The sequence below is a fragment of the Collinsella sp. SGI.033 genome (assembly GCF_050315135.1).
Classification (GTDB): Bacteria; Actinomycetota; Coriobacteriia; order Coriobacteriales; family Coriobacteriaceae; genus Collinsella.
On record NZ_JBNPOK010000018.1, the window covers coordinates 1 to 43,525 of the forward strand.

At 58.2% G+C, this 43,525-nt stretch carries 32 protein-coding genes, 1 tRNA gene and 1 pseudogene; 30 read left to right on the forward strand and 4 right to left on the reverse strand.

Features of this window, described 5'->3' with window-relative positions:
• Positions 1 to 46: 46 nt before the first annotated feature.
• From coaE to uvrB, 3 genes are read left to right on the forward strand one after another with little or no spacing between them, the layout of a single operon-like run.
• Complete coding sequence (coaE, locus tag ACQRC0_RS06460) at positions 47 to 787, forward strand: dephospho-CoA kinase (RefSeq protein ID WP_427728753.1); 741 nt, start codon at positions 47 to 49, stop codon at positions 785 to 787.
• Complete coding sequence (locus tag ACQRC0_RS06465) at positions 780 to 1,361, forward strand: lytic transglycosylase domain-containing protein (protein ID WP_427728754.1); 582 nt, start codon at positions 780 to 782, stop codon at positions 1,359 to 1,361. The genes coaE and ACQRC0_RS06465 overlap by 8 nt, the downstream gene beginning before the upstream one ends.
• 51 nt (positions 1,362 to 1,412) lie before the next feature.
• Positions 1,413 to 3,653, forward strand: coding sequence for an excinuclease ABC subunit UvrB (uvrB, locus tag ACQRC0_RS06470; RefSeq protein ID WP_427728756.1), 2,241 nt, complete (start codon positions 1,413 to 1,415; stop codon positions 3,651 to 3,653).
• A gap of 65 nt (positions 3,654 to 3,718) precedes the next feature.
• On the opposite strand, the gene ACQRC0_RS06475 is transcribed toward uvrB, so the two are convergent.
• The 4 genes from ACQRC0_RS06475 to ACQRC0_RS06490 form a co-directional block, all read right to left on the reverse strand.
• Positions 3,719 to 5,359: an NAD(P)/FAD-dependent oxidoreductase gene (locus ACQRC0_RS06475; RefSeq protein WP_427728758.1), complete on the reverse strand. Its 1,641-nt coding sequence runs from the start codon at positions 5,357 to 5,359 to the stop codon at positions 3,719 to 3,721.
• 80 nt (positions 5,360 to 5,439) lie between these two features.
• Positions 5,440 to 6,711, reverse strand: a complete 1,272-nt coding sequence (locus tag ACQRC0_RS06480; protein WP_427728759.1) for an NAD(P)/FAD-dependent oxidoreductase — start codon at positions 6,709 to 6,711, stop codon at positions 5,440 to 5,442.
• Complete coding sequence (locus tag ACQRC0_RS06485; RefSeq protein ID WP_427718672.1) at positions 6,712 to 7,542, reverse strand: Mrp/NBP35 family ATP-binding protein; 831 nt, start codon at positions 7,540 to 7,542, stop codon at positions 6,712 to 6,714.
• A 145-nt stretch (positions 7,543 to 7,687) separates the two neighbouring features.
• Positions 7,688 to 9,841 carry an LTA synthase family protein gene (locus ACQRC0_RS06490; RefSeq protein WP_427728761.1) on the reverse strand — a complete coding sequence of 718 codons (2,154 nt, stop codon included), beginning with the start codon at positions 9,839 to 9,841 and terminating at the stop codon, positions 7,688 to 7,690.
• 193 nt (positions 9,842 to 10,034) lie between these two features.
• Between ACQRC0_RS06490 and uvrA the strand changes: the two genes are divergently transcribed.
• The 27 genes and pseudogenes from uvrA to ACQRC0_RS06625 all read left to right on the forward strand — a co-directional run.
• Positions 10,035 to 12,914 carry an excinuclease ABC subunit UvrA gene (uvrA, locus tag ACQRC0_RS06495; protein WP_427728763.1) on the forward strand — a complete coding sequence of 960 codons (2,880 nt, stop codon included), beginning with the start codon at positions 10,035 to 10,037 and terminating at the stop codon, positions 12,912 to 12,914.
• A 134-nt stretch (positions 12,915 to 13,048) separates the two neighbouring features.
• Complete coding sequence (gene ybaK / locus ACQRC0_RS06500; protein WP_427718664.1) at positions 13,049 to 13,549, forward strand: Cys-tRNA(Pro) deacylase; 501 nt, start codon at positions 13,049 to 13,051, stop codon at positions 13,547 to 13,549.
• A 3-nt stretch (positions 13,550 to 13,552) separates the two neighbouring features.
• Positions 13,553 to 15,850 (forward strand): murein biosynthesis integral membrane protein MurJ, encoded by a 2,298-nt coding sequence (gene murJ, locus ACQRC0_RS06505; protein WP_427728764.1) that lies wholly within the window; start codon positions 13,553 to 13,555, stop codon positions 15,848 to 15,850.
• Positions 15,851 to 15,910: 60 nt separating this feature from the next.
• Positions 15,911 to 17,797, forward strand: coding sequence for an excinuclease ABC subunit UvrC (uvrC, locus tag ACQRC0_RS06510; RefSeq protein ID WP_427728785.1), 1,887 nt, complete (start codon positions 15,911 to 15,913; stop codon positions 17,795 to 17,797).
• Positions 17,798 to 18,161: 364 nt separating this feature from the next.
• On the forward strand, positions 18,162 to 19,769 hold the full coding sequence (locus ACQRC0_RS06515; protein ID WP_427728767.1) for an ABC transporter substrate-binding protein: 1,608 nt from the start codon (positions 18,162 to 18,164) through the stop codon (positions 19,767 to 19,769).
• 157 nt (positions 19,770 to 19,926) lie between these two features.
• Positions 19,927 to 20,883 carry an ABC transporter permease gene (locus ACQRC0_RS06520; protein WP_370450641.1) on the forward strand — a complete coding sequence of 319 codons (957 nt, stop codon included), beginning with the start codon at positions 19,927 to 19,929 and terminating at the stop codon, positions 20,881 to 20,883.
• 3 nt (positions 20,884 to 20,886) lie between these two features.
• Positions 20,887 to 22,902 carry a dipeptide/oligopeptide/nickel ABC transporter permease/ATP-binding protein gene (locus ACQRC0_RS06525; protein ID WP_427728769.1) on the forward strand — a complete coding sequence of 672 codons (2,016 nt, stop codon included), beginning with the start codon at positions 20,887 to 20,889 and terminating at the stop codon, positions 22,900 to 22,902.
• A complete protein-coding gene (locus tag ACQRC0_RS06530) occupies positions 22,903 to 23,730 on the forward strand; it encodes an ABC transporter ATP-binding protein (RefSeq protein WP_154517508.1) in 828 nt (275 codons plus the stop codon).
• Between the two features lie 80 nt (positions 23,731 to 23,810).
• Positions 23,811 to 24,788: an acetylxylan esterase gene (locus ACQRC0_RS06535; protein ID WP_427728772.1), complete on the forward strand. Its 978-nt coding sequence runs from the start codon at positions 23,811 to 23,813 to the stop codon at positions 24,786 to 24,788.
• Positions 24,781 to 25,632, forward strand: a complete 852-nt coding sequence (locus ACQRC0_RS06540) for an acetylxylan esterase (protein ID WP_154517502.1) — start codon at positions 24,781 to 24,783, stop codon at positions 25,630 to 25,632. Before ACQRC0_RS06535 ends, ACQRC0_RS06540 begins: the two co-directional genes overlap by 8 nt.
• Before the next feature lie 68 nt (positions 25,633 to 25,700).
• Positions 25,701 to 26,621: a dihydrodipicolinate synthase family protein gene (locus ACQRC0_RS06545; RefSeq protein ID WP_427718650.1), complete on the forward strand. Its 921-nt coding sequence runs from the start codon at positions 25,701 to 25,703 to the stop codon at positions 26,619 to 26,621.
• A gap of 170 nt (positions 26,622 to 26,791) precedes the next feature.
• On the forward strand, positions 26,792 to 27,757 hold the full coding sequence (locus ACQRC0_RS06550) for an ROK family protein (RefSeq protein ID WP_427728775.1): 966 nt from the start codon (positions 26,792 to 26,794) through the stop codon (positions 27,755 to 27,757).
• Between the two features lie 70 nt (positions 27,758 to 27,827).
• Positions 27,828 to 28,514 carry an N-acetylmannosamine-6-phosphate 2-epimerase gene (locus ACQRC0_RS06555; protein ID WP_154517496.1) on the forward strand — a complete coding sequence of 229 codons (687 nt, stop codon included), beginning with the start codon at positions 27,828 to 27,830 and terminating at the stop codon, positions 28,512 to 28,514.
• A gap of 99 nt (positions 28,515 to 28,613) precedes the next feature.
• The gene (gene rapZ, locus ACQRC0_RS06560; RefSeq protein ID WP_427718645.1) at positions 28,614 to 29,534 is read left to right on the forward strand and encodes an RNase adapter RapZ; all 921 of its coding nucleotides are present in this window, start codon (positions 28,614 to 28,616) and stop codon (positions 29,532 to 29,534) included.
• Between the two features lie 6 nt (positions 29,535 to 29,540).
• Positions 29,541 to 30,470 carry a DNA-binding protein WhiA gene (gene whiA, locus ACQRC0_RS06565; RefSeq protein ID WP_154517461.1) on the forward strand — a complete coding sequence of 310 codons (930 nt, stop codon included), beginning with the start codon at positions 29,541 to 29,543 and terminating at the stop codon, positions 30,468 to 30,470.
• Between the two features lie 193 nt (positions 30,471 to 30,663).
• Positions 30,664 to 31,689, forward strand: a complete 1,026-nt coding sequence (gap, locus tag ACQRC0_RS06570; RefSeq protein WP_154517458.1) for a type I glyceraldehyde-3-phosphate dehydrogenase — start codon at positions 30,664 to 30,666, stop codon at positions 31,687 to 31,689.
• Positions 31,690 to 31,829: 140 nt separating this feature from the next.
• Positions 31,830 to 33,020, forward strand: coding sequence for a phosphoglycerate kinase (locus ACQRC0_RS06575; protein WP_304212190.1), 1,191 nt, complete (start codon positions 31,830 to 31,832; stop codon positions 33,018 to 33,020).
• Positions 33,013 to 33,780 carry a triose-phosphate isomerase gene (tpiA, locus tag ACQRC0_RS06580; protein WP_154517452.1) on the forward strand — a complete coding sequence of 256 codons (768 nt, stop codon included), beginning with the start codon at positions 33,013 to 33,015 and terminating at the stop codon, positions 33,778 to 33,780. Before ACQRC0_RS06575 ends, tpiA begins: the two co-directional genes overlap by 8 nt.
• A 5-nt stretch (positions 33,781 to 33,785) precedes the next feature.
• Entirely contained in the window at positions 33,786 to 35,339 is a 1,554-nt protein-coding gene (gene gpmI, locus ACQRC0_RS06585; protein ID WP_304212185.1) for a 2,3-bisphosphoglycerate-independent phosphoglycerate mutase, read from the forward strand.
• A 164-nt stretch (positions 35,340 to 35,503) separates the two neighbouring features.
• Entirely contained in the window at positions 35,504 to 35,758 is a 255-nt protein-coding gene (gene secG, locus ACQRC0_RS06590) for a preprotein translocase subunit SecG (RefSeq protein WP_006236144.1), read from the forward strand.
• 294 nt (positions 35,759 to 36,052) lie between these two features.
• Positions 36,053 to 37,729: a peptide ABC transporter substrate-binding protein gene (locus tag ACQRC0_RS06595; RefSeq protein WP_427728779.1), complete on the forward strand. Its 1,677-nt coding sequence runs from the start codon at positions 36,053 to 36,055 to the stop codon at positions 37,727 to 37,729.
• Positions 37,730 to 37,884: 155 nt separating this feature from the next.
• Entirely contained in the window at positions 37,885 to 38,922 is a 1,038-nt protein-coding gene (locus ACQRC0_RS06600) for an ABC transporter permease (RefSeq protein WP_427728782.1), read from the forward strand.
• Positions 38,923 to 38,936: 14 nt separating this feature from the next.
• On the forward strand, positions 38,937 to 39,872 hold the full coding sequence (locus ACQRC0_RS06605; protein WP_427718631.1) for an ABC transporter permease: 936 nt from the start codon (positions 38,937 to 38,939) through the stop codon (positions 39,870 to 39,872).
• A gap of 2 nt (positions 39,873 to 39,874) precedes the next feature.
• Positions 39,875 to 40,966, forward strand: coding sequence for an ABC transporter ATP-binding protein (locus ACQRC0_RS06610; protein ID WP_154517437.1), 1,092 nt, complete (start codon positions 39,875 to 39,877; stop codon positions 40,964 to 40,966).
• Positions 40,967 to 41,995: an ABC transporter ATP-binding protein gene (locus ACQRC0_RS06615; protein WP_154517434.1), complete on the forward strand. Its 1,029-nt coding sequence runs from the start codon at positions 40,967 to 40,969 to the stop codon at positions 41,993 to 41,995.
• Positions 41,996 to 42,585: 590 nt separating this feature from the next.
• Positions 42,586 to 42,675 (forward strand) — tRNA-Leu (locus ACQRC0_RS06620).
• A gap of 59 nt (positions 42,676 to 42,734) precedes the next feature.
• Positions 42,735 to 43,525 (forward strand): annotated as a pseudogene (locus tag ACQRC0_RS06625) (protein serine phosphatase); the annotation flags it as partial.

A 43,525-nucleotide genomic window follows, 5' to 3' on the forward strand; every position in this document is an offset into this window, starting at 1 on the left:
TCGCGGCCTCCCCCTTTTTGCGCTATATACAAGCTGTGCCTTGTGAATGGACTCTTCCTTTGACTCTCTTACTGTTTGGCTGTTTTTTGAACCGTCGCTTTGTATTTGCGCGATAATTACTCGCATTGACGTTAGGGAGGGCTTGATGTTTACCGTTTTCGTTTTGGGCAATATTGCTTCGGGTAAATCGACTGCCTGCCGCTTTCTGGAATCTCGCGGAGCCCTGCTTATCGATTTAGACGTTCTTGCCAAATCGCTGTACGTGCCGGGGTCGGATATCGTCAATGCTCTTGCTGAAGAGTTTGGCTGGGATATTTTGGACGAGGATGGCGGTGTTCGACGTAACGTTCTCGCTTCTCGAGCTTTTGTTTCTCCCGATACGGTTGCAAGGCTCAATAGTATTGTGCACCCCGCTCTTATTGAGCAGCTTTCGCTGAGGATTCTCGATCCTGTTTGCTGTACGGTTTCGTCTCCCCGCTATCCCTTTGCGGCGGTCGAAGTATCTGCTCCGACTGGCTTTGAGGACGCGCTTGGCCTTGCGGATGAAATTATGGTTGTTAGCGCTCCTTTAGCGGTCCGTCGCGAACGCGCTATTCACCGTGGTATGGAACCATCCGATTTTGATGCTCGCTGTGCTTGCCAACCCGATGAGTCTTCGCTTTGCAGTCTCGCCACGACCGTGATTGATAACGCAGCGGGCGACAGCTCGCTCTTTGAACAACTGGACGCGTGGCTTGCTCGCCATGGCCTTATGGATGCTATGGATAAGGAGACGACAGATGCCTAAGACGCATTTCTTTACGTGGTATCGCCTTGTGCCGCTGGTTGTCGTTTTCGTCTTTGGCCTTATCTCGCTCGTTTACTCGTGTGCTCCCGCCGCTTTCTTTAAACCGTTCTATCCGATTGACTATGAGGCGTATGTAAAGCAGTCCAGTATTTCGCATAATCTCGATCCGTATCTGGTGTGTGCCGTCATCAAGTCGGAATCAAACTGGGATCCCGAGGCGGAATCAAACCAGGGCGCCCAAGGTCTCATGCAACTTATGCCCGAAACCGCTCAGGATATGATCGCTAAGGGCCTTGTCGACGGGGATGAGTATTCTGCCGATAACCTGAATGACCCCGCTTCGAATATCGAATTTGGGTGCGCGTACCTCTCATACCTGTTGACGTATTTCAATGGGTCGACGGATAGCGCTATTGCTGCTTACAATGCCGGAATGGGCAATGTCGATGGGTGGGCGCAGCAAAACACATCGCTCCATAACGCGATTGCCTTTCCCGAGACGCAAGCCTATTTGATTCGTGTCAATAATGCCTGGATTCGCTATAAGACCCTCTATCCCGACCGGTTCGTATAGGACTATGCCTGCCGCCTGCGTATACTGCAGATGTATGAGTTAGGAGTATCCATGGCGGATTTTGAAGTTGAGCGTGTTGGCGGAGAGCTCAAACGTTTTGGCGTTGAGGGCTCCGAGGTACCGTTTGAGGTCGTGTCTCCCTATGAGCCTGCAGGTTCACAGCCTAAGGCCATTGAGTCGCTTGTGCAGGGTGTGAGGGACGGAGACCGGTATCAGGTTTTGCTTGGCGTGACCGGCTCGGGCAAGACCTTTACCATGGCCAAGACCATCGAAGCTCTCGGTAAGCCAACGCTGGTCATGGCCCCCAACAAAACCCTCGCCGCCCAGCTTGCGAGCGAGCTCAAAGAATTCTTTCCCAACAACGCCGTGGTCTACTTCGTCTCGTACTACGACTACTATCAGCCCGAGGCATATGTGCCGCAAAGCGATACGTATATCGAGAAGGATGCTTCGATTAACGAAGAAGTCGAGATGCTTCGACATCAGGCGACCGCCTCGTTGCTTTCTCGACGCGATGTGATTGTCGTTGCTTCGGTGTCCTGCATCTATGGCATCGGCTCTCCTGAGGACTATGCGGGGCTGGCGCCGAATGTCGACAAGAAAGTACCGCTCGAGCGCGATGACTTTATCCATGCGCTCATCGACATTCAGTACGACCGGAACGACTATGACTTGGCGCGTGGCACCTTCCGCGTGCGTGGTGATGTTGTCGATGTGTATCCGCCCTATGCCGAGCATCCGTTGCGATTTGAGTTCTTTGGCGATGAGGTCGAGCTTATCGCCGAAATCGATGAGGTTACCGGTGAGATGCTTCGTGAGTATGAGGCTATTCCCGTGTGGCCGGCATCGCACTATGTGACCGAGAAGCCCAAGGTCAAGGCGGCCTTGAAGTCAATCAGTGAAGAGTGCGAGAAGCGCGTCGCGGAGCTCAAGGCGACCGACAAGTTGCTCGAGGCGCAACGTCTACAGCAACGGACCGATTATGACCTCGAGATGCTCGAGACGATGGGCTTTTGCAACGGCATCGAGAACTACTCGCGTCATCTGGACGGGCGTAAGCCGGGCGAACCGCCGTTTACCTTGATTGACTACTTCCCCAAGGACATGCTCTGCATCATAGACGAGAGCCACGTGACGGTGCCACAGATTCGCGGCATGCACGAAGGCGACCGATCGCGCAAAGTTACGCTTGTTGAGCATGGTTTTCGCCTGCCCTCGGCGCTCGACAATCGCCCGCTTCGTTTCGATGAGTTTGAGGCGAGAATCCCCCAGTTCATCTATGTTTCGGCAACGCCGGGCGACTACGAGCTGCGGGTGAGCCAAAACGACGTGGAGCAGATTATTCGTCCGACCGGCCTGCTCGATCCCAAGATCGACGTGCGTCCCGTTCGCGGTCAGATTGACGATCTTGAGGACGAGATTCGCGAGCGTGTTGCCCGCAAGGAGCGCGTGCTGGTGACCACGTTGACCAAGCGCATGGCCGAGGACCTGACCGACCATCTACTTGATGCGGGCATTAAGGTCAATTACATGCACTCTGATACGGCGACAATGGACCGTGTCGAGATCCTGCGAACGCTGCGCGAGGGCAAGATCGATGTTCTCGTTGGCATCAACCTGCTTCGCGAGGGCTTGGATCTTCCCGAGGTCTCACTGGTGGCAATTCTCGATGCCGACAAGGAAGGCTTCTTGCGCAACCGTCGTTCGCTGATTCAGACGATTGGCCGTGCGGCCCGTAACGCCGATGGCGAAGTCATCATGTATGCAGACGTTGTGACCGATTCGATGAAAGCGGCCATCGAGGAGACGCGGCGCCGTCGCGAGATTCAGATGGCATATAACGAAGAACATGGCATTGTGCCCAAGACAGTGCGCAAGGCCATCAACGACATCTCAAGTTTTATTGCCGAGGCCGAAAAAACTGTGGGCTCCAAGGGACGCTCGAAGGGCGACTCTCTTGGCCATGGTGCATTCTATACGCCCGATGAGTCGGGCGAGGGCGGTGTGCCGGAAACGGCGGCGCCCGAGCAGACACTTGCGGAGCAGTTGGAAGAACTACCGCATGACGAGCTTGTGCGGATCGTCGAAACCATGGAAGAGGATATGCGTAACGCTTCTGCCGCCATGGACTTTGAGGAGGCGGCGCGCCTGCGTGATGCTGTCGTTCAGATTCGGGCGATGCTCGAGGGTGCGTCTGAGGACGAGACGATCGAGCGCTTGCGTTCGCAGGCCCGCAAGGGTTCCACGTTCGCATCGGGTAGAAAACGCCAGGGTGCACGGTTTAAGAAATAGCGAGCAGGCCCCGAGTTCCCTGTGGAGCTCGGGGCCTGTGTCTTTTGCGCGCTGGAATTCGTTCGCTAGAGGTCTGCGATCAGGGCTTCGGCACAACGGATACCGTCGGTGGCCGCGCTCATGATGCCTCCGGCATATCCAGCTCCCTCACCACAAGGGTAGAGGCCCGGGGTCGATACGGCATGGCACGTTTGGTCTCGGGTGACAGTGACCGGTGAGCTCGAACGAGTCTCCACGCCGGTAAGAACGGCATCGGGGCGGTCGTAGCCCCGTAGCTTTTTTCCGAGTAGGGGAAGTCCCAGGCGGAGCGACTCGACGATATGCTGCGGCAGGGCTTCGTCAATTGCCGTCCAGGTCACACCGAGCGGATAGGTGGGCTTTACCTTTCCGGGCGCCTTGCTGGCGCGTCCTGCGAGGAAATCTCCGACGAGTTGTGCCGGTGCGTTCCAGTTGGAACCGCCTAGGCGATAGGCGGCCGCCTCGCAGGCGCGCTGGAGCTCGATGCCGGCGAGCGGGTCATCGTCGGGAAGGTCCTCAGGCGTGACGTTAACGAGCAGCGCGGCATTTGCGTTACGGCCGTCGCGGGCATTGAGGCTGGCGCCGTTGACGCACAGGTGGCCCTGCTCGGAAGAGGCGGCGACAACCTGCCCGCCGGGGCACATGCAAAACGAGAACACACTGCGGCCGTTGGGAAGATGGGCGACGAGTTTGTAGGGGGCTGCTCCGAGGGCAGGATGTCCCGCCGAGGCTCCATATTGGGCTCGGTCGATGTCGCGCTGCGGATGCTCGATGCGAACGCCCATGGCAAAGGTCTTTTGTGCGAGGGCCACGTCGTGGTCCTTAAGGAGTTCAAAAATATCGCGAGCAGAATGCCCGCAGGCGAGGATAAGGTGCTTTGTCTCAATTGGCTCGTAAGCGGCGTCTTGGGACGATTGGACATCAATACCGGTGATGGCGCCAGACGCGTCGATGCGAATGTCGACGAGTTTTGTTCGATAACGGACGACACCTCCGAGCTGCTCGATGCGCTGGGATATAGCGGTGACAACCGTGGGAAGGATGTCGGAGCCAATGTGCGGCTTGGCATCCCACAGAATATCGCGGGGCGCACCCGCCTCGACGAAGGTTTCGAGGATGAGGCGATGGGCGGGATTTTTTGTTCCCGTATTGAGCTTGCCGTCCGAGAAGGTCCCCGCGCCGCCCAGACCAAACTGGATATTGCTCTCGGGGTCGAGGATACGCTCCTTTAGAAAGAGGTCGATCGCATGCGAGCGGCGAAATGCCGGGTCGCCGCGCTCGATGAGCAAGGGCTTCAGACCTGCTTCGGCAAGGGTGAGTGCGGCGAAAAGGCCGGCGCAACCGGCACCGACGACGACGGGGCGCTCTTTGGGTGCGCTGGAAACGGGGGAGGGGAATGAAGGCTCATCGTCTTCTATCGCGCGTACGCGCGAGCGGTCACGCTCGGCAACGCTGTCGACCGCTTCTCGCTCGAGGTGGGGACTAGTCAGCTCAACACGAAAGCTCAGGATAAAATGGACGTCTCGTTTTTTGCGAGCGTCGATTGACTTGCGGTGGAGCTCGATGGACTTGATCTCGGAGTCCTTGCAACGCAGGACGCGCTTGGCGAATCGCTTGCCAACAATGAGGCAGGCATTTTCATCGCCGGCTTCATCGAGTGACGCGTTGACTTGGGTGATTTCGATCATCGAGGTCTCCTTAGAGGCAAGAAAGAGGCCGTCCGGTATCCCAGACGGCCCGAATGCGTTTTTGATTATAGACTGTGCGGCTACAGGCTGCTTGCAGCGCGAATGCCCGAGATCCAGGCCCACGCAAGGTTAAAGCCTCCGCAATCGGCGTCGATGTCGAGCGCTTCGCCGCAGACGTAAAGCGGGGCGTCGACAACGCTGCACGCGTGTAGACTGGGTGTTGAGATGCTCTCGACAGATACGCCACCACGCGTGACCTGCGCCGAGCGCTCCTCGGCTGTTCCCTCGACGAGCAACTTAAAGTGCTTGAGGATCGAGACCAGGTGGACGACATCGTTGGAGCCTGGATGGCACTGCTCGAACGCTGTGCAGACGACGCGGGAGAGTTGCGGGGCGAGCATGCCGTCGAGCCAACGGGGATCGCGGGGCGAAAAGCCGCCGAGCAGCTTAACGCGCCTGTTAAGCATATCGAGCAACTCGTCTTTAGAGAGGTCGGGGAAAACGTCGAGCAGGATCGTATCGCCGCGCTGGATACGACGGGAGAGGTTGAAGACAGCGACGCCCGAGATACCGAAGGTTCGAAACAGTACTTCACCGTCTTCGTGCCAGAGCTCACTATGGTTACGGGTGAGCGTCAAGCGGGCGCGGACGCGCAGACCATCCAACGTCTTGAGTGCCGCCCGATCGCCGACGACCGTTGCCGATACGGGGCAGAGGATGGGGCGCAGCGAAGTGAGGGGGAGGCTAAACGTATCGGCGATACCGGTGGGGTTGCCACCCGTGGCGATAATTACGGCATGTGCCTCCAGGGCCTCGTTCTTGCGAGGGACATCGGCGAGCGCTTTCCGAAGCGAGCGGAGCTCCGATTTTCGGTCGCCGTGCTTTTTTGCCTTGAGTGCCCGCGCTGGACGGTTTATTTGGAGTGCCCAGCCTTCGGAAGCTTTGTGCGCCGAGGCAACGTTGGCTCCGCAGATTAAGGTGATACCCAGGCGGTCGCAAACGTTGAGAAGCGCGTCGCGTACCGATTCGGCGCGAAGGGAGCGCGGGTACAGCCGGCCTTCCTCGGAGGTTGTCATGATGCCCAGCGAGGAGAAGAAACCCATAAGCTCTTGTTCGGGCTGGGGGCCCATGACGGATTCGACGAATGCGGGGTGGTTATACCGCTGAGGATCAATCGATTCGTTGGAGAGGTTGCAGCGACCGTTGCCGGTCGCAAGGAGCTTAAGGCCGCAGGCGACATCGCGCTCAACGATGCAGACGCTTTTACCCGCGCGCGCGGCCGTGATGGCGGCGGCGAGGCCTGAAGCCCCGCCGCCGATTACCAGGACGTCATAGAAGGCGCTCGTGTTCACTTAGGCCTCGTCGGTCTCGTGCGGGGCAATGGCCTCGACGGCAGAGACGGCCTGGGGCAACATGCCGTCGGGCAGCGCAGTCTCGACCTCGCCCTTATCGCAGGCCTCGGCGAGTGCCGGATTAATGGGAAGCTGGCCCAAGATGTCGAGGTTATAGCGCTCTGCGACCTCGGGGAGCTTGCTCTTGCCAAAGACCTCGATCTTCTTGCCGCAGTCGGGGCACTCAATGTAGCTCATGTTCTCGACAATGCCCAGAATGGGGACGTTCATCTTCTCGGCCATGTTAACCGCCTTGGCGACGATCATCGAGACCAGATCCTGCGGGCTCGTGACGATGACGATGCCGTCGACGGGCAGCGACTGGAAGACGGTGAGCGCGACGTCGCCTGTTCCCGGAGGCATGTCGACCAGCAGGTAGTCGATGGGGCCCCACGAGGTCTCGCTCCAGAACTGCCTAATGGCGCCTGCGATGACCGGACCGCGCCAAAGGACGGGGTCGGTCTCGTTTTGGAGCAGCAGGTTGGAGCTCATGACCTTGACGCCGTGCTCGGAGATTTCGGGCAGCATAAGGTTGCCAAGGGCATGGACGTGGCGTCCGCTCATACCGAACATCTTGGGGATAGAGGGACCGGTGATGTCGGCATCGAGGACGCCGACCTTGTGGCCGTGACGGGCGAGCTCGGTGGCGATGGCACCGGTGACAAACGACTTGCCGACACCGCCCTTGCCGGAAAGCACGGCGATGACGCGTTTGACCTCGGACAGCGTGTTCTCCTCAAATTGCGACGGCGACGTTTGTCCGCCGGCGGCCTGTGCGTGCTCGCAACCCATGTATGACTCCTTTGTATATGTTGGGGCCGGGGCCCCGTGATGTGACACGAGCGTCATTGTACCCTCGTTTGCGAGCGGGAGTCATTTGTGATGCATTTGGGCCGAGCGTGCTTGCAATGCGATGGGCCCAAGCGAATGAGCGGGCTTACTGAACTTTGCTGGCGAACTCGAGGTATTGCATGCGCTGCAGCTTGTCGATCGTCGAGGCGTATGGGCTGTCTTCAGATTCCAAATCGTAGCGCAGCCCGTCGGCACCAAGATAGCCGGCGACATTGATGGTGGGCACATCTGACCTTGTTGCAAGCAGAGCCTTTTGATAGTCGGTGAGCGGGGCGCCGATCTTATTAAGGGTAATGGCTGCAATCTCGTTTGCCCCGACGGTGTCGTAGACGTTGAGCTCGGTATTGCCAGCGATTTCATAGTTAGCCCAGACGAAATAGGTCGACTGATAGATACGGAAAGCGTGGCTTGCCGTATCTTCCTGAGGGTACAGCTCGTCGTTGAGAGTCGCTGCGGCGCTCGGCTGATGGTCGCCAAAAAAGACAAGAACAACCGGTCTGCCGATATTGCGGAGCTCGTTGATAAAGTACTCGAGGTCCCGGTCGGATGCGTTGATGCAGGTAAGATAGGTGTTGAGCGCGCTATTGGCGCCCTCGCTGGCTCCCTCGACCCAATAGTTTGTCAGCTCTTCGGCGGGAACGGTGCCATAGTCGTAGCCGCCGTGATTTTGCATCGTGACGTCAAAGATGAACTGCGGGGCTTCGTCGGTTCTAAGCAGGTCGAGTATCTTGTCGTAGGTGGCGTAGTCGCATACGCCGGCATGGTAGCAGGGCGCACCTTCGAAATCGCCGATTGAAAGAAAGTCTCCAAAGCCCAGCTGCTGATAGATTTTATCTCGATGGTAGTTGACGGGGTTTTGCGGGTGCATAGCGGTAGCGGTATACCCAAGCTCTTTAAGGTCCTTTGCCAGGCTGTTGACGTCATTCATCTGATACAGCTGATAGGGGATTTTGCCTAATCCGACAAAGGCCGTTGTCGCTCCGGTCAAAAATTCGAATTCGGAGTTCGCCGTTCCGCCACCGGCGACCGAAGCGAACATGGTGCCGCGAACAAGCGTGTCGGGAAGCGAGTTGTAGAATGCGGGGCCGGTGTACCCGGCCGCCTGGAGCTGCTCAAAGCACGAAAGGTCGCTAAAACTCTCGTTCATGACGGCAACAATCGTCGGCTTGATTTCATTGAACTGGGCAACGGCCGCCGCGCGCTGCTCGCTCGAGCCATACGTGCTGTCGTAGGTGGCGGCGAGCTCCTGCTCGATGCTCTGCGCCTCATCGGGCGTATAGTCTTCGGGCTTCTCAATGGGCAACTCGTTGACCATTTCGGTGAACGAAGTGATAAAACCCTGAGACGCATACGTGGTGATGGGCTGCCAACGGTCAAATCCAAAATTCAGCGCCTGCTCCAAGTCGATGCTGGAAAAGCCCGAGAGCCCCACAACGGTCACTAGCAGAAAAGCGCAGAGGTTAGCGGCGATTGCGGGGAAGACATGGGTGGGCGTACGGAGCTTTCTCGGTCGGATAAGCGAAAGAAGCCCCAGGGAAATCTCTAACAGGGCTAGAGAGGTTACGATTCCGGCGGTAAAGGTAAACTCGTATCCCTCGCTCACTTCCATTGCGGTGCCAAGGGCCAAGATATCGCTTGGCAGGATGGCCTCGCCTTTAAACGTTATGACGAAGTGCTCGGCAATGCCAAGGATGCAACAGACGACGGGCACGAGGGCCATGACGCCTCCATGACGCTGTCCCAGCAAATAAAGGGAGAGCAGAACCGTCGCGAGCAGCCCAACGGAAAACCCGAATGAGTTGGCGGGAATGCGATAGAACGTTTCGTTGCAGGCAATTTCGAGTGAAACGAACGAGAGCGCTGAAACAGCGGCGATGACAAGGATGTCACGGCAAATACAGGCAACCGTTCCCGTCGCAAGATCGGTTTGGTCGATAAGTCCCGAAACCAAGGGCTCGACAAGAAGTATGACGGCGGCAGCACCGAGCGCCGAATAAGAAAGGACCCATAGGGAACTGCCCTCATTTACGAGCAATTGATTCGTAATCCATGCAGCTACCATGCCGAGCGGGATGAGGAGCGTCGCGCACCAAAAGACGCGGGCAATGGGCGGCTTTTCATTGTGTTTGATTGAAAAATACACGCGCACGACGACGGTGGCCACGATAAGGACGGCGATGAATATGGGCAGATTGGCCATGTCGCTCGAAGTAATTTCAAGGGGGATATCTTCGGTCATGGACGTTCCTCTGTTACAGCAAATTAAGTTCAGTATTAGATTACTGTAACCTTTCCACGGCATTTCGAGAAACAAAGCGCCCGATACGCAAAGCTAAAGGTCTGCGAATCTTGTATTACGAACATCTGTGCGCGTCGAGTGCGCTAAACTCATCGGCAGTATGATTCGATGCAATAGGAGGCAAGGAGCTTCCATGTCTGATTCTTCTATCGTTATTCGCGGCGCTCGTGAGCACAACCTCCGTGATATCGATGTTTCCATTCCGCGTGACCAACTCGTGGTCATTACCGGTCTTTCTGGCTCGGGCAAGAGCTCGCTGGCATTTGACACTATCTATGCCGAGGGCCAGCGTCGATACGTCGAGAGCCTTTCGAGCTATGCGCGCCAGTTCTTGGGCCAGATGGACAAACCCGACTTGGATTCAATCGACGGCCTTTCGCCGGCGGTGTCGATCGACCAAAAGACGACGTCTAAAAACCCTCGCTCGACGGTTGGCACCGTAACCGAGATTTATGACTATCTGCGCCTGCTGTTCGCCCGTGTGGGCACCCCGCACTGTCCCGAATGCGGCCGCGTCATTGAGCGCCAGACGACCGACCAGGTTGCCGACAAGGTCTTGGCGGCGGGGGAGGGTCGCCGCGCGTTTGTGCTGGCACCGGTGGTGCGCGGGCGAAAAGGCGAGTACACCAAACTGTTTGAGGACCTTCGCGCCGAGGGCTTTAGCCGCGTGCGTGTCGACGGTGAAGTGCGCTCGCTCGACGATCCAATCGATCTGGACAAGAAGTTCAAGCACGATATCGAGGTCGTGGTCGATCGCATCGTGATCCGGGAGAACTCTCTGGGCCGTATCGCCGAGTCCGTTGAGCAGGCGACCGCGCTGGCTCACGGCAATGTAAATGTGTACATGCTGCCCGATCGTGATGCTCCCGAGGGGACCGAGGGCGAGCTGCTGGAGTATTCGTTGGCCTTGGCGTGCCCGGAGCATGGACACTCCATTGACGATCTTCAGCCGCGTGATTTTTCGTTTAACGCTCCCTATGGCGCATGTCCTGAGTGCGACGGCCTGGGCTTTAAGAAAACCGTTGATGCCGAGGCGCTGATCGAGGACCCCTCGAAGTCCATTGCCGACGGAGTCTTTGGTAGCCTGTTTGGCAATTCGAACTACTACCCGCAGATTTTTGCTGCGGTCTGTAAACACTTTAAGGTAAGCGCCGATACGCCGTGGGAGGACTTGCCCCCTCGCGTGCGTCGTGCATTCTTGGATGGCCTGGGCGATACGAAGATCTCGGTTGACTACCAAAAGCTCGACGGACGTCGTAGCCAGTGGGATACCAAGTTTTCGGGCGTTCGCAACATCCTGTACGAACGCTATACCGAGACGACGAACGAGAACACCAAGGCGCGCTTGGAGAAGTACATTCGCGAGGAACCGTGCTCGAGCTGCCACGGCGCTCGTTTGCGCCCTGAGATGCTCGCCGTCACCGTGGGCGGCAAGTCCATTTACGAGGTTTGTTGCCTGTCGTGCCGTGAGTCGCTCGAGTTTTTTGAGGGCCTGGAGCTCACCGAGCGCCAACAGTTTATCGGCGGGCGCATCGTCAAGGAAATCCTGGAGCGCTTGCGTTTTCTGGTCGATGTTGGACTCGACTATCTGACGCTCGATCGTGCCTCGGCGACGCTTTCTGGTGGCGAGGCGCAGCGTATTCGCCTGGCAACGCAGATCGGCGCCGGCCTCATGGGTGTCCTGTACATTTTGGACGAGCCATCGATCGGCCTTCATCAGCGTGACAACGAGCGCCTGATCAAGACCCTTGAGCGCCTGCGCGATATCGGCAATACCGTCATCGTCGTCGAACACGACGAGGACACAATCCGTGCCGCCGACTACGTGATCGACATGGGGCCCGGCGCCGGCGTCAACGGCGGACACGTAGTCGCGGCGGGAACGCCTGCCGATATCATGGCGTGTCCTGAGTCGATGACGGGCGCTTATCTGACCGGCAAACGAATGATCCGGGTGCCTGATGAACGGCGCAAGCCCGGTCGCGGCTGCCTTAAAATTACGGGCGCTCGAGCTAACAACCTCAAAAACGTTACCGCCAAGATCGAGTTTGGTACGCTTACGGTTGTTACCGGCGTGTCGGGATCGGGCAAGAGCTCCCTGGTTACCGACACCATTGCGCCTGCCCTTACGAATGCTATTCACCGTTCGACGCGCCCTGTGGGTCCGTATAAGAAAATCGAGGGCATCGAGTGTATCGATAAGGTTATCGATATCGACCAGTCGCCGATTGGCCGCACACCGCGTTCCAACCCTGCTACCTATATTGGCCTGTGGGATGATCTTCGCGCGCTGTTTGCGAGTACGCCGGAGTCGAAGGCGCGCGGCTACTCGCCGGGCCGTTTCTCCTTTAATGTGAGTGGCGGGCGCTGTGAGGCGTGCAAGGGCGACGGACAGATCAAGATAGAGATGCACTTCCTTCCCGATATCTACGTTCCCTGCGAAGTTTGCGGCGGTAAACGCTACAACCGCGAGACACTCGAGGTCACCTACCGTGGCAAGACCATCTCGGACGTGCTCGACATGAGCGTCACCGAGGCGCTGGCTTTCTTTGGGAATATCCCGCAGATTAAGCGCAAGCTTCAGACTTTGTATGACGTTGGCTTGGGCTATGTGAGTTTGGGGCAGCCTGCCACGACGCTTTCGGGCGGCGAGGCGCAGCGTGTGAAACTCGCCAAGGAGCTTCATCGACGCCAGACGGGCAAGACGTTCTATATTTTGGACGAGCCGACGACCGGCCTTCATTTTGAGGACGTCCGCCAGCTGCTCGATGTGTTGCAGCGCTTGGTCGATGCGGGCAACACGGTGCTGGTGATTGAACACAACCTTGATGTCATCAAGGTTGCCGACCGCCTGATCGATATGGGTCCCGAGGGCGGCAATGGCGGCGGAACCGTCGTGGTCTCGGGTACGCCGGAGCAGGTCGCGGCATGTTCGCAGAGTTACACGGGCAAGTTCTTGGCACCGCTGCTCAAGCGCGACCGCGAGCGTCAGGCACAACTCGACGCCCAGTAAAGAGACGCCGTCGTACGAGAAGCGCCACCGATTCCTTTCGATTCGGTGGCGCTTCTGTGTGTCGAGATGACGTATGCGGCTAAATTGGACATATACTTAGGCGTTACGTTCGAATGCGAGGGAAGGGACATGCCATGGCAAAGGCTGCAAAGACGCCGAAAACCAATGCGATGCGCGAGCTGGAAAACGCCGGCATCTCCTATATTCTCCATACGTATGAAGACGATGGCGATGAGTCGGTGGGTTTAGGCGTCGCAATTTTGGAACAACTTGGCGAGGAGCCTGGCCAGGGGTTTAAGACCTTGGTTTGCGTGACGCCGTCCAACGAACACGTTGTGTGCTGTATTCCCGTTGCCGACGAGCTTGACCTAAAGGCCGCAGCGCGCGCCGCTGGTGAAAAGTCGCTGACCATGATGCATGTCAAGGACTTGCTTGCCGCGACGGGGTATGTCCGGGGCGGCTGCAGTCCAGTCGGCATGAAAAAACGCTTTCGGACGCTGATCGATGAGACATGCGTCCTTTGGGATACCATTTTTATCTCAGGCGGTAAGCGTGGCTATCAACTTGAGCTTGCCCCCGACGACTTAGTTGCATTTTGCGGGGCGACGGTTGCCCCGATCACGAGAGAGGACTGAGCGATGCCGCAGGAAGAATCGAAGCGCGGAGCTCACTTTGCAAAGGGTTCGGCTTCTCAGACGCCCGCGCCTGAGGCTTCTTCGGTCGATGACCAGATTCGAAACGCTTGGTCCGTTGCTGCAGATCCAGGGGAGACGGCTGTGTATTTGCGTGCCGCCGGTGCCGGTACGGTGCCTCCCCGTACGATTCTCTCTTCGGCTCGCCCCGATGAGACGGCGGTGTTTTTGGCCGCGGCTCAATCCCGTGCCGGACGGATGCCTGACGCCGGGGCGTCTCGTGCGCCGCGTCCCGATGAGACGGCGGTGTTTTTGATGGCGGCTCAGGGAAAGGGCGCACTGCAGGGTGTCCCAGCCGATCGTCCCGCGAGGCCTGCAACCGACGGTGATGGCGAGCAGTTGCTTTTGGATGACGAGTGGTCACCGCTCGGCTCGACCGATCCGGTCGAGGGCGTTGCTGTTGAGGACGATGATTGGGATCTATTGTCGTTTTCTGGTCGAACCGCTGCCGCCAGGGAAGTTGACACGGTGTTTGGTAATAATGCCGTAGCTAACGATGACGCTTCGTTTGACAACGATGTCACGCCTGTTGACGGAGCTTTTTCTGCCGATGATGCCGTTTTGGTCGACGACCCCTTCGCGATAATCGATGAGCCTGATATCGAGGTTGATTCTCGACAACACACTGAAGTCAGCCCCCAATCACAGGACGACGTAGATGATATGGGCTCGTCGGACTACTCTACGGTTGGCCGTTCTGCCGGCCTCATGACTGCACTGACCATTGTGTCGCGCGTCACCGGGTTTATCCGTACTTGGGCTATGGCTGCCGCCATCGGCATGTCGCTGCTCTCGTCTTCCTATCAGGTCGCCAACAACCTGCCCAATATGCTCTATGAGCTCGTGATGGGCGGTATGTTGGTTACCGCCTTTTTGCCGGTGTACATGGGCGTGCGTCGTGAGCAGGGTCGCGACGCCTCAAACGAATACGTAGGTAATCTGCTCGGCATCCTGCTTTTGCTGCTGGGCGGCATTTCGGTGTTGGGCACCGTGTTTGCTCCGGGCTTTATCTGGACGCAGTCGTTCCTTTCGGGCGATGGCGGAAGCATGGATACCGCTGCATTCATGTTCCGTTTCTTTGCCATTCAGATTTTGTTCTACGGCCTGGGCTCGGTGTTCTCGGGCGTTCTTAACGCGCATCGTGACTACTTTTGGTCGACGTTCGCCCCGGTACTCAACAATGTGATTGTCATTGCGAGTTTTATGGGCTTCGCTCCCGTATCTGCCTGCTTTGGTGAGCAGGCGGGCGTCGTTTTGATTTCGCTCGGCACGACGCTTGGCGTTTTTGTCCAGATGGCGTGCCAGATTCCCGCACTCGGTAAGCATGGTGTCCGGCCTCATATTCATATCGACTTTAAGGATCCTGCACTGCGACAGACGCTCGCGCTCGGCGTCCCGACGTTGCTCGCTACGGTATGCATGTTCGTGTCGACTTCCATTACCAACGCAGCCGCGCTGGTGGTGCAGCCCGAGACCGGTCCTTCTGTAATTGCCTATGCGCGCCTTTGGTACACACTGCCTTATGCCTTGATAGCCGCCTCGCTCTCGACGGCGCTTTATACCGAGCTTTCGCACGATGCCCAGGAAAAGGATTATGACAGCGTGCGCGTTGGTATCTCGCGCGGCGTGGCCCAGATGCTCTTCTTCCTGATTCCTTTCGCGCTATATCTCATTGTGTTTGCCCGTCCGCTCAACATGATTTATTGCGCCGGCAAGTTCGACGAGTCGGGTGTGGCGCTTGTGTCCGAGTTTCTGGTTTATCTGGCGCTCTCCCTGCCACTCTACGGCGTGGTCGTGTTGATGCAGAAGAGCTTCTCGGCGTTGCTCGACATGAAGCCCTATAGTCGCTATTGCCTATACTCTGCCATCGGTCAGGCTGGTTCGGTTCTGCTGTTTGGTGTGGTGCTGGGCTATGGCATGCCTGCGATTGCGATGTCGTATGTTGTCGACTATGTGATTCTGGTCGGCTGTTCGCTGTGGTGGCTGCGTCGTCGTCTGCAGGGTCTTCAGGTTAAATCTATTCTGCACGGCTGCTTCTATGGCCTTTTGCTCGGCGGCCTGGGTGCCGCAGCGGGTGCCGGCGTTTTGTGGGCGCTCGAGAGTTTTGTCGGAGCGCTTGGCGGATCGATTCTTATTACCTTGGGCTATGTTTGCATCGCGGGCATGGTTTCACTTGCCGTGACTTTTGGCCTTGCCGTCCTTCTAAAGATGCCTGAGGTCTCCGCGCTTCTTCGCCGCAGGTAGGCAGTCGTGGCAGGTCATGACAACATTCCAACGCTTGCCGAACAGGTTTCGCGTGTGCCCATGCAGCCTGGCTGCTACCTTTGGAAAGATGCCAAGGGCGATGTCATTTACGTTGGCAAGGCTAAAAATCTGCGCTCGCGCATGCGTCAATATGTGACGTTGCAGGACGAGCGCCAAAAGATTCCACTGATGATGCAGCTGGTTGCGAGCTTTGACTATATCGTTGTCGAGAACGAGCACGAGGCGCTGGTGCTCGAGCGCAACCTGATCGGTCAATACCATCCGTACTTTAATGTCGACCTTAAGGACGATAAGAGCTATCCCTTTATCGCTATCACCAAGAGCGATCTGTTCCCAGCTATTAAATATACTCGTGAGCGTCATAAGCCGGGAACGCGTTATTTTGGTCCCTACACCGACAGCCGCGCGGCGCGCGAGACCATTGATACGCTGCGCAAGGTAATCCCGATCTGCTCGGCTTCTTGTGCGGAATGGCGTCGATGCCGCCGTATCGTCGAGTCCCACAAGGGCGAAGAAGATATCGTCAATATGATTTGCGCTCAAAACGGGCGTCCCTGCTTTGACTTCCATGTTGGCCGCGGCCCGGGGGCATGCGTCGGTGCGATCTCTCCAGCCGACTATGCTAAAAACGTTAAACGCGTCGAGCGATTTTTGTCGGGCCATCGTAAAGATGTCGTTGATGAGCTTACATCCGAGATGACGGACGCCGCCGAAGCGCTCGATTTTGAGCGGGCGGCGCGCGTCAAGCGTCGCTTGGAAGTTATTAGGGGCCTGGACGACCGACAGCAGGTCGTTTTTCCGTCGAGTGTCGATCTCGATGTGATTGGTTTCTATCGAGAAGAGACCATTTCGGCCGCCTGCGTGTTTGTTGTGCGCGAGGGGCGAACGGTTCGAACCTGTGAGTTCATTCTCGATAAGGGCCTGGATGTCGATGAAGAGGAGCTTCAGTCGGGTTTTCTCAAGCGCTATTACGACGAGACGGCTGATATTCCAGCCGAGGTGAACCTTTCCGTCGAGCTTGAGGATGCGGAGGCGCTAGGGGAGTGGCTTTCGGACAAGCGCGAGCGTTCCTGTCATCTCCATAGGCCTCAGCGCGGCGAAAAACACCGGTTGCTCGATATGGCATCTAAAAATGCGCGTCATGCCCTCATGCGTTATATGATGCGCACGGGATACGCCGACGATCGCACCAATCGAGCGCTCCTGGAGCTTGAGAGCGCCTTGGCGCTACCTGCGCCGCCAATGCGAATCGAGTGCTTCGATATCTCTACGCTTCATGGCACCTTTACGGTCGCCTCGATGGTGGTGTTTACCAACGGCCACGCCGACAAGAGCCAGTACCGCCGCTTTAAAATCCAGGCCGAATTGGACGAGGCGAACGACTTCGTTTCGATGTCCGAGGTTTTGGGGCGTCGCTATGCTCCCGAGCGGATGGGCGACGAACGTTTTGGCTCGCGCCCCGATTTGCTCGTTGTCGACGGCGGCAAGCCGCAATTGACGGCTGCAATTAAGCAACTTGAGGCCCTTGGGCTCGATATACCAGTTTGTGGTTTGGCAAAGGCCGATGAGGAGGTTTTCGTGCCTTGGGACGAGACTCCTGTCGTACTTCCGACCGGGTCTGCGTCGCTCTATCTCATCAAGCAGGTGCGCGACGAATCGCACCGTTTTGCCATCACGTTCCATCGCGAATTGCGCGATAAAGCCATGACGGTTTCGGTACTCGATGACGTTCCAGGCGTGGGACCCACTAGAAAACGTGCAATTATGCGCCATTTTGGCTCGATGAAGCGGTTGCGCGCGGCGAGTGAGCAAGAGATCGCGGAAGTTCGCGGCATACCTGCCGATGTTGCCAAGGCGGTCCACGAGGCGCTCGTTGCATGGAATGCCGAGCGCGCCGAGGCAGCGGCTGGCCATTCCGATAGCTAAACACGAGCCTAAACAACTGATATACATGATTGCGCGATTTTCAACCATTTATTTCGCCATGATTGCCTGCTGGTTTCGGGTTTTATTAACGCTAAAACGTTTGACTAACCCAAGCGAAAACCCTGCTATCCTGCGGGTTGACGAAGACTGATATCTCACCTCGCCGATACATACTGTCTGCTGTATCGTTTGTCAACGAATTCGGTGAACGGTAGTAAATACCGTTCAAGCGTATGTATGTATCGGTCGCCGAGCGCGGCACCTCAGTTGGGTTTGTCGGTAGGTAAGGTATATATCGTCCGCAAGTTGCGCGGGGGCAAGTTTAGGTGCTCCCGGGTAAGATTCTCTATTGATAGGAGAAGACATGGCCATCATCAATAAGGGTATGTCCAGGCGTTCGTTCCTTGGCCTCACCGGCAGCGTCGCTGCTGTCGCCGGCTTTGGTCTCACTGGCTGCGGTGGCAGCTCTAGCGACGAGGGTTCCGCTCCCGCCGATTCCGCCAACCGTGGCGGCGGCGTGATCACCGCCGGTTCCGCTTACGCTCCGTCCAGCTTCGACCCCGCCAGCACCGGCTCCGCCGTGGGCCTGGGCGCTAACTGGCACGTCGTCGAGGGCCTCTACGGCATCGATTACCACGACTACAGCACTTTCAACGAGCTCGCCACCGATGATCCCAAGTCCGTGGACGACACCACCTTCGAGGTCACCATCCGCAAGGGCGCCAAATTCTCCGATGGCACCGAGGTTACCGCTGACGACGTCGTCGCCTCCTACACCGCTTGCGCCGCTTCTGCCACCTACGCTCCGTTCTTCCAGCCTTTCGAGTCCATCGAGGCCAAGGATGCCAGCACCGTGACGGTCAAGACCAAGGTCCCCAACTTCTCCCTGCTCAAGGATCGTCTGGCCATCATTCGCGTTACTCCTGCCGCCCAGAGCGAGGAGGATCGCGCCAAGCAGCCGATCGGCTCCGGCCCCTGGATGTACGATTCTATCTCCGATACCGAGATCACCCTGGTTCCCAACCCCGAGTACAACGGTGAGTATGCTGCCGAGGATAAGAAGATCCAGTACAGCATCCTGACCGACCCCACCGCTCGCGTCACCGCTCAGCAGGAAGGCTCCACGCTCGTCATGGAGCTCGTTACCGCTGACGCCGTCGACCAGCTCGAGGGCGCCGGCTGCAAGATCGACAACGTCCAGGGCTTCGGCACCCGCTTCATCATGTTCAACGTCGCCAAGGAGCCTTGGAACGACGTCAAGGTCCGTCAGGCTGTCATGTATGCGCTCGACACCGAGAAGATGATCAGCAACACCTTCGCCGGCCTTGCTACCGCTGCCAGCTGCTACCTGCCCAAGAGCTTCACCAACTATCATGAGGCCTCCACGGTGTACAAGACCGACGCCAAGAAGGCCAAGAAGCTTATCGAGGAGTCCGGTATCACCCCGGGCGCCATTACCCTGCGCACCACCGATAACGAGCAGATCAAGGGTATGGCTGCCCAGGTCAAGAACGACCTCGACGCTCTCGGCTTCGATGTGACCATCCAGACCGATACCTCGCCGGCCACCTATGCTGCCATCGACGGCGGCGAGGCCTACGATATCCTCCTTGCCCCTGGCGATCCTTCCTGCTTCGGCGCAGACCCCGACCTGCTGCTCAACTGGTGGTACGGAGACAACGTCTGGATGCAGACCCGTTGCCCGTGGAAGGAGTCCGCTGAGTGGCAGAAGCTCCACGGCCTTATGGACGAGGCTCTTGCCGCCGAGGGCGACGAGCAGCAGAAGAGGTGGAACGAGTGCTTCGACATCATCGCCGACAACGCCGTTCTGTACCCCGTTGTCCACGTTAAGACCGTCTCCGCTTCCTGGAACGACCCGTCCACTGCGCCCAACGGCGAGGCCCTCGATGGCTTCAAGGGCATCGGCACGACGAGCATGTCCTTTAAGGGTGTCGCGACCGTCAAGGCGTAAGACTCGCTTGAGTCTATATGCAGGATGTCGGCCGTTGGGACCGTATCCTCATAGTTGAAACAAAGACCCGGGCGGCAACGATGTCGCTCGGGTCTTGTAATGAGTGTCCGTACTCATATACCAGTTGGTCCTACCGACAAAAGAAAGGGGAGAGAACGTGAACAACTTTCTACGTTTGATTGGAAGGCGTCTCGTGGCGCTGCCGATCATGGCATTGGGCGTCACCGTCCTGGTGTTCTTCCTTATGTCGTTCTCCAAGACCGACCCCGCCTACACGGCGTTGGGTGACGGTGCCTCGCCCGAGGCGGTTGCCGAGTACCATGAGAAGTATGGTCTGGACGACCCCTGGCCCGTGCGCTACGTGCGCTATATGGGCAATTTGATCCATGGCGACATGGGCACCTATGGTGCTGCTCGCAACTCCGTTGCCAAGCGCATCTCCACGGCCCTACCCGTCACGATGCAGCTGACCTTCATCGGTCTTGCCATCGGTGCGGTCGTATCGTTTTTGCTCGGCGTCATCGCGGCACTGTATCGCGATAAATGGCCGGACCAAGTGATCCGCGTCTTTTCCATCGCCGGCTTGGCAACCCCGTCGTTCTGGCTTGCCGTTCTGTTGATCCTGCTGTTCTCTTCCTACCTTAAGGTACTCCCGGCATCGGGTGCCCTGCCGCACTTCACCACGAATCCGGCTGGCTATCTGGGACGCATGATCATGCCCGCCATCGCCTTGGCATTTCCGCTGACGGGTCAGATGACTCGTATCGTGCGTACCGCCATGGTCGAGGAGCTCGACAAGGACTATGTCCGTATGGCTCGCGGCGCCGGCGTTCCCGAGAAGGTCGTCGTCGGCATCAACGTTCTTCGCAACGCGCTGATCACCCCGGTCACCACCCTCGGTCTTAAGATTGGCTATCTCATGGGCGGCGCCGTCGTCATCGAGGTCATCTTCAACCTCCCCGGCATGGGTACTGCGATCCTGCAGGGCGTTCAGGGCAACGAGGCGAACCTGGTTCAGGGCGTCGTCATCGTCGTTGCTCTTGCCTTCATCATCATCAACATCGTGGTTGACATGCTCTACCTGCTCATCAACCCGCGCATCAGGACGGTGTAGATTATGGTAAAGATTCGAGAGAAGCAAACCGAGCAGCTCGAGAAGGCTGCCTCCAAGGGGCTCAAGCTCGGTGGCTGGAAGAAGATGACGCTGTCTTCTAAGATTGCCGCCATCGTGCTGGTGCTGGTCGCCCTGACTGCGATTCTTGCCCCCGTTCTTGCCCCCTATAGCCCGGTCGAGATCTTTACGGCTCGCCAGGCTCCCGGCAACGGGTTTATCTTCGGAACCGACGACAAGGGCCGTGACATCCTTTCGCGTATGCTCTACGGTGGCCGTTACTCGCTGATCATCGGCTTTGGTGCTACCGCTATGGCTCTGGTCTGTGGCTCCGTTGTCGGTGCTCTTGCTGCGGTTTCGCGCAAGGCCGTCTCCGAGACGATTATGCGCATCCTGGACATCATCATGTCTGTCCCGGGTATCGCCCTCGCAGCCGTCTTCGTTTCCATCCTGGGCAACTCCGTGCCGTCGATTATCTTTGCGATCGGCTTTATGTACACCCCGCAGATCGCCCGTATCGTGCGTGCCAACATCGTATCCGAGTACGGTGAGGACTATGTCCGCGCGGTCATCGTCTCCGGCGCCAAGGCTCCGTGGATTCTGATCAAGCACGTTCTTCGTAACTGCATTGCCCCGATCATGGTCTTCACCGTCACCCTGGTCGCCGACGCCATCATCTTCGAGGCTTCGCTGACCTTTATCGGCGCTGGCATCCAGGAGCCCACTGCTACGTGGGGCAACATCCTCGCCGACGCCCGCGGTGGCGTGCTCGCCGGTCGTTGGTGGCAGGCGCTGTTCCCGGGTCTGGCCATCATGATCACCTGCCTGGCGCTCAACATCCTCTCCGAGGGCATTACCGACGCTATGGCCGCTGCTCCTTCCGCCGCTCTGGATCCGACCGATTCCTCCAAGCGCCGCGAGGCCGACCTGCTGGTCTCCGACCCCGTTCGCGCCTACAAGGAGCAGGCCCAGTCCCTGTCCGCCCGTCTTGGCGCCCTGCGCGATGTCGAGCTCAAGCGTAACGACCGCCATGTGCCCGATGAGTCCGTTGAGCCGATTCTTTCGGTCCGCGATTTCTGCATCCAGTTTGAGCACCACGGTGATATCAACGTGGTCGACCATGTCAACTTTGACGTCCGTCCCGGCCAGACCATGGGCCTGGTAGGCGAGTCCGGCTGCGGTAAGTCCATCACCACGCTGGCCATCATGGGCCTGACCGATGAGGACGAGCATCTTTCCGGCGAGGTCCTCTGGGAGGGTCGTGACCTGCTCAAGATGAGCAAGAAGGAGTGGTTCGGCCTGCGCGGTACCGATATCGCCATGGTCTATCAGGACGCCCTGTCTTCGCTCAACCCCTCTATGCTCATCTCCGCCCAGATGAAGCAGCTCACCAAGCGCGGCGGCACCCGCAGCGCCGAGGAGCTCCTGGAGCTCGTCGGCCTCGATCCCAAGCGTACGCTCGAGAGCTATCCGCACGAGCTTTCCGGCGGACAGCGTCAGCGCGTTCTGATCGCTATGGCCCTTACCCGCGACCCCAAGCTGGTCATCTGCGACGAGCCCACGACCGCTCTGGACGTTACCGTCCAAAAGCAGGTCATTAAGCTGCTCAACGATCTTCAGGCCAAGCTCGGCTTTGCCATGATCTTCGTTTCGCATGACCTGGCGTTGGTCGCCGAGGTCGCCCATAACATCACGGTTATGTACGCCGGTCAGGTTATCGAGCAGGCGCCCACCAAGGAGCTGCTCACCAACCCGATTCACGAGTACACCCGCGGTCTTCTGGGTTCCGTTCTGTCCATCGAGAGCGGTTCGGGCCGCCTGCACCAGGTGCCCGGCGCCGTCCCCAGCCCGCGCGATTTCCCCAAGGGCGATCGCTTCGCGCCCCGCTCAAGCCATCCGCACATCGGCCTGGACACCCGTCCGGTCTTCAAACGCGTGCCCGGCACCGAGCACTTCTATTCCGAGCTCCCCGATGAGGTGCTCAAGGCAAATGGTTTGACCCCTCATGCGGAGGTGATGTAGATGAGCGAGACTGCGGTCAACGGCGTCGAGCCGATTATCTTCCTTGACGATGTCCACGTCACCTTTAGGACCCGTACCGGTTCGATCCTGCACCCCAATCTGGTTCATGCCGTCCAAGGCGTGACCATTAAGCTCATGCCCGGTCAGACGATCGGCATCGTCGGCGAGTCCGGTTGCGGCAAGTCCACCACTGCTAATGTCATGTGCGGCCTGCAGGCCCCCACGAGTGGCAAGGTCTACTTTAAGGGCAAGGACGTCACCAAGCGTACTGCCGAGGATCGTCGTCACATGGGCCGCGTCATCTCGGTCGTGTTCCAGAACCCCGCGACGGCACTCAACCCTCGCATGGTCGTTCGTGAGCAGCTGCTCGACCCCATGCGCGTCCACAACCTGGGTACCGAGGCCGAGCAGGAGAAGCGCGTTAAGGAACTCCTGGAACTCACCGGTCTGCCCAGCTCTGCCGCCGAGGTTCTTCCCGGCCAGCTTTCGGGCGGTCAGCGCCAGCGCGTGGCAATTGCCCGTGCCCTGTCGTTGAACCCTGACGCCATCATCGCCGACGAGCCCACCTCGGCTCTGGACGTTTCGGTCCGCGCGCAGATCCTCAACCTGTTGACCGATCTTAAGAAGGAGCTCGGCCTGGCCATGGTGTTCATTAGCCATGACATCCAGACGGTCCGCTACATCTCTGACGACATCATCGTCATGAACGGCGGCAAGATCGTCGAGCAGGGCGAGGCCAAGCAGGTCTTCCAGAACCCGCAGGACCCCTACACCAAGATGCTGCTCGGTGCTGCGCCGTCGCTGCTGCACCCCAAGCTTGGCGAGTAGGTTCGCTTTCCCTCCTGTGCGCCCGGCTCCCTTGCCGGGCGCACCCTCGTTGCGATTTCGAAAGGTTGGGTTCACGAGCCATGCCAAGCGCTCAGGAGCTACAACAGCAATTTGGTGGTTATCGGGGCGCCATGCCTCGTCCATCAGATTTCGATCTCTTTTGGAACGACCGCATGGCCGAGGCTGACGCCGTCGAGATCGACTATTCGGTCGAGGCGGCATCGATTGCCGATGCTGCGACCTGCCAGTTTTTTGACCTCTGGTATACCGGCATGTGTGGCGCCCGCCTGCATGCCAAGTATCTCAAGCCGGTTTCGGACGAGTCCGTGCCGCTGGTGCTACAGTTCCACGGCTATCCGGGCGCAAGCCGCAGCTGGTTCGAGCAGGCGTCGTTTGCGGGTATGGGCATGGCACTTGTCGCCCTCGACTGCCCCGGTCAGGGTGGCCCCTCCGAGGATATTGGTGGATTTGAAGGCACAACGGTTGCCGGGCATATCGTTGCCGGTATCGACGGCGACCCGGCCAATCTCTACTACGTACGCTTGCATCAGGATATCCGCATTCTGTGCCGCATTGTTCGCGAGCTCGAGGGCATCGATCTTGCCCGTGTTTTTGTGAACGGTGCGTCGCAGGGCGGTGGCTTGGGCATTGCGACCTGCGCGCTTAACAGCGAGCTTATCAATCGTGCCGCCATCCTCTATCCTTTCCTGTCGGATTTCCGCCTGGTCTGGGATTTGGATGCCGACGACATTGCCTACGAGGGCCTGCGCTATTGGTCTCGCTGGTTTGACGAGGACTCGACTCGTATTGACGAGGCCTATGCCAAGCTGGCGTATTTCGATTCCAAGAACTTTGCCCCCATGGTCAAATGCCCCGTGCTGTTTGGCACGGGAACGGCTGATATCGTCTGTCCACCGGCGACGCAGTTTGCGGTCTACAATAACCTGACCTGTGAGAAGCGCCATGAGTTCTTTGAGGGCTTTGGCCACGAGGAGATTCAGGATTTTGACGATCTGATCATTCCGTTTTTCTGCAAGGAAGGGGAGGCTCATGTCTAAGTGCGAGAGCAATGTCAATGAGCTGATTGACCCCGAGCTTGCGGGGATCTCTGGGACGGTTTCGTCAAGGCTCTCCGATTTCCGTGATTGGCGCGGCGATGCCTTGGCGGATGTTTCCGAGTTGGAGGCAGCCGCTTCGGACCTTGAGGTTTGCGGACTGACTGTCACGGCGATTGATTTCGCCAATCCGTGCGCGCGCTACTCCGAGGTTTCCTTTGAACTTGCCGGGGAAGTCGTACACGGCCGTTTGATTGAGCCCTCAGGTTGTGCCCGGGCATCCGAGCTTGTGCCGCTATGCCTGATGTTTCATGACATCGACCGACCCGTACGTGGATGGCATCACATGACGAGGTTTGCCGCCATGGGATATGCCGTGCTTGCGCTGGACGACGATGTGATTGGGCTCAGCGAGCTGAAGCAGGGGGTTACCTCGCCCGTTTTTGTTGAACGCGTCCGCTGGGGCTGTGCAATGGCAAAGGTCGCGCGCAATCTTGACGGCATGGACCCCGACCGCATCTTTGCATGGGGCGAGGGCCTTGGCGGTGGAGTCGCGCTGGCGGTTTCTGCTCTAGACGAGCGGGGCCTTGCCTGCACGGCGGTTGCCAATCCGCTTCCCGGCGGCCTCGAAGCGCTGTCGTCTCGGGTGCGCGGATCGGTACTTATGGGTACATCGCTCATGGATGCCGTGAGCGATCCCAAGGGCCAGTTTGCCGTATTCAACGGTCTTGAGTGTGACCGGAGGCATATTATCTATGCCAAATATGCTCACGAACGCATCAATGCGTTCGAAAACGAAGTCGTCGACTTCTTTAACCAAGCGTTCTACCTGTGTTCTTTGGCCTAGACGGCCTGGACACTGCCAACAAGAGTGGGCGGCATAGGGCCACCCGCCAGACAACTAAGGAGATTCTTGTGGCAACTCAGAAATTCACCGGCGTTATTCCTCCCGTCGTTGTTCCCGATACCGAAGATCACCAGCTCGACGTTGCCTCCTTTGAGCGCAGCATCAACCGCATGATCGACGCCGGCGTCGATGGCCTGTTCTTCCTGGGCTCTTCGGGTGAGGTCGTTTTCTCCACCGACGAGCGTCGTCGACAGATCATCGCCGAGGCCGTTCGAATCGTCGACCACCGCGTTCCTGTTCTGGTCGGCATCATCGATACCGAGACCGAGCGCATGATTGAGCACGGTAAGGTTGCTCAGGAGCTGGGCGCCGATGCGCTCGTTGCCACCTGCCCCTTCTATGCCCTGCAGGGCATGACCGAGGTCGAGGAGCATTTCCGCATCCTGCACGAGGAGCTCGACCTGCCCATCTTTGCCTATGACATTCCCGTGTGCGTTCACACCAAGCTCCCCTGGAAGCTCCTTGCAAAGCTCGGCGCCGAGGGCGTCCTTGCTGGCGTCAAGGATTCCTCGGGTGACGACGTCTCGTTCCGCTACCTCGTTCAGGAGAACGAGAAGAACGGCCATCCGATGAGCATCCTCACCGGCCATGAGGTCGTCGTCGACGGTGCCTACCTTGGTGGCGCCGACGGCTCTGTCCCGGGTCTCGCCAACGTTGAGCCCGAGGGCTACGTGCGTCAGTGGAAGGCCGCCCAGGCTGGTGACTGGGCTACCGTCAAAGCCGAGCAGGATCGCCTCAATGAGATTTCGCACATCTGGGACGTCACCTCGGGCGTCCAGGGCTATGCCGGTGGCGTTGGCGCCTTCAAGACCGCTATGAACCTCATGGGCATTTTCGACAGCCCGACCATGCCGCGCCCGGTGAAGGCCATGACCGGCGAGAACGTCGAGGCGATTAGGAAGGTCCTCCAGGACAACGGTCTCCTGTAAAGCTTTCCCGGGCACCCGATCTTGGGGCTCAAGCGATCGAGCGTGACTCATTAGGTCAATGCCCGACCGCTTTCACCCCAACCCCGGGCACTCGGGAAGCCTTTAGCAAGCTGCGGCGATAACACCGCCTTTATTTCCTGTAGTTGTTTTTATCTCCTAAGGAGAGCGACATGGAGAACAAGTACATCTGCTCCGTTGATATCGGTGGCACCAAGATTGCGACCGCCATTATGGAATATCCGGCTGATGGCGGCGTGCCCCATCCCGTATTTGAGGCTGAGGTTCCCACCGAGGCCCAAGAGGGCGGTGAGGCCGTCTTCCAGCGTATCGAGGCGTCCATCAAGGCCGCTCTCGAAGCGAATCCCGATGTCGAGGTCCTTGGCGTCGGTATCGGTGCCGCTGGCGTCGTCGATCCCAAGACGGGCGCCATCGCGTATGCCAACGAGATCATGCCCGGCTGGTCCGGCGTTCAGTTGGGGCCGCGTCTGCGCGAGGACCTCGGTCTTCCCGTTGCCGTTGTAGGCGACGTGCAGGCTCATGCTCTGGGTGAGGCCCATTGGGGCGTCGGCAAGGGCAAGTTCTCCGTCTTGTGTCTGGGCATCGGTACGGGTATCGGAGGCGCATATGTCGAGAACGGCCGCGTGATGCAGGGCTTCCATGGTGCTGCCGGCCATATGGGCCACATCGAGTGCTCGGCTGCCGCCGGCATTCCCTGCGCCTGCGGGCGTTCCGGCCATCTGGAGTCGGTGGCTTCGGGTACGTCGATTGGGCGCATGTACGACGAGCGCTTCGGTCGCGTTGACCCCAGCCGTCCCTCGGTTGGCCGCGACGTGAACGACCTGTGCCGCGCGGGTGACGCAAAGGCGACCGAGGTCATCCACGATGCCGGCTTTGCATTGGGCGCTAGCTTGGGCTCGCTCGCCAACATTCTGGATCCAGAGGTCATCGTACTTTCGGGTGGCGTAATTCACCAGGGACCCGATTGGCGTTCGCAGACGTGGAAGGATTCGGTACACGAGGGCTATGCCAGCCAGGCGCTCGATCCGCTTCAGGACACGCCGATCCTCATCGGTTCTCTGGAGGGCGACGCACCGCTTATCGGTGCCGCCGAGCATCTTCTTGCCTCGTTAAAGTAAACGTATCTGCTGTAGGAGCCTCCCGAGACGACACGCCTCGGGAGGCTGTTCTGAGAAAGGTTATAGCCTTATGACCGTCGATCCTTTAATTCAATCCCTGAAGGGTAAGCTCATCGTGAGCGTTCAGGCGTATATGGGCGAGCCGCTTCGTACGCCCGAGACCATGGCTCAAATGTCTCGCGCTTGCGAACTCGGAGGCGCCGCCGCCATTCGTTGCCAGGGCCTTGCCGACATTGCTGCCATTAAGGGTCGTTGTGAGGTTCCTGTTATCGGCCTGTGGAAGGATGGACACGAGGGCGTTTACATCACGCCGACGCTGCGTCACGCCCGCGCCTGCGTTGCTGCCGGTGCTGACATCGTGGCGATTGACGCCACCGATCGTCCGCGCCCCGATGGCAAATCGCTCGAGGACACTTTTCGTCCGCTGCACGAGGAGGGCGTGCTTCTGATGGCGGACTGCGCCACGATCGAGGATATCCGCCGCGCGGTCGACATGGGCTTCGATTTGGTTTCCACTACGCTTTCGCATGGCGTCGCCGCCATCGATTGCACCATGGCAGACGGCCCCGACCTGCCGCTTTTGCGCCAGGCAACCGAGGAGTTCCCCGGTCTTCCCATTATTTGCGAGGGTCGTGTGCATACGCCCGAGGAGGCTCGCGCCGCGATTGACGCCGGCGCCTGGGCCGTTGTCGTTGGCACTGCCATTACGCACCCCACAAGTATTACGAGTTGGTTCAAGGCTGCGCTTGAGGCGTAAGACGGGCCTCGTATCCGCTTGGGGCGGTATACTCAACTAAGGCAATTGATCGCGCGGGATCCGCTGGCCGGGTCCTGCGCTTATTTTAGGAGGCAGCACATGCAAAAGGGAGATGCCATGGATGCGGCGGAGCGCACGGAGCGCATTCCCGATATCGTCATCATCACCGGAATGTCCGGATCGGGCCGAACGCAAGCCATGCATGTGTTTGAGGACATGGGCTATTTTTGTATCGACAACCTGCCTCCGCGCCTGATTGCGCAGCTCGCAGAGCTCGTTGGCATCAATACGGGTGTGGGTAGACACCTTGCTGTTACCTGTGACCTTCGCAGCCAAGGCCTGTTTGATGAGCTGCTTGACGCCGTTGCCGCCTTGGAAGAGCGCGAGATGAGCTGTGACATTGTGTTTCTCGATGCATCTGATGAGGTGCTGATTCGCCGCTACAGCGAAAACCGCCGCCGTCATCCCATTGCGAAGCCGGGGGAGACCACGGCCGACGCCATCCAGCGCGAGCGTTTACAACTCCAGGGCGTGCGCGACCGAGCCGATATGATCATCGATACGAGCCGCCTTCGTACCTCTGCTTTACGCAATAAGCTGCGTGCGGCTTTTTCAGAGCTGTCCGACCAGCAGCTCATGGACGTCCACGTCTTCTCATTTGGCTTTAAGCATGGTATGCCCGTCGAGGCAGACATCATGATCGATGTTCGCTTCCTGCCTAATCCATTCTACGACCCCGAGATGCGCACGTTGACCGGCCTCGATAAGAAGGTCTCCGACTTTGTCCTGGACCATCCCAAGACGCAGGAGTTCTGGAAGGTTTGGACGCAGTTGCTCGATACGGTCATGCCGGGTTATATCGCGGAGGGCAAGCCGCAGCTTTCCATTGCCATCGGCTGTACGGGCGGCCAGCACCGCAGCGTTGCCATTGCAGAGGCTACGGCCCGATACCTGGAAGGTGCTCAGTATCACGTGAGCATTTCTCACCGCGACTTGTCGCGTGCCAACACGAAAGCATAGGTTTGAATGTCGTTTACCGCCGAGGTGCGTGACGAGCTTGCGCGCTGCGAACCCGAATGTGAATATTGCGATCTGTCGACACTTGCCGCTCTTACACGTGTGAGTGGCACGCTTTCGCTGGCGGGCTCTGGTCGGTACCGTTTGACGGTTGCGACCGAGACGGGTGCCGTTGCACGCACGATGATTACGCTGACGCACCGCATCCTCAAGCTCAAAACGGAGTTTACCGTCCGCAAGTCGGTCTTGCATAAGGTGCGAAACTATCTCATCACCTTGCCCGACCAGCCCGACCTCGATAAGGCTTTGGTTCTGCTGGGCATTCTCGACCGCAGGGGAGGGCTCGTCGCCGGTGTGCCGCGCCATATCGTCGCCCGGCCCTGCTGCAGGCTCGCCTACATTCGCGGCGCTTTGATTGCCGGCGGTTTTGTGGCAGACCCGCGTGGCGATTTTCACCTGGAGATTGCGGTGCAGGGCGAACAATACGCCAAGGGGCTTTGCGACCTGTTGGAGCAGGTCGGGGTTCATGCACGCGTCAACGCCCGGCGAGGATCATATGCCGTGTACATCAAGAGCGCCGAGGAGATTGAGCATTTGCTCAAATTGATTGGTGCCAAGCGCAGCGTTGCCGAAATCGAGGAAGCCCGTGCGGTCAAGTTGGTGAAAAACGACGTAAATCGTCGCGTGAATGCTGAGCTGGCCAACCAGACGAGAAGCGCCGGCGCTGCCCAACATCAGCTCGCGCTTATCGAGGAGCTTGAGCGACGCGGCATGCGCGATGTGCTCCCGGATGCCTTGGCGGCCTTTTGTGACTTACGTGAGCGCTATCCCGATCTCTCACTGCGAGATTTGGGGGAGATGGCCGACCCTCCTTTGTCAAAGTCGGCCCTATATCACCGTGTATTGCGTCTTGAAAAGCTCATTGAAGCGAACAGGTAGTTTAAAGCGGCAGTTTATATAGTACTTGAACTGCTGTTTTATGATTTAAAACGTTTTAAAGCAAATTTGATTTTCAATTTCGAGCATTCTCGTGAAATTCAAGTCAAAAAAAAGGTATATTAGGCGAGTGGTTAGTTTGTGGGCCTCAACGGCGGGCGCTGTAGCTTGCGGGGGCCTTACGAAAGGAGACACAATGGCAGTAAAGGTTGCTATTAACGGCTTCGGTCGCATCGGTCGTCTGGCCTTCCGTCAGATGTTCGGTCATGAGGGCTCCGAGATCGTCGCTATCAACGACCTCACCTCTCCCGATATGCTCGCTTACCTGCTGAAGTACGACTCCACGCAGGGCAACTATGCTCGCGATCACGAGGTCGTCGCTGGCGAGGATTCCATCACCGTTGACGGCAAGGAGATCAAGATCTACAAGGAGGCCGACGCCAACAACCTGCCTTGGGGCGACCTCGACGTCGACGTCGTTCTCGAGTGCACTGGCTTCTACACCAGCAAGGCTAAGGCTCAGGCCCACATCAACGCTGGTGCCAAGAAGGTCGTCATCTCCGCTCCGGCCGGCAGCGATCTGCCCACCATCGTGTACAACGTCAACCATGAGACGCTGACCGCTGAGGACAACATCATCTCCGCTGCTTCCTGCACCACCAACTGCCTCGCCCCGATGGCCAAGGGTCTGAACGACTTCGCTCCCATCGTGTCCGGCATCATGACCACCATTCACGCCTGGACTGGCGACCAGATGCCGCTCGACGGCCCGCAGCGCAAGGGCAACAAGCGTCGTAGCCGCGCCTGCGCCGTCAACATCGTCCCCAACACCACCGGTGCTGCCAAGGCTATCGGCCTGGTTCTCCCCGAGCTCAACGGTAAGCTCATCGGTGCCGCCCAGCGCGTCCCGACGCCGACCGGCTCCCTCACCAACCTCTACGCTGTCGTTGACAAGAAGGTTACCGCCGACGAGGTCAACGCCGCTATGAAGGCCTACGCTGCCACCATCTCCGAGACCTTCGCTTACAACGAGGACGACATCGTCTCCACCGATATCATCGGCGAGACCCATGGCTCCATCTTCGACGCCACTCAGACCATGTGCTCTGACCTCGGCAACGGCCAGACCCTCGTTCAGGTTACCTCTTGGTACGACAACGAGAACTCCTACACCTCTCAGATGGTCCGCACCATCAAGTACTTCGAGAAGTTCGTTGCTTAATTTGGCTTTTAGCGAATAGCTCGTTGAGCGTCTAAAAAAGGGCGCGGCCTTATAGGGCTTACACCCTAAGGTCGCGCCCTTTTTATAAGAAATCGTCTGCCGTAATGGGAGGCAGACACGTACGAAAGGTAGAAGCAAACATGGCCTTTACCAAGAAGACCGTCCGCGACATCGATGTCGACGGCAAGCGCGTTCTCGTCCGCGTTGACTTCAACGTGCCTATCAAGGATGGCGTCGTTGGCGACACCACCCGTATCAAGGCTGCCCTGCCCACCATCAACTATCTCGTTGAGCACAATGCTCGCGTTATCCTCATGAGCCACCTCGGCCGTCCCGAGGGCACCGGCTTCCAGCCCGAGCTTTCCCTCGAGCCCGTCGCCAAGAAGCTCGCCGAGCTCTCTGGTCTCGATGTTGCTTTTGTCGCCGACACTTATGGCGAGAAGGCCGCCGAGGCCGTCGCCGCCGTCGAGCCGGGCAAGGTCCTCGTTCTCGAGAACGTCCGTTTTGACAAGCGTGAGAAGAAGAACGATCCCGAGATCGCCAAGACCCTCGCTTCCTATGGCGACGTCTTCGTCCTCGACGCCTTCGGTACCGCTCACCGCGCCCAGGGTTCCGTCGTGGGTCCCGCCGCTTACCTGCCCGCAGTCGCTGGCTTCCTTCTGGAGAAGGAGGTCGACACGCTGACCGGTATCTTCGCCGAGCCCGAGCGTCCCTTCGTCGCCATCGTCGGCGGTTCCAAGGTTTCCTCCAAGATCGGCGTTCTCGATCACCTTATCGACTCCGCCGACACCCTGATTATCGGTGGCGGCATGGCCTATACCTTCTTCCTGGCTCAGGGCATGACCGTCGGTCAGTCCCTCAAGGAAGAGGACTGGGTCGAGCGCGCTGGCGAGATGCTCAAGAAGGCCGAGGAGAAGGGCGTCAAGATCCTGCTCCCCATCGACAACCGTGTTGCCGACCACTTTGGCGAGGACGCTGTCCCCGAGGTTGTCGCTTCCGACGCTATCCCCGACGACCGTGAGGGCATGGACATCGGCCCCAAGACCGAGGAGCTCTACGCCGAGGCCGTCAAGGGCGCCAAGACCGTATTCTGGAATGGCCCCATGGGCGTCTTTGAGTTCGACAACTTCGCTCACGGCACCCAGGCTATCGCCGAGGCTGTCGCCGAGGCTGATTGCACCTCGATCATCGGTGGTGGCGATTCCGTCGCAGCCGTCAACAAGTTTAACCTGGCCGACAAGATGAGCTGGATCTCCACCGGCGGTGGCGCTTCCATGGAGCTCGTCGAGGGTAAGGCCCTGCCCGGAGTGGAGGCGCTTCTCGATGCCTAATCGCACCCTTCTTATCGCTGGTAACTGGAAGATGAACAACGACGTCGCCGAGGCTGCCAAGCTCGCCGACGAGCTGGCCCAGGCTCTGCCCGAGGTTCCGGCTGGCGTCGAGGTGCTCGTCTGCCCTCCGACCATCGACATTACTACGGTTCATGACCGCATTCAGGCTGCCCCCATCGCCCTCGGTGCACAGAACGTGTACTGGGAGGCCAAGGGTGCCTTCACCGGTGAGTCCTCTTGCGACATGCTCAAGTCCGCTGGCTGCACCTACTGCATCATCGGCCACTCCGAGCGTCGTGACTACTTCCACGAGACCGATGAGGACCAGAACAAGAAGGCTAAGGCTCTCGTTGCCGCCGGTCTTGTTCCCGTCTTCTGCTGCGGTGAGTCCCTTGAGGTTCGCGAGGCCGGCACCTATGTCGAGCATGTCGTGAACCAGGTCAAGGCTGGTCTCGAGGGTCTTGAGATCACCTGCCCCAAGCAGGTCGTCGTCGCCTACGAGCCCATCTGGGCCATCGGCACCGGCAAGACCGCTACCGCCGAGGACGCTCAGGAGGTCTGCGGCGCTATCCGTGAGACCCTCAAGGAGATGTTCGGCGAGGAGCTCGCCAACGGCATCCGCGTTCTTTATGGTGGCTCCGCCAAGCCCGCCAACATCGCTGAGCTTGTTGCCAAGCCCGACGTTGACGGCGCCCTCGTGGGCGGCGCTTCGCTCAAGGCTGCCGACTTCGCCTCTATGGTCGTCAAGGCAGGCGAGTAGGGCATATGGCACAGCGTCATCTTCCTGCACTCCTAATCATCATGGATGGCTGCGGCTTGGCTCCGGCCGACGGCGAGAACGCCGTCGCTGCCGCCAAGACGCCCTTCCTCGATAGCCTGTACGAGAAGTATCCTCACACCACGCTCGGTGCTTCGGGCGAGGACGTGGGCCTTCCCGACGGCCAGATGGGCAACTCCGAGGTGGGTCACCTCAACATCGGTGCCGGCCGCATCGTGTTTCAGGAGCTTTCGCGCATCAACAACGCCATCAAGGACGGCTCCATCGCCAAGAACGAGGTTTTCGTCAAGGCTATGGATGACGTCAAGGCCGAGGGCAAGACCCTGCACCTCATGGGCCTTATGAGCCCCGGCGGTGTTCATTCTCACATGAACCATGTCGAGGCCCTGGTCAAGATGGCTGCCCAGTATGGCATTAAGACCGTTCGCGTTCACGCCTTTATGGATGGCCGCGACGTCGATCCGCAGTCCGGTGCCGGCTACATGAGCGAGTTCTGCGCCTTCCTGGCCAAGATCTCCGAGGAGACTGGTTGCGACGCTCGCGTTGCTACCGTCTCGGGCCGTTATTGGGCCATGGACCGCGACAACCGTTGGGAGCGCATCGAGCGCGCCTACGACGTCATGGTCAATGCGTCCGATGCCGATACCGACCCCGTTGCCGGTATCAAGGCCTACTACGAGAAGGATCCGCGCGGCGATGAGTTCGTTGAGCCGTTCGCTGCCCACAACGAGGGTATCCACGAGGGCGACGCGGCCATCTTCTTCAACTTCCGTCCCGACCGCGCTCGTCAGATGACCCGCGTGTTCACGGACAAGGAGTTCGACGGCTTTGAGCGCGAGCAGATCAAGCTCTCGCACTTTGTGACGATGACCGAATACGATCCGACGTTTGACGTCGAGGTCGCCTTCCCCAAGACGTTCCCCGAGAACGTTCTGGCCGACGTAATCGCAGCCAATGGCCTGAAGCAGCTGCACACCGCCGAGACCGAGAAGTACGCCCACGTGACGTTCTTCCTTAACGGCGGCATCGAGGAGCCCAAGGAGGGCGAGGAGCGCGTGCTCGTCGCTTCCCCCAAGGTTGCTACCTATGATTTGCAGCCCGAGATGAGCGCTCCCGAGGTTACCGAGAAGCTCGTCGCTGCCATCAACGAGGACCGCGCTGATTTCTACATCGTGAACTTCGCGAACTGCGACATGGTTGGTCACACCGGTGTCTTCGACGCGGCCGTTAAGGCCGTCGAGGCTGTTGACGATGCCCTGTCCAAGGTTGTCCCGGCGATTCTCGCTAAGGGCGGCTTTGCGCTGATTACCGCCGACCACGGCAACGCCGATCACATGTTTGACGTTGCTTCCGACGGTTCCAAGCATCCGTTTACGGCTCACACCACCAACCGCGTGCCGTTCATCATCGTTGATGAGAAGGCACAGCTCACCGGTATCGAGGACGGTCGACTTTCCGATATCGCTCCGACTATGCTCACTATGGCTGGTCTGGAGCCTTCCGCCGAGATGACGGGCCGTGTACTCGCGACCGAGGCCTAAGAGAAAACGCCAAGCGTTTCTTTGCAAGGGGGTTGACCATATTCGGGCAACCCCCTTTTTTGGTATTTCTGCCATTTCTACCTCGTCCCCAAATGGCAGGTGGGGAGTGTCGGGGGTTGTGGTACAGTACTGGAGTTTGAATTGTTCTATTAAGGAGCTTCTCTATGGGTCCGTTTCAGATTCTGCTGTTTGTAGTTTGGGCTGTCTCTGCCGTGGCGCTGACGATTCTCGTCCTGATGCATTCCGGTAAGGGCACCGGCGTTTCGGATATGATCGCCAGCTCGCTGTATAACTCCAGCTCTGCCACGGGCGTTATGGAGCAGAACCTTGACCGCCTGACCGTCATCATGGCTGTCGTGTTTGCCGTGTGCGTCGTGCTGTGCATGTTCTTCTTCCCGCAGGGCATCGTGGGCTACTAAGCACGAGCCGCATAAAATAATTGAAAAGGGTTCCGCAAGTGCGGGACCCTTTTTGTTTACATATTTGTAACAGAGTCAGAATATCACCACATACTGCGCCCAACTAAAGAAATTCTCGACCGTTAACCGGAATTAGCCCCAAACCGTGCATAAAATGCGCTACTGTATTGAAAACGTTGGCCTGTTGTGCATAACCAGCCATAGCAACGGGCGGCGTTTCGATAGTTCGGATCGGATTGTCTCGACATATGTCCGACTGAACATTTCTTTGTCCTATCTCATAAGGAGGATGGCATGGCTGATTCTATGTTCCACCAGCCCGTTATGGGTCGTCGCGCCTTTGTCGGCGGTACCCTTGCTGCGAGCTCCATGGCTTTTCTTGCCGCATGCGGCAAGAAGGGCGGCGACGCTTCCGGTTCTGAGTCCGGTTCGACGCTGAACTTCTACATCAATAACCCGGTCTGCATCGACCCCTACAATGTCCAGGAGGACCAGGGCACTCAGGTCGAGTACCAGCTCTTTGACGCTCTGACCTCTTATGACGCCGAGAAGGGCGAGATCGTTCCGCTGGCTTGCGAGTCCTTCGAGGCCAACGACGACGCCACCGAGTTTACCTTCAAGATCAAGAAGGCCAAGTTCCACAACGGTGATGACGTTACCTCCAAGTCCTTTAAGCTCGGTTGGGAGCGTCTGGTCAGCACCAAGTCCGCTGTCGCTCAAGAGTATGGTCCTTCCGAGGTCTCCTATCACCTTTCCATGGTCGAGGGCTATGACGATCTGCTTGCCGGTAACACTACCGAGCTCACCGGTGTTACCTGCCCTGACGATGAGACCCTCGTCGTCAAGCTGTCTTCCGCTTACGCCGACTTCCCCTTCGTCGCCACCCACCCGGCTCTGGCCCCGGTTCCCGAGTGCGCCGAGTCCGATGCCAAGAGCTTCTACCTTGCCCCGATTGGTAACGGCCCGTTCATGATGGACGGCAAGTGGGAGGATGGTCAGGAGATCAACCTCAAGAAGTTCGACGATTACTATGGCGACAAGGCCAAGATCGATGGCATCCACTTCCAGGTCATCAAGGACATGGAGACTGCTTACAAGGAGTTCCAGGCCGGTAACCTCGACGTCTGCGACGTTCCCGTTGCTCAGATCGATGCCGCCAAGAAGGACCGTGGCGAGTCCAAGGATGGCTACACCATGAGCGACGGCGAGCGCATGCTGCTCGGTGCCGAGCCTTCCACCTACTATCTGACTTGCAACACCACGGCCGAGCCGTTCAACAACGCCGATCTGCGCAGGGGCATCTCCCTGGCCATCAACCGCGAGGCCATCTGCAAGACCATCTTCAAGGGTACCCGCACCCCCGCTGACGGCATTGTTCCTCCGGGTATCGATGGCTACAAGGAGGGCGCATGGGAGTTCTGCGCCTATGACGTCGACAAGGCTAACGAGTACCTCGACAAGGTTGCTCCTGCCGACGCCAACGGTGACCGTGGCATTAACGTGACTCTGTCCTACAACCAGGACGGTGGCCACAAGGAGATCATGGAGTCCATCATCGGCGACCTCGCCAAGGTTGGCATTACCGCCGTCTCCGATACCCCCGAGTGGTCTGCCCTGCTCGAACAGTATCAGAACCTCAACTATCAGTTCGGTCGTCTGGGCTGGATTGCCGACTACCCGATCATGGACAACTTCCTGTATCCGCTGTTCCACTCCGACTCCCTCGGTGGCGACAACCGTTCTGGTTACAACAACCCCGAGTTCGACGCCAAGGTCGACGAGGCCCGTACCGCGATTGACGACGAAGAGCGCGTCGCTAAGATGCAGGAGGCCGACACAATCGTCGCTGCTGACTGCCCGGTCATCCCGCTGATGTTCTACACGCACACCCTCGCTGGTTCCGACCGCATCAAGCACCTCTATGTTGATCCGCAGAAGCATGCTGATCTGGGTACCGCTGAGCTCGCATAAGATTTGCAGCTTTGGTGAGGGTCAAGTTTTTACGTAGACCTCATGGGAAACATACAGTTCCCCCTAACCTGGGGTAAACTGGCTGATGGTAATTTTGGGATGCCGGTCTGGCGATCGGCATCCCATTTAGGTTAATCCCTAGATAGGGGAGTGGTATGGGTAAGTACATCGTTAAACGTGTGCTTCAGTTCATCCCGGTATTTTTGGGCGTTACGCTGATTCTGTTCGCCCTCCAGAATATCGTGCCGGGAGACCCGATCAAGCTGATCGGTGGAGACAAGGCTCTGTCCCCCGAGGTGGAGCTTCAGCTTCGCGTGCGCTATCACCTGGTCCAGTCGGACGAGGACGGCAACGCGATCCTTGACGAGAACGGCGACCCCGTTCAAACGTCGCTCGTGGACCGTTACTTGTATTACATGAACGGCCTGCTTCATGGCGATCTGGGTAATTCCTATCAGCGCAAGCTGCCGGTTACGGATATCTTTGCCCAAAAGTATCCGTATACGGTCAAACTTGCCGCGTGCGCCATCGTACTCGAGGCAATCATGGGTATCGGTGCGGGTATCATTTCGGCGGTAAAGCGTTACTCCTTCTGGGATATTTTGGTAACGCTGACCACGTCGATCCTCGTTGCCGTTCCTGCTTTCTGGCTCGGTATGCTGCTGCAGCTGTTCTTTGGCGTCATCCTCAAGGATGCCACCGGCGGCGCATTCTCCATGCCGATTTCGGGTGCCGGCGGTGCTAGCTCTCAGTATCAGGATTGGATGCACTATGTGCTTCCGACCATCACGCTTGCTTCGGTTTCGACCGCCTATGCTGCCCGCATCATGCGCTCGCAGTTGCTCGATGTCATGAACCAGGATTACATCCGTACGGCAAAGGCCAAGGGCCTCTCCAATCGCGCGATCATCATCAAGCATGCGCTTAAGAATGCACTCATCCCCGTCGTTACCTATATTGGTGTCGACTTTGGCGGTATGCTTTCGGGCGCCATCCTGACCGAGACGGTCTTTAACTGGCCCGGTATCGGCTATGAGGTCTATCGCGCCATTAGCATGCGCGACTGGCCCATCGTTATGGGCGGCGTTACGCTCATCGTCGTCGTCGTCATGGTGATCAACCTGCTCGTCGACATTAGCTATGCATTCCTCGACCCGCGCATCCGCCTTGGCGGTCCGTCGGATAAGGCCTAAGGGAGGTACGTCTCATGCAGGAAACTGATTCTCAGTCTCAGGAGCAGGCTACCGCCACCAAGGCCGCATCTGCTCCCGCCAAGTCCCGCACGCTGTGGGGCGACGCTTTTAAGCGTCTTCGTAAGAACAAGCTCGCCGTTATCGGTGTCTGCTGGATTGTCATCGTCGTTGTGGTTGCCCTGACCGCCGACCTGTGGGCTAAGCCCTGGCTCGGTTCGCCGACGGCTTCCGACTCGACCACCATGGCCGAGACGTCGCTGCTGGCTCCGTGTGCAGAGCACCCGTTTGGCACCGACTCCCTTGGCCGTGACATTCTCGTCCGCGTTATCTACGGTGCACGCGTTTCGCTGTCCGTCGGCATTATGGCCACTGCGATCTCCACGGTGATTGGTCTGGTCATGGGCGCTCTGGCCGGTTTCTACGGCGGCATCTGGGATACGATCATCATGCGCTGTGCGGACATCTTCCTTGCGTTCCCGTACGTGCTGTTCGTTGTCGCCATGATCGCCGTTATCGGCCGTGGTCTTCAGAACGTCTTTATCGCCATCGGTATTCTTGGCTGGCCTTCGATTGCGCGCGTCTTCCGATCCGCGATCTTGACGGTCAAGGAAAACGACTATGTTGACGCCGCGCGCGCGATGGGTGCATCTGATGCTCGTATCGTCGTGCGTCACATCTTCCCGAACTCCGTTGCCTCCATCGTGGTCTACGCGACTATGAACATTGGTGGCGCCATTCTGACCGAGTCCGCTCTGTCCTTCCTCGGCATGGGCGTTATTCCGCCTACGCCTTCGTGGGGCTCCATGATTCAGGACGGCCAGCAGTATCTTCTGACTGCTCCCTGGATGATGATCATGCCCGGTCTGGCAATTCTCTCGACGGTGCTCGCCTTCACCCTGCTGGGTGACGGTCTGCGCGACGCCCTCGACGTCAAGATGAAGGACGCATAAGGATGAAGAAGAACAAGAACTATGTGGACCTGAAGGACCAGCCGGTTCCCGAGGGCCAGCATCTGCTCGAGGTTGATGACCTTAAGATGTATTTCCACACCGAGGATGGCGTCGTTCGCGCTGTCGATGGTGTGTCCTACACGCTCGATCGTGGCGAGACCCTGGGTGTCGTCGGTGAGTCCGGCTCTGGTAAGTCCGTGACCGCCATGACCATCATGGGTCTTATCTCGATGCCTCCGGGAAAGATTGAGGGCGGTGACGTTCGCTATCGCGGACGTTCTATCCTCGAGATGACCGAGGAAGAGATGCAGCACATTCGTGGCAACGATATCGCGATGATCTTCCAGGATCCTATGACTTCCTTGAACCCGGTCTATAAGATCGGCAAGCAGGTGGGTGAGGGCCTTCGTCTGCACCGCGGCTACTCCAAGCAGGAGGCGCTCAAGCGCGCCACCGAGCTTTTGGACCTCGTTGGCATTCCCGAGCCCGAGAAACGCGTCAATGAGTATCCGCACCAGTTTTCTGGTGGTATGCGTCAGCGTGTCATGATTGCCATGGCCCTTGCCTGCGATCCCGATATTCTGATTGCCGACGAGCCCACGACTGCCCTGGACGTTACCATTCAGGCTCAGATTATTGAGCTTATGCAGGAAATGCAGGAGAAGAACGGCAACGCCATCATCATGATTACCCATGACCTGGGTGTTGTCGCCGATATGGCCGACAAGATCATGGTTATGTACGCCGGCCGTCCCGTCGAGTTCGGTACTGCTGAGGAAATCTTCTACGAGAGCCGTCACCCCTATACCTGGGGCCTGATTCGCTCCATCCCGGAGCAGGCCATCGATGAGAAGAAGCCGCTTACGCCGATTCACGGCAACCCGCCTTCGCTCATGAACCTGCCCGAGGGATGCGTGTTCTCGCCTCGTTGCCCCTATGCGACCGATAAGTGCCGCAAGCAGCGCCCCGAGCGTTTTGTCACCGAGTCCGGCCACTATTCTGCGTGTCATTATTCCGGTGACCCCGAGTTTCTCAAGAACGCCCCTGAGACGTCCCGCACGCGTAAGGATTCCAAGAAGGGAGGCGAGGCGTAAATGGCAGACAATAACGAGCGCACTCCGCTGCTGAAGGTCGAGCACCTCTCTAAGGAGTTCCCCGCAGAGTCCGGCATGTTCGCCAAGCGTTTTTCCAAGCGCGTCGTCTCTGCTGTAAACGACATCTCTTTTGAGATTTATCCTGGTGAGACCTTTGGTCTGGTTGGTGAGTCTGGTTGCGGTAAGTCCACTACGGGTCGCACCATCATGCGCCTGACCAAGCCGACCGCCGGTAAGGTGTTCTTCCAGGGTAAAGATGTTGCCGAAATGAGCAAGCATGAGATCAAGGATATGCGTCGCGAGATGCAGTTTATCTTCCAGGATCCTTATGCCTCGCTGAATCCTCGCATGACCATTGGCGAGATCGTCTCCGAACCCATGACCATTCACGGCGTGGGAACCAAGGAGGAGCGCATTGAGCGCGTCCGCGAGCTTCTCGACGTTGTCGGACTGAACCCCGAGCACATCAATCGCTATCCTCATGAGTTCTCGGGTGGCCAGCGTCAGCGTGTCGGCATTGCCCGCGCTTTTGCGCTGAAGCCCAAGCTGATTATCTGTGACGAACCGGTATCCGCTCTGGATGTGTCCATTCAGGCCCAGGTTCTGAACCTGCTTAAGGAACTGCAGGACAAGTTTGGTACGGCGTATCTGTTTATCGCCCACGACCTGTCCGTCGTTCAGCACATCTCCGATCGCGTTGCCGTTATGTATCTGGGTAAGGTGGTCGAGGTTTCTGACTGGAAGACGCTCTATAGCGAGCCTCACCACCCGTATACGCAGTCGCTGCTGTCTGCCGTGCCGGTTCCCGATCCGGATATCCAAAAGTCCCGTAAGCGCATCATCCTCGCCGGCGATCCGCCGTCACCGCTGGATCCGCCGACTGGCTGCCGTTTCCACACGCGCTGCCCGATCGCGCAGGGCATCTGCTCCGAGAAGCTTCCCGAGTTTAGGGAAGTTGCTCCGGGCCACTGCTGCGCCTGCCACTTCGCCGAGCCGTTCCCGATCAAGGAATCGCACATCGACCTGTAGTCGGTTGTTTTCGTCCGGGCCTGCCCTGGTGTTGCTTTTCAGAACGTCCTCGGACATGTCGGAAGCCCCGCTGCGCGCTACGCGCTGCGGGGCTTCCTCCGTCCTGCGGAATGTTCTGAAAAGCAACACCAGGGCAGGCCCTGCGGCAACTCGGCAGGTGGAATGCGGTTCCCTGATCGCTCACTTAATCTAATGGGAAAGATAGCGAGGCCGGAGCTTTAGCTCCGGCCTCGCTATATAAGGGCTCGGCAAAGCCGAGCCACCAAATTTGCATCAGCCCCAGTATATGTTTGAGAATCGTACTTGGAGTATGTGGCTGTAGGGCCGGAATGGGGGCAACTTCCCAACGCATTCCGCAGGGGGCGGTACATTTTGTAGCGCGAAGCGCGAATCAAAATGTACCGCATGCCCGAGGACGCGTTGGGAAGTTGCCCCCATTCCGGCCCGGACATATAGATTTACCTGCGCATTTTCAAATTCGTAAACTTTTTTGAAAAAAGTGCTTGCACAGTTCTCGAATCATAGGTTATTATCTTCCTCGTTGAAAGCGCGGGTCCAACAAAACGAACTGCGAATCAACAATATAGCATGTCGGAGTGGCGGAATTGGCAGACGCGCTAGCTTGAGGTGCTAGTGACCGCTTTTTGGTCATGCGGGTTCAAGTCCCGCCTCCGACACCATCGCATTTGAGAAGCCTCTTCGGAGGCTTTTTTGTTACCGATAGACGGTGAGGTTCACGATGGAAACGCTTGAGCGCAATGAGTGGGTTGACGTTGCCCAATTGGTCGATATTACGAGCGATGCTGTCATTATCTGCGAGCTCGACGGAACCATTTTGCATGTAAACAATCGCTTGCTCGACTTGATCTGCGAGGAACGTTCCGATGTGATCAACGGGGACGTTAAAGATCTCTTGTACTCGTCAGCATTTGAACGCGCGACAGAACATCGTCTTCCTTTTGAGACCAATGGTACCGAGAGCGAGTTGATGCTTAAGCTAAGTGACGGCTCCTTTATTCCCGTCCTAGTTTGTGCCGGCTCGGTTACGCCGCCTCGTATCTTTGGCCGCCGTGCGCCGCGTGTTCTCGTGGCGCTCCATAGTATCGAAGAGCAGTATTCGCATGACCGTCAGCTCAAGCGTGCGCTTTCGGAGCTCAGAGTGGCGAATAAGCGCCTCTCGGGCACGTTGTCGGTCATTATGAGCACGGTGGGCTCCGATGAGCTGCCTAGTTTGTTGGATACCGTTTTGAACCAGCTTGTAGGAACCCTCGATGCCTCGGGTGCTGCCATCTATTTTTCTGAGAGCGGCGGTTTTAAGCTTCGCGGTGTTTCCAAGGAGCTGTATGACAGCTACCTGCCCGAGTTTATGCCGTATGGTGCGGGTATCCCGACGTATGTGCTCCGTGAGTCTCGTGCCTGCCGCCTGTCGATTCAGCAGGACCTCGAGGGCGATAGGGTTGCCTCGGGTATGTTTATGGACCTGGACAATCGTTCTAAGCACCTGCTACGCATGCAAGATATGCCTCCATA

Excerpts from the sequence above, each read along its gene's own strand:
- coaE (WP_427728753.1), top strand. The coding sequence starts at position 47 with ATGGACTCTTCCTTTGACTCTCTTACTGTTTGGCTGTTTTTTGAACCG.
- ACQRC0_RS06465 (WP_427728754.1), top strand. The coding sequence starts at position 780 with ATGCCTAAGACGCATTTCTTTACGTGGTATCGCCTTGTGCCGCTGGTT.
- uvrB (WP_427728756.1), top strand. The coding sequence starts at position 1,413 with ATGGCGGATTTTGAAGTTGAGCGTGTTGGCGGAGAGCTCAAACGTTTT.
- ACQRC0_RS06475 (WP_427728758.1), bottom strand. The coding sequence starts at position 5,359 with ATGATCGAAATCACCCAAGTCAACGCGTCACTCGATGAAGCCGGCGAT.
- ACQRC0_RS06485 (WP_427718672.1), bottom strand. The coding sequence starts at position 7,542 with ATGGGTTGCGAGCACGCACAGGCCGCCGGCGGACAAACGTCGCCGTCG.
- ACQRC0_RS06490 (WP_427728761.1), bottom strand. The coding sequence starts at position 9,841 with ATGACCGAAGATATCCCCCTTGAAATTACTTCGAGCGACATGGCCAAT.
- uvrA (WP_427728763.1), top strand. The coding sequence starts at position 10,035 with ATGTCTGATTCTTCTATCGTTATTCGCGGCGCTCGTGAGCACAACCTC.
- ybaK (WP_427718664.1), top strand. The coding sequence starts at position 13,049 with ATGGCAAAGGCTGCAAAGACGCCGAAAACCAATGCGATGCGCGAGCTG.
- murJ (WP_427728764.1), top strand. The coding sequence starts at position 13,553 with ATGCCGCAGGAAGAATCGAAGCGCGGAGCTCACTTTGCAAAGGGTTCG.
- uvrC (WP_427728785.1), top strand. The coding sequence starts at position 15,911 with ATGCAGCCTGGCTGCTACCTTTGGAAAGATGCCAAGGGCGATGTCATT.
- ACQRC0_RS06515 (WP_427728767.1), top strand. The coding sequence starts at position 18,162 with ATGGCCATCATCAATAAGGGTATGTCCAGGCGTTCGTTCCTTGGCCTC.
- ACQRC0_RS06525 (WP_427728769.1), top strand. The coding sequence starts at position 20,887 with ATGGTAAAGATTCGAGAGAAGCAAACCGAGCAGCTCGAGAAGGCTGCC.
- ACQRC0_RS06530 (WP_154517508.1), top strand. The coding sequence starts at position 22,903 with ATGAGCGAGACTGCGGTCAACGGCGTCGAGCCGATTATCTTCCTTGAC.
- ACQRC0_RS06535 (WP_427728772.1), top strand. The coding sequence starts at position 23,811 with ATGCCAAGCGCTCAGGAGCTACAACAGCAATTTGGTGGTTATCGGGGC.
- ACQRC0_RS06540 (WP_154517502.1), top strand. The coding sequence starts at position 24,781 with ATGTCTAAGTGCGAGAGCAATGTCAATGAGCTGATTGACCCCGAGCTT.
- ACQRC0_RS06550 (WP_427728775.1), top strand. The coding sequence starts at position 26,792 with ATGGAGAACAAGTACATCTGCTCCGTTGATATCGGTGGCACCAAGATT.
- ACQRC0_RS06555 (WP_154517496.1), top strand. The coding sequence starts at position 27,828 with ATGACCGTCGATCCTTTAATTCAATCCCTGAAGGGTAAGCTCATCGTG.
- rapZ (WP_427718645.1), top strand. The coding sequence starts at position 28,614 with ATGCAAAAGGGAGATGCCATGGATGCGGCGGAGCGCACGGAGCGCATT.
- whiA (WP_154517461.1), top strand. The coding sequence starts at position 29,541 with ATGTCGTTTACCGCCGAGGTGCGTGACGAGCTTGCGCGCTGCGAACCC.
- gap (WP_154517458.1), top strand. The coding sequence starts at position 30,664 with ATGGCAGTAAAGGTTGCTATTAACGGCTTCGGTCGCATCGGTCGTCTG.
- ACQRC0_RS06575 (WP_304212190.1), top strand. The coding sequence starts at position 31,830 with ATGGCCTTTACCAAGAAGACCGTCCGCGACATCGATGTCGACGGCAAG.
- tpiA (WP_154517452.1), top strand. The coding sequence starts at position 33,013 with ATGCCTAATCGCACCCTTCTTATCGCTGGTAACTGGAAGATGAACAAC.
- gpmI (WP_304212185.1), top strand. The coding sequence starts at position 33,786 with ATGGCACAGCGTCATCTTCCTGCACTCCTAATCATCATGGATGGCTGC.
- secG (WP_006236144.1), top strand. The coding sequence starts at position 35,504 with ATGGGTCCGTTTCAGATTCTGCTGTTTGTAGTTTGGGCTGTCTCTGCC.
- ACQRC0_RS06595 (WP_427728779.1), top strand. The coding sequence starts at position 36,053 with ATGGCTGATTCTATGTTCCACCAGCCCGTTATGGGTCGTCGCGCCTTT.
- ACQRC0_RS06600 (WP_427728782.1), top strand. The coding sequence starts at position 37,885 with ATGGGTAAGTACATCGTTAAACGTGTGCTTCAGTTCATCCCGGTATTT.
- ACQRC0_RS06605 (WP_427718631.1), top strand. The coding sequence starts at position 38,937 with ATGCAGGAAACTGATTCTCAGTCTCAGGAGCAGGCTACCGCCACCAAG.
- ACQRC0_RS06610 (WP_154517437.1), top strand. The coding sequence starts at position 39,875 with ATGAAGAAGAACAAGAACTATGTGGACCTGAAGGACCAGCCGGTTCCC.
- ACQRC0_RS06615 (WP_154517434.1), top strand. The coding sequence starts at position 40,967 with ATGGCAGACAATAACGAGCGCACTCCGCTGCTGAAGGTCGAGCACCTC.